The organism is uncultured Shewanella sp., from assembly GCF_947501225.1.
In the GTDB taxonomy this organism is placed as follows: Bacteria; Pseudomonadota; Gammaproteobacteria; order Enterobacterales; family Shewanellaceae; genus Shewanella.
On record NZ_CANMUW010000001.1, the window covers coordinates 576716 to 634386 of the forward strand.

Consider the following 57671-nt stretch of genomic DNA (forward strand, 5'->3'; position numbering starts at 1 on the left):
CTGGCTATTGTGTAGGTTGGCACTGACAGATACTGCGTGTGAAGGTTGGTATGTGGCCCGTACATTGAACTTACGGTGCTCCCTGTCGGCGAGGTAAGACTTTCTCATCAGAGGATTGTTAGCGCTCGCTGTTCCGGTTGAAGCCCGGTACTCACTGCCACTTCTGTCCTTTACTTCGGCTTTAACCCCGAGAGACCATATCCGGGAGGGGCTATAATTGAGTCTGGCGTATATTCCTGACTCATGTAGTGTTTGCCTGTCGAGATCGCTGTACCTGTTATGATCGTATTTATAACCCGTATCCAGATAGGTATTGCGGGTAAAGCGATACTTGGCAGCGAATGTGGCTTGCTGTCTGGTGCGGTCATACTCCGGGTTTCTTGCAGTCCCGGCATAGTAGCTGTCGGTGACAACCTGAGGCATATTAAGCTGCTCTGTCTTGTTATCCCTCTCCTTGTAGTCGTAGGCCGTACGAACGCTGAGTTCAGGTGTGATGCGACCGGAATATTTCAGACTCATCTCAATCATGTCGACCCGGCCATCCAATGTGGGTTGCGGCAGGGACGGAGATGGACCATTGATAGTCGCGGGCAGAAATGCTTCATCCTGACTGAAACGGCTAAAACCTGTGCGCATCAACACCCGGTGGCCATTGCTGCCGATTCGTGCATTGGCGGCGATACGGTAGGCCTTGTTATCTGTCGGTGCGGCGCTCTGCCCCCGGTAAGCCGCACCGAAAGTGGGGGTGAAGGCCGATTGCCAGTTGATGGCCTCATGATCATTGTTGTAGCGGCTGACCATTGCATCGACACCTGCCAGCCAGTTAGCACCGTTAAAATAGAGTTTTGCCCCCAGTTCATCGGTCGAGTCATCTATGGGGCGGGCGAGCATGGCACTGTTGGTGAGCAGGTTACCATTGAAGGTCTGTTTTCCGGTGCGCGCCTCATGCCGGTAATCGAGTTCGGCTTGATAGAAGTGGCCGGTGTACTCAGCGCCCAGGTTGAATCTATCTCTTTGCATCTTAAGAGCGGCCGGTTCAGCACTATTTGATAGCTCTGCCATCTGGTCTGTTGTAGCGCCTGGTCGCCAGTTTTCGGGCAGGTTCAACAAATCGGCTTCAGGACTATAGGGCGTGGACGCAGCGTTAGTGTCGTAATGGGCGAGAGCCCTATAGCCTAAGACTACCTCATATTGTCCGGGAGTACCGGTAGAGAGGCTTGCGCTGCCATTGTCATACCCCAGCTTATCGGCTGCTATATAAGTTTGATATCCGGACTCATTTTTTAACATCAGTTCAGCTTCAAGGTGAGCGATGGCACCATCCTCATCTGTGCCGCTTGTATTGCCAAAATGGCTGTCAGCTCCATCGTTATAGGCGACACCAGCACCGACAGACCCTACTGTGTCAGCGGATACATTGCAGCGCTTGCATTGCCACTTATCCAGCTTTACTCCGGAGCGATTAGCCTGAGCTAATCCGTAGCCGTCGGCATAGACAGGTGACAACATGCTGCCTACAGCTATGGCGATTAGACTCAATGTGAGGGATTGCTGTCCGGGACTTGAAATTAGGTTACTCATCTTTATCTACTCCCATTATCGCTGCAGTAATTTGCCGGAGGGATGGTTAGAACCATGAACCTGACTGTGACAATTCATACAGCTTTGTCCGGCATTGAAGGCATTTTTACTTCCGGTAAAGACGGCGTTTGAAGCGTGTCCATCGGAAGCATGGCACTGCTGACATAAGTGTGGAGGCTTGCTGATGAGCATGCCTTCATTAACACTGCCATGGGGGTTATGGCAATTTGCACAATTATCACTTACCGGCGAATGTTCCCACAGCTTAGGTCCACGCTTTTCGGCATGACAGGAGTAGCAGTTCTCATTAACACTCATCTGTTTCAGATTTGAGTCACTTAAGCTTCCATGTGGGTTATGGCAGTCACTGCAAACCATCTGTTGTGATTTAAGCGGATGAGATGAACGTTTATGAATATCGGATTTTTGTTGAGTATGGCAGGCGCTACATACTTCGACTTCTCGATTGCGGTCGCTGATCGGGTCGTTACCCGTATGAACTAAGTGGCAACTGCTACAGCTAACGTCGGCGTTGTCATGGTGGTTGCCGCTCCAGGCCATACGTTGCTCATCATTATGGCAGCTCATGCAGACACTATTTTGTTTATGAGCCGGAACGGGGGAGTTAGCCCCGAATGTGATCATCGGCTCCTTGCCACCTCGATTGTGTTTGCCCTGTGGGCCATGACAAGCTTCACATTGAAGGTCTGCCATGGGGGAGCCCTTTATAGCCGCATCTCCATGCATGCCGTCGAATAGCGCCATCACTGCGGCACTCTTTCTGTGACACATTAGGCAGGAGTCCGCACCTTTAGGAGAATATTTGCCTTCGGCAAACTTATTATCGAGAACGGCTTCGACTTCGGCCGGATCTTTTTCATCCCATGGTGCAGCCAATAAATTGAAACTTACAGTTATTAAGACAAATAAAAAAAAGGGAGCCACCTTTTGTTTGAACCGAGCTGATTCCATGTTCATCATCACACATCCTGAGCGCTAAAATGCCATTAGCTGTTATATTAGTAATTTACATGTTTACTGATATTCAATGGTAGAACACTTTTGCTACAGTTGAGTAACATTTTTCTCTGTTGGTCAGGTTAAAGAGCACTGATTTAGAAGGTAAAAATAAAAGTGTGATCAATGTCACGCTCAGAAGGTCGGGGCTGAACTAAAATTAATGGCGAATGATAATCACTATCATTCAGTTGCCGAGAGTATGAATTAATTCCTTTTAAAAGTGTATTAGTTGAGACTTTTGTCACATAATACACAATACAATTGAAAACTATTCTCGTTTTCACTACGAAACATTGATCCAGGTAAAGTTATTCTGCTTTTGCCTCCGTTAGAATTGTTTCAAGTTTAAGAATTATTGAAACCTGTCAAAAGGTAATTAAGCATAATGAAATTAAGCGATTTAAATCCCGGCGAACACGCCACTATTTCTGAGGTCGGCCAATTGAGCTTGCCCTCCGTTGTTAAACGTAAGCTGCTATCAATGGGGATAACGCCAAATACCTCCTTTTTGATGATTCGAAAGGCACCAATGGGGTCGGGTCTTGAACTCGATATCAGAGGGAGCAAGCTTTGTATGCGTCGTGATCTGGCTGACGTTATTGATGTAGAAAGAGTAGAGGTGGAAAAAGCCAATGCCTAAGCAATTTCATTGTGTGACCGTCGGTAACCCTAATGCGGGTAAATCGACACTGTTTAATGCATTAACAGGCGCGAACCAGCAGGTGGGTAACTGGTCTGGTGTGACGGTTGAGAAGAAAACGGGTCAGTTTACACTAAATGGCGCCGATGTTTACCTTACAGATCTCCCAGGTATCTATGACCTGCTTCCTGCCGGCAGTAGCTGTGATTGTTCTTTGGATGAGCAGATTGCTCAACAGTATCTGGCAGAACAACAGGTCGATGGTATCATCAACCTTGTCGATGCGACGAATATTGAAAGACACCTCTATCTGTCAGTACAGCTTCGTGAACTTGGCATTCCAATGGTCGTGGTGCTCAATAAAATTGATGCGGCCAAGAAGCATGGCATTGAAATCGATGCCGAGAAGATGGCACTTACATTAGGCTGCCCGGTTGTCAGCGTTTGTTCTCGTGATGAAGGTGATATCGAAAAGGTTAAGGCTCAAGTTGTCGATCTTCTTGAAGGTAAGGTTTCTGAAGCACCTCTTGTTCTTGATTATGATTCTCGCATTGAGGCTGGCGTAAGTTCTCTGTTAGCTAATGATTCTGGTCTGAGCCGCGGACGTGCTTTGGCTATGCTAGGCAACGGATTAGGCTGCGGGAAGTGTAAAAATGGTCAGATGCTCGCTGAAGTCAATCAGTGCTCTGAGTCTCTGTCCAGTCAAGGCCAGGATATCGAGATCATGGTTGCGACGACCCGATTCGATTTTGTTCAGAATGTTTACACTTCTTCGGTAAAGACTAATGGTGCTGAAACCATCAGTGATAAGTTAGACAAGGTTATTTTGCACCCTGTTGCCGGTGTGCCTGTCTTCCTGTTTGTGATGTATCTGATGTTTATGTTCAGTATCAATGTCGGTAGCTCATTTATCGATTTCTTCGATATTACAGCCGGTGCTATTTTTGTCGATCACCTGGGCGCATTTATGTCTGGCATGGGCTCTCCGGCCTGGCTGGTGACACTGGTTGCCGGTGGTATCGGGCAGGGTATTCAAACTGTGGCGACCTTTATTCCGGTTATTGCAGCACTGTTTTTGGCTCTGTCTGTACTTGAAGGCTCTGGATACATGGCACGTGCGGCGTTCGTTGTTGATGGCCTGATGCGTAGAATCGGCCTTCCCGGTAAAGCCTTCGTTCCTATGATTGTTGGTTTTGGCTGCTCGGTTCCCGCTATCATGGCGACCCGAACCTTAGGCAGTGAGCGCGAGCGTATCGTGACCGGTATGATGGCCCCCTTCATGTCATGTGGCGCACGTCTTCCCGTTTACGCACTCTTTGCTGCCGCGTTCTTCCCTGAGTCGGGTCAGAACCTGGTATTCCTGCTTTATATCATAGGCATCTTTGCTGCTGTGGGTACCGGTTTGTTACTTCGCTCGACACTACTTCCGGGAAGTAGCAGCGCCGTGGTAATGGAGCTGCCAAGCTATGAAAAGCCGAAGTTTAAGACTGTGATGAACCGTACCGGTAAGCGTACCAAGAGCTTTATCATGGGCGCGGGTAAGACCATTGTTATCGTTGTAACTTTACTGAACTTCGTTAACTCTATCGGGATCGACGGCTCTTTTGGTCACGAAGACAGCTCTGAGTCTGTATTGAGTGTTGCGAGCCAGAAGGTCACACCGCTATTTGCTCCTATGGGCGTTGAGCAGGATAACTGGCCGGCTACCGTGGGTATCATTACCGGTATCTTCGCTAAAGAAGCCGTGGTTGGAACGCTAAACAGCTTGTATAGCACGCCAGCAGGTGAAGAAGAGGAGCTTGCTCCTTTCATTGAGTCGCTAAATGAGGCATTGGCAACGATTCCGGATAACTTGTTAGGTATTCAGGTTGATGATCCACTTGGGCTTGATGTGGGTGATGTCTCATCGGTTGCAGTAGCATCTGAAGAGCTGGAAGTTGATTCCTCTACCTTCAGTGCGCTTCAAGCCGGATTTACCGGTATTGCTGCAGCATTCGCTTACCTGCTATTTGTACTGCTCTACACACCTTGTGTTGCCGCTATGGGCGCCTTGGTCGGTGAGTTTGGTGGGCGCTGGGCTGCATTTGCCGGAGCCTGGACGTTTGCCTTAGCGTATGGCGTGGCGACCATCTTCTATCAGGTTGCGACCTTCAGCGCACACCCGCTACAGTCAGGTCTCTGGGTTGGTTTCTTCGTCGCGGCACTGGTTGGCTTCTACCTATGGCTGAAACAGAAAGCCAAGCGTAGCCAGACGATCATTCCCGGCATAAAGATAGTTACCGAATAAGCGTTAATTAATTCATGGTTTAAAAAGCAGCGATTTTTCGCTGCTTTTTTGTTTTATCTCGCTTTGTTTGTTATTTTTATACATCAGCCGTTGTATCTCGCCCTGAGATATAGGATCATCTTTTCAATTACATCAATATCATCGTTCTTTAAGAGGAATCACATGAGTCATGTGGACAGCGAAGTACGTCCAAGTAACTTCATTCGTAACATCATAGATGAAGATCTTGAAAGCGGTAAGCACACAAGTGTACATACCCGTTTTCCGCCAGAGCCTAACGGTTATCTTCATATTGGTCACGCTAAATCTATCTGCCTGAATTTTGGTATTGCTCAAGATTATAAAGGCCTATGTAATTTACGTTTCGATGATACCAATCCTGAAAAGGAAGATATCGATTATGTACATTCGATCCAGGATGATGTGAAGTGGCTTGGCTTCCAGTGGGATGGTGAGATCCGTTATTCATCTAACTATTTCGATCAGCTACATCAATATGCCCTTGAGTTGATAAATAAAGGCTTGGCGTATGTCTGTTTCCTTAACAGTGATGAGACCCGCGAGTACCGCGGCACGCTGAAAGAGCCGGGCAAGAACAGTCCATATCGTGATACTTCAGTTCAGGAAAATCTTGAGCTGTTTGAAAAGATGCGTAAGGGCGAGTTCAAAGAGGGGGAGTGTGCACTGAGGGCCAAGATTGATATGGCTTCTTCGTTTATGTGTATGCGCGATCCTGTTATCTATCGCATTCGCTTTGCCCATCATCACCAAAGTGGTGATAAATGGTGCATCTATCCGATGTACGACTTTACGCACTGTATCTCAGATGCGATCGAAAATATCAGTCACTCATTATGTACATTAGAGTTTCAGGATAACCGTCGCCTCTATGATTGGGTACTCGATCAGTTAGATGATTTTCAGGCGCCTAACAGGACCCGTCAGTATGAATTTTCAAGGTTAAACCTGGAATACACATTGATGTCCAAGCGTAAGCTTAATGACCTTGTGGTGCGTGACATAGTCCATGGTTGGGATGACCCGCGTATGCCAACTATTGCCGGCCTTCGACGCCGTGGTTATACCCCGGCTTCGATCCGTGAGTTCTGCAAACGAATCGGTGTCACTAAGCAGGAGAACATGGTCGAAGTGGGCGTGTTAGATGCCTGTATTCGGGAGGAGCTTAATGAACATGCACCTCGTGCCATGGCGGTACTCAACCCTGTTAAAGTGATTATTGAAAACTATCCGCAAGGGCAGGTTGAAACTATTAAGGCGCCGGTTCACCCAAGCTTTGAAGAGATGGGCAAACGTGAGTTAGCATTCGGTCGTGAACTTTACATCGATGCAGATGATTTCCGTGAAGAGGCAAATAAAAAGTACAAGCGTCTGGTGCAAGGAAAAGAAGTTCGACTGCGTAATGCGTATGTTATCAAGGCAGAGCGTTGTGATAAGGATGCTGAGGGTAACATTACCACCATCTATTGTACTTACGACGATGAGACCCTGGGTAAGAATCCAAGCGATGGGCGCAAAGTTAAAGGCGTTATTCATTGGGTCGAAGCCAGTACGGCTAAGCCTGCTGAGTTCCGTCTTTATGACCGCCTGTTTGTCGATGCAAACCCTGCTGCAGCCGAGACTGTCGATGAGGTTTTGAACCCTCACTCTCTAGTCGTTACTCATGGCGTTGTCGAGGCGGGTCTGGTGAATGCTGAAGCTGAGAAGGCCTATCAGTTCGAGCGTGAAGGCTACTTCTGCGCGGATAACAAAGACTCAACGCCAGAGAGTTTAGTCTTTAATCTGACAGTTGCATTGAGAGACTCTTCTCAGTAATTCGTTAATAGCGAGTCATCTGATTAAAAAGGCTTTAGGGGTTACCTAAAGCCTTTTTTGTATTTTCTTGCTACGAGCTACGAGCTACGAGCTACGAGCGAAAGTATTTAATAATAATCTGTTCGCAACTCGAAGCTTTCTTAGCTTTGTCTTTACCTCGCTACTGTTCCTTGCACCTTCTTTACTGATACATAGGGCCGAGTCCGAAGCTCCATAGAATGACACTGGTTGCCATAAGGGCGACAAGTAATACCAGACCGGCCGTTACCACGGAGCTGGCATAGATAAACCCTTTCTCTTCGGGGATGTTCATAATGATGGGCACGCCCGTATAGAGCAGATAGACAGAATAGGCCAGGCCTATTAAGCCGACTACCATCATAAACCAAAGTGCTGGGTACAAAGAGGCGAGTCCCACCATAAACAGTGGCGTCGCGGTATAGGATGCAAGCTCAAGTGCCTGGGTGAAACTAGGTTTAGCATCGAAAGTTTTTGCCATCCAGAATGCCAGATAGGCTAGAGCAAATACACCGGCAATTAAGCCAAAGTACATGCTGACTGACATGATTAGTGCACTTTGCTGGGTAAGAAACAGCGGTTCGCCTACCCCGAGGTTCCATCCAATTTGGGTTGCGGCGATAAATGTACAGATCACGGGAATGAGTGCGATGACCAAGACATGGCTAAGGCTGCTTTTCAGTGCCTCATGGCTCTGCTCAATAGTATGCCACTCCTGTTTAGGATGAGTGTATAGCCCCATTAAGTGATTTAATATCATTATAATTATCCTCGTTCAGCTTTAACTTGTGCTCGCCAAACTTCAGACGAACCTATATGCCATTTGGTCTGATTCCAAAAGACCTTTCGGCTCACGATCCCCACAGCATCAAAATAGTGAGTAAGACACCTGAGGTATATGTTTATTTATTGAACATAAACGGCTAAGAGTCAAGTAAGCATTGATTTAGATTTTATCTGTGGTAGGGAAGTTGTTCGGTAAAACTGATAAAATAGCGCCCGGAACTTGTGTGGTGTGCCCCAGGCTTGGAAGTGGCTTACTGTTTCTTCAGTGGTAATCCTTCTCTGTGGTGAAAATGCTCTCAAGTTCAAAGCTCTTTGTTTATTTTTGATTAGAGAAAACTATGCAGCAGTTATTAGCACCGATAGAGGCTTTTTTAAAATGTGCGACTCCCGACAGTTGGATTCGTGAGGCAGTAAAGCCCGAGAACCTTGCCACATTACTTATCGATCACTGCAATTGTGAACTCAAGGCTGCTCAAACGGGAATGTTCTTCGTGAGGAGATATGCTGTGGACAGGGAAAGTGGCCAGCAGATGCTCGACTGGGCTAAACCCTATGAGCAGTTTGTCTACTGTAAAGATAGAGATATCGAACACTTTCTCAATCGGGACAGCAAGAAGAATGATTTCACCACAGGGCTTGTCGCTAAAGCTGATTTTGGCCATGGTCCTGAGTTAATTGCCAAGATGGTGCGTTTGATAAAGGAGGAGTTTCACCATTTTGAACAGGTACTTGAGATCATGCATGAGAGGGGGATCCCCTATCGGAACATGAGGGCGGGTCGCTATGCCAAGGGGATGATGAAGATGGTTCGTACCCATGAGCCTGCTGCTTTGATAGACAAGCTGATCATAGGCGCTTTCATCGAGGCAAGATCCTGTGAGCGTTTCGCCAAGCTGGCTCCCCACCTGGATGAGGAGCTGAATAAATTCTATGTATCGCTGCTGCGCTCTGAGGCGAGACACTATCAGGATTATCTAAACCTGGCAGAGGTTATCGCTGGTGAAGATATCGGCGACCGTATCGAACTCATAGCCGAACACGAGGCCCATCTGATCTCATCAATCGATGAGGAGTTTAACTTTCATAGTGGCGCACCGACAGGAGTTTGAGCGAGAGAACCGAGAGCCTGCCGATGGAGCATAGCGAGCCAAGACGACGCAATCGGTTCACTGTTTAAATGGAAGGCTAGATAGCTCCATTGTATCTGCCGAAACGCTTAGTACACTGGTTTGTTCATACCAATCCCCAACGACGATACGTTTAAGCTTGGCGCCGCTGAGTGACTTAAACTCATGGATGTCGGGTCTGTGAGTGTGCCCATGGATCATCTGAAGCGTTTGGGTTTTATCCAGCAAAGCAGTGACGGCATCTTGTTCTACGTCCATGATAGATACACTCTTTTGCTTGTTGCTTCTGGCGCTTTTATTTCTGAGGTCATTGGCAATTTTTTGTCTGGTCTTGCGCGGAAGGTGTGCATAGATCCATTTTGCCAGCTTCAGGTTTCTGAACCGCCTGAATCTTTGATATGCCTTGTCCAGTGTACAGAGGCTGTCACCATGCAGAAGCACGGTCGGAGTGCCATACAGGTCGATGCAATGAGTCTCAGGCAGCAGTATCATCCCGGCCTTGCGTGCATAGTCTCTTCCCAGGAGGAAATCACGATTGCCATGAATGTAGTAGATAGGGAGCCGCTTGGATATTTCATTGAACTTTTGAGCTAACTCGATGGCGAAAGGTTCGGCCAGGTCGTCACCAATCCAAACTTCGAAGAGGTCACCCAGAATATAGAGGGCTTGAACATCACCAAGCTGATTATCGAGGAAGGCATTGAAGGCATTGGTAATATCTTGGCGATCGGCACTTAAGTGCAGATCGCCAATAAAAAGTGTTCGCATTAAACTGGTTTATTCAGCAATGGTTACTTTTTCGATGATAACGGCTTCAAGAGGAACATCTTGATGCATACCACGGTTACCTGTGCTGACTGCCTTGATCTTGTTTACAACATCCATGCCTTCGGTAACTTTACCAAATACACAGTAACCCCAGCCTTGAGCCGATTCAGATTTAAAGTCGAGGAAAGTGTTGTCATTGATGTTGATGAAGAACTGAGCTGTCGCCGAGTGTGGATCAGAAGTTCTTGCCATAGCGATAGTGCCGGTCACATTTGAAAGGCCGTTGTTCGCTTCGTTCTTGATAGTTTCATTGCAACGCTTTTGAACCATATCTTCAGTGAAACCGCCACCTTGAACCATGAAACCGTCGATCACGCGATGAAATACCGTACCGTCATAGAAGCCATCTTTCACGTAATTGATAAAGTTTTCTACAGTAATTGGCGCCTTTTCCGCGTCAAGTTCAAGAGTAATGTCACCGTGGTTGGTGTGAAGAGTGATCATGTTTTGATTCTCAGTAAGTTTAGCAATAATAAATTGTGGCTGGATTCTAACGCAATTGCCAGATCGCATAAAGAGCCTGAGATAATAAAAAGCGCTAACCATGAGTGGGTCAAGCAGATTAAGCCTTGCGGTATACCCGGTATTGCAGCTGTTTAAGTAAATGTGTGCTCAATCATTCACATCTGGCTAAAACGGTTGGAAGCGATACTTTGCGGTGATAAACTTAACGGCTAATTTAATTGTTTTTGTTGAAGAGAATATCGATGTTGAAGCTATACAACAGTCTGACCCGCCAAAAAGAGGAATTCAAACCATTACAGCCCGGAAAAGTTGGCATGTATGTGTGTGGGATAACCATCTATGACCTCTGTCATATCGGTCACGGTCGTACTTTTGTCTCTTTCGACATGATTGTCAGGTATCTGCGTTACTCCGGATATGATGTTAATTTTCAGCGTAACATCACCGATGTTGATGACAAGATCATTAAACGTGCTAATGAAAATAACGAAAGCTGTGAGTCATTGACTGAGCGCTTAATTGCCGAGATGCATCGTGACTTCGATGCCCTTAATATGAAGCGTCCCGATTTTGAACCCAGAGCGACGCTTCATATCCCGGAAATTATCGATATGGTTGCCACACTTATCGAGAAGGAACATGCCTATGTTTCTGACAACGGCGATGTGTTGTTCAGTGTCTCTTCGTTCCCTGAGTATGGACGTCTATCGGGGCAAAACCTGGAGCAGTTACAAGCCGGTGCCCGTGTGGAGGTCGAAGATACTAAACGTGATCCGATGGACTTCGTGTTGTGGAAAATGTCAAAACCCGGCGAGCCAACCTGGGATTCACCATGGGGACCGGGTCGTCCCGGCTGGCACATTGAATGTTCGGCGATGAACTCTAAACATTTGGGCCAACATTTCGATATCCATGGCGGTGGTTCTGACCTGCAGTTTCCTCATCATGAGAATGAAATCGCCCAGTCTTGCTGTGCCCATGACACACCATATGTGAACTACTGGATGCACACGGGGATGGTGATGGTAGATAAGGAGAAGATGTCAAAGTCGTTGAATAACTTCTTTACCATCAGAGACGTATTAGCACATTATGATGCGGCAACCGTGAGGTATTTCCTGTTATCGGGTCATTACCGTAGCCAGCTGAACTACTCTGAAGAGAACCTCAAGCAGGCTAAATCTGCACTGGAGCGTCTATACACAGCACTGAAAGGGCTCGACCTGTCGGTTGAAGCGGCACCGGCCGGTGAATATGTGGCTAAGTTTAAGCTGGCGATGGACGATGACTTCAACACGCCTGAAGCCTACTCGGTACTGTTTGAGATGGTTCGTGAGATTAACCGATTGAAAGAGAGCGATATCGAAAAAGCTTCCGCACTGGGTGTTAAACTCAAAGAGCTAGCCGATGTGTTGGGCATTTTAGAGCAAGATGTCGATACCTTCTTCAAAGGGGAGGGGAGCGATGATGAGGTGGCTCAGATTGAAGCCTTGATTGTAGAGCGTAACAGAGCCAGAGCCGAAAAAGATTGGCCAGCTGCCGATGTCGCCCGTGACGGGTTAAATGCGCTGGGGGTCATCTTAGAAGATGGGCCGGATGGCACGACCTGGCGTAAGAAGTAAAATAAAAACTTATCGATAAAAAAGCCTGCAGATGCAGGCTTTTTTATATGTTTTCGCAACTCGCAACTCGCAACTCGCAACTCGCAACTCGCAACTCGCAACTCGCAACTAGAATCTAGCTTCAGTCATGATACTGCTCGGCTGCATAGAGGGTGTTTTCCAGCAGACTGGCAATGGTCATTGGGCCTACACCACCGGGAACGGGGGTGATGAAGCTGGCATTCTCGGATGCGGTGTCAAATTGCACATCACCCACCAAACTGCCGTCTTCGAGTCGGTTGATACCAACATCTATCACAATCGCACCGGGTTTGATCCACTCACCGGGAATGAAACCTGGCTTACCCACGGCAACAACGACCAGATCGGCCTGTCTGACCTTCTCCTCCAGGTTGCGTGTGAAGCGGTGACATGTCGTTGTCGTACACCCCGCAAGGAGAAGCTCGAGGCTCATGGGGCGACCGACGATATTAGAAGCACCAACAATTACCGCATCTAAGCCATAGGTATCAACGCCGGTTGATTCAATTAACGTCATGATACCCATAGGCGTACATGAACGAAGTACCGGAATTCGCTGTGCGAGTCGGCCGACATTGTATGGATGGAAACCGTCTACATCTTTATCGGGTCTGATCCGCTCGATAACTTTAGACTCTTCGATATGGTTTGGCAGAGGGAGCTGAACTAAGATGCCATCTATGCTTGGGTCTTCATTGCATCTATCGATAAGCGCCAGCAATTCCTCTTCAGATGTTGTGGTATCTAAATCATAGGAGCGGGATAAAAAACCGACCTCTTCGCAGGCACGTCGTTTACTACCTACATAAACTTGTGAAGCGGGATCTGCACCGACTAAAATCACGGCTAAACCGGGTACCCTCTGTCCTGCCTCTTTTCGGGCGGTTACTTTATTTTTTAGCTGTGTTCGAATGGACTGAGCGATCGCTTTTCCATCGATTCTTTGAGCTGTCATGGGGATGAATATCCTATATGGGGCGTGATAAAAAAATCGGCGTCATTTTAACAGGAGACAGCCAAGGTGTCATTTATTAAGCGGTATAACAATCAGTTCTATAAAACGGATAATTTAATTTACCCTTTTTCTTCCAGCTGAAGTAATTGGAGCAAGACGGATAAAACAGCAGCAGGCCTGTGACTCTTAAGTCCCTCTCTATTTTGGGTTGTGAAAACAGCAGTTATTCTATCTATATTGGGATATAGCATAAAAGATAGGCCTTTTTATAAGCCGTAGTTTGTTAAATAGGCAAGCGGACTTTCTTTATAAAAAAACCGTTGACGCATTCCAAATGAGGGGATAAGATGCGCTCCGTTCTCAACGAGAAGGCTTCGAGCCAAAGTTGAGAGAGGTTGACAGCCTATCCCATAACAGAGTTGTCATGCAGGCCTCAAAAGTATTACCATCGGTGATTAGCGCAGCCCGGTAGCGCATCTGGTTTGGGACCAGAGGGTCAGAGGTTCGAATCCTCTATCACCGACCATATTAATATCTGGCTGCTCACCAAGGTGGCTAGATTGAGAAAGATAGATCTTTCAACGCTAATTCAGGATGTGAGTTTACTCATTTTCGAAGCGCCCGTAGCTCAGTTGGATAGAGCATCCGCCTTCTAAGCGGATGGCCGCAGGTTCGAATCCTGCCGGGCGTACCATATCAGTGGTGATTGTAGCTCAGTTGGTAGAGCCCCGGATTGTGATTCCGGTTGTCGTGGGTTCGAGCCCCATCAGTCACCCCATTTCTTTATGAAGAAAGTAAAAAAGCGACCTTAGGTCGCTTTTTTTACGCCTGAAATTCACGTTTTGAGGTCGACTCTGCTGTAAAGCGTGGCTATAATGTCGCGTCTTGATAAATATCAATTAGAACGACTAGGGCCGAAATTCAGTTGTGATGGGCACGCTAGTCAAATTTTAAGATCAAGAAACGAATTCCTTAATAGTTGATTTTTCGACTATTAGAAAAGACGTTAGACTTATTTTGAGGTAAAACAATGCAAGTTTCTGTTGAAACAACACAAGGCCTAGAGCGCCGTTTGACCATCTCTGTTCCTGCAGAGCAGATTGAAAAGGCTGTTAATGATAGTTTAAAAAACGAAGCTAAGCGTGCTCGTATCCCAGGATTCCGTCCAGGTAAGGTACCAGTAAGTGTCATCAACAAGCGTTATGGCAAGGCAATTCGTCAAGATATTACTGGTGAAGTCATGCAGCGCAATTTCGTTGAAGCGATCATCGCTGAGAAATTGAACCCAGCTGGTGCACCAACATTTGTTGCCGGTGAAACTGATGCTGAAAACTTCAACTTTGTTGCTACTTTCGAAATATACCCAGAAGTAGAGCTAAAAGGTCTGGAAGCTATCACTGTAGAGCAGCCTACTTCAGAAGTGACTGACGCTGACGTTGATACAATGATTGAAACTCTACGTAAGCAACACGCTACTTTCGAAGCGGTTGAGCGTGAAGCGGCTGTTGGCGATAAAGCAAAGATCAACTTCGTTGGTTCAATCGACGGTGAAGAGTTCGAAGGCGGCAAAGCTGAAGATTTCGAACTGGAACTAGGTTCTGGTCGCATGATCCCTGGTTTTGAGTCGGGTGTTGAAGGTCATAAAGCAGGTGAAGAGTTCGATATCGAAGTCACTTTCCCTGAAGATTACCATGCAGAAAACCTAAAAGGTAAAGTTGCAAACTTCGTTATCACATTGAAAGAAGTACTGGCAGCTAACCTTCCTGAAGTTAACGATGAGTTTGCTAAGCTATTCGGCGTGACCGAAGGTGGCCTTGAAGCGCTTAAAGCTGAGATCCGTAAGAACATGGGTCGTGAGTTAGAGCAGGCACTTAAAGCAAACGTTAAAGAGCAAGTACTTAACGGTCTGCTGGAGCAGAACGATATCGAGCTTCCTAAGCCACTTATCGAAGGTGAAGTTGAAGTTCTACGTAAGCAGGCTATGCAACGTTTCGGTGACCAGGCTGCTAACATGCCTGAGCTACCGGCTGACCTGTTCACCGAACAAGCTGAGCGTCGTGTTAAAGTAGGTCTGTTACTTGGTGAAGTTATCAAGACTAATGAACTGAAAGCAGAAGATGATCGTGTACAGGCACTTATCGCTTCTATGGCTTCAGCTTATGAAGATCCAAGTGAAGTTATTGCATACTACAATGGCAACGAAGAGATGATGCAGAACATGCGCAACGTTGCTCTTGAAGAGCAGGCGGTTGAAGCTTTGTTAAAAACTGCAAAATTAACTGAAAAACCAGTCAATTTTGAAGAATTTATGAACAAGGCTACTCAACAGGGCTAAGCTTAGCTTGACTTAAATGGTTGTTCACCATTTATAATGGCTCGTATGAGGTTCCTCATGCGAGCCGTTTTTATTTAGGGAATATTAATAATGCAAAATGCACCAGAATCAGTACTCAATGCACTTGTTCCTATGGTGGTTGAACAAACCGCGAAAGGTGAACGTTCATACGATATCTATTCTCGCCTGTTAAAAGAGCGTGTAATATTCCTGGTTGGGCAGGTTGAAGAGCACATGGCTAACCTTATCGTTGCGCAGTTACTGTTTTTGGAATCTGAGAGCCCTGATAAGGATATCTACCTCTATATCAACTCTCCTGGTGGGTCGGTTACCGCAGGCATGGCGATTTACGATACAATGCAGTTTATTAAACCAAACGTAAGTACGGTTTGTATCGGTCAGGCCGCCAGTATGGGCGCTTTCCTACTCGCCGGTGGTGCCGAAGGTAAGCGTCACTGTCTACCAAATTCAAGAGTGATGATTCACCAACCATTGGGTGGTTTCCAGGGCCAGGCTTCTGACATCGCGATTCATGCTCAGGAGATCTTAGGTATCAAGAATAAACTAAACCAGATGTTGGCCGAACATACGGGGCAGCCGCTGGAAATTATTGAGCGTGATACCGATAGAGATAACTTTATGAGCGCAGCCGAAGCGGCTGAGTATGGACTCGTTGACTCAGTGTTGAGCAAACGAGGCTGATTTTTGCCTTTGCCTGAGCTATGCTGAGTTTAGGGCAATAAGATGATTTAGACAGTCTTGCAGACTGTTCAAGAGGTAGTGTAATGGGCGACAACAAAAGTAACGGTGATAGTGGGAAACTACTGTACTGCTCTTTTTGTGGAAAGAGTCAACATGAGGTACGTAAACTCATCGCTGGCCCTTCAGTATATGTTTGTGATGAGTGCGTCGAGCTCTGCAACGATATAATCAGGGAAGAGATCAAAGAGATTTCACCGAAACAAGATCAAGATAAGTTACCAACTCCACAGGAGTTGAGAGCGCATTTGGATGATTATGTGATCGGACAGGATAAGGCTAAGAAAGTCCTTTCTGTAGCGGTATATAATCACTATAAGCGCTTAAAAAATGCAAGCCCTAAAGATGGTGTAGAGCTGGGTAAGAGTAATATCCTGCTAATCGGTCCTACGGGTAGTGGTAAGACACTGCTTGCAGAGACGCTGGCTCGATTCTTGAACGTACCTTTCACTATGGCTGATGCAACGACATTGACCGAAGCTGGATATGTCGGTGAGGATGTTGAGAATATCATTCAGAAGTTGCTCCAGAAATGTGACTATGATGTTGAGAAGGCTCAGCGCGGTATCGTCTATATCGATGAGATCGACAAGATCAGTCGTAAATCAGATAACCCTTCGATTACCCGTGATGTTTCCGGTGAAGGTGTACAGCAGGCGCTGCTTAAGCTGATTGAAGGTACGGTAGCGGCCGTGCCTCCACAGGGGGGACGTAAACATCCTCAGCAGGAGTTCTTGCAGGTAGATACCTCTAAGATCCTGTTTGTCTGTGGTGGTGCTTTCTCGGGACTCGAGAAGGTGATCGAGCAGCGTTCTCATACCGGAACCGGAATCGGCTTCGGTGCCGAGGTCAAAGGCGAGGATGACAAGGCGACTATCTCAGATACCTTGATGCAGGTTGAGCCTGAAGATCTGGTTAAATATGGTCTGATCCCTGAGTTTATCGGCCGCCTACCTGTGTTAGCGACACTTGCAGAACTCGATGATGCGGCTCTGATTCAGATCCTTTCTGAGCCAAAGAACGCGTTGACCAAACAGTTTGGTGCACTTTTCGAAATGGAAGGTGTAGAGCTTGAGTTCCGTGAAGATGCGCTCAAGAGCATCGCGCAGAAAGCGATGTCGCGTAAAACCGGTGCTCGTGGTCTTCGTTCGATCGTTGAAGGTATATTACTGGATATCATGTATGACCTGCCATCGACCGAAAATGTGGCCAAAGTTGTTATCGATGAATCTGTGGTAAAAGGAGAATCGACTCCTATACTCATCTATGAAAATAGTGAGTCTCAAGCGGCAGGTGCTGAGTAATAATTCAGCTGCTAAACCAGTCCGAAATTAAAGAGGAGCCTATATGGCTCCTTTTTTGTACTCTCGGCTTATATAATTAGTTGATCACCATTGAAAACCGCGAACTCATCCCAATATACTGATTAGTATTATCATCAAACGGAATCGAGCTATGACACAAGAGCGTGAAGCGCGAATCGAACTACCCGTACTGCCACTGAGAGATGTGGTGGTCTATCCCCATATGGTAATTCCGTTATTCGTCGGACGGGAAAAATCTATTCGTTGCCTTGAAACGGCAATGGAGCAAGATAAGCAGATTATTTTAGTAGCTCAGCGAGATGCTGAACTTGATGACCCAAGCAGTGATGACATTTTTGAGGTGGGGACCGTCGCCTCTATCTTACAGTTATTGAAGTTGCCAGACGGTACTGTAAAGGTGTTAGTCGAGGGGGGACAACGTGCCCGAATCGAAAAGTATACCAGTGAAACCTCATATTTCGTCGCTACGGCGCAGTATCTGGAATCAGAACCTATGCCTGAAAAGGAAGAGGAGGTGCTGGTTCGCAGCGCGATAGGGCAATTTGAAGGTTACATTAAGCTCAACAAGAAGATTCCGCCGGAGGTATTGACCTCTTTGTCGGGTATCGACGAAGCGCCACGCTTAGCCGACACTATGGCTGCTCATATGCCACTTAAGCTCGAAGATAAACAATCTGTGCTCGAGATGGTAGATGTAGCCGAACGACTCGAATACCTGATGGCGATGATGGAGTCAGAGATCGATCTTCTTCAGGTTGAGAAGCGCATCCGCTCTCGCGTCAAGAAGCAGATGGAAAAGAGCCAGCGTGAGTATTATCTCAACGAGCAGATGAAGGCGATTCAGAAAGAGTTGGGCGATATCGATGAGTCTCACGACGAATTTGAAAGCTTAGCGAAGAAGATTGATGAAGCTAAAATGCCGGAGGAAGCCAAAGATAAGGCGACTGCTGAACTGAATAAGCTGAAGATGATGTCACCTATGTCGGCCGAGGCAACAGTTGTTCGTAGCTATGTCGATTGGATGATCTCGGTGCCCTGGCGCCAGCGTTCGAAAATTAAGCGTGACCTGGCGAAGGCGCAAGATGTGCTTGATACCGATCATTTCGGACTGGAGAAGGTCAAGGAGCGCATCCTCGAGTATCTGGCGGTCCAGAGTCGTGTTAAGCAGCTCAAAGGACCTATCTTATGCTTAGTGGGCCCACCGGGTGTAGGTAAGACCTCCCTCGGTCAGTCCATCGCCAAGGCGACCGGACGCAAATATGTTCGTGTTGCCTTAGGTGGCGTACGCGATGAAGCGGAGATCCGAGGACACCGTCGTACCTATATCGGTTCTATGCCGGGCAAAGTCATTCAGAAGATGTCTAAAGTCGGTGTAAAGAACCCGCTATTTTTGCTCGATGAGATCGATAAGATGAGCAGCGATATGCGTGGTGACCCGGCTTCGGCACTGCTCGAAGTGCTCGATCCAGAACAAAACTCCTCTTTCAGTGACCATTATCTGGAGGTCGATTACGACCTGTCTGATGTAATGTTTGTCGCAACATCAAACTCGATGAACATTCCGGGTCCGCTGCTGGATCGTATGGAAGTCATTCGTCTATCGGGTTACACGGAAGATGAGAAGCTCAATATCGCTAAGCAGCATCTGCTGCCGAAGCAGATCGAGAGAAACGGGCTGAAAGCCAAAGAGGTGACGGTTGACGATAGCGCTATTATCGGCATTATCCGTTACTACACACGCGAAGCGGGTGTGCGTGCATTGGAGCGCGAACTGTCTAAGATCTGCCGTAAGGTGGTTAAGCAGATCCTCCTCGATAAGAGTGTGAAGCATGTCGATGTGAATCAGGACAACCTCAAGTCTTTCCTCGGGGTACAGCGATGTGATTACGGCAAAGCCGAGTCGAATAACCAGATTGGTCAGGTAACCGGACTTGCCTGGACTGAAGTGGGCGGTGATCTCCTGACCATAGAAGCAACTTCCGTTGCGGGTAAGGGAAAACTGACCTATACCGGCTCACTCGGTGATGTGATGCAGGAATCGATTCAGGCCGCAATGACTGTGGTCCGTGCCCGCGCCGAACAGCTGGGAATCAACCCTGACTTCTACGAAAAGCGTGATATTCACGTTCACGTGCCGGAAGGTGCTACGCCTAAAGATGGACCTTCTGCCGGCGCCGCAATGTGCACGGCGTTAGTATCGAGTCTGACGGGCAACCCTGTACGGGCCGATGTGGCGATGACGGGGGAAATTACTTTACGTGGTGAGGTACTTCCAATCGGTGGGCTGAAGGAGAAATTACTGGCTGCACACCGTGGTGGCACTAAAGTCGTATTGATTCCAAAGGAAAATGAACGAGATTTGGAAGAGATCCCGGCAAATGTTGTTGCCGATTTGAAGATTCATCCGGTACGTTGGGTAGACGAAGTGCTTAAATTGGCGTTGGAACGACCAGTTGAAGGCTTCGAAGTTGTCGAAAGTATGGGCTAACGCAAGAAAATGCAGGATTGCATTAAAAAAAATGCAAAAAGGGGCTTTTTAAAGTCTCTACCTGTGGTAGCCTAGGTCCGTGGATAGCTCAAGCCTCTCAAGCCCTTATGGCAACTGGTTTTGAGCTAAATCCAATTTTATTTATTTGCTTTTCCTATAGATCTTGAACTTTAGATTCAAGCTTGTTATAAAAGCCTCCGCAGACCGCTCCAGAGAAGGATTTGGTTGCGGCGCAAAAAATTACATTCAAGGGGATGACATGAACAAATCTGAACTAATCGAGAAAATCGCTTCTGGTGCTGACATTTCTAAAGCCGCTGCAGGCCGTGCATTGGATTCTTTCATTGGCGCTGTAACTGACGGCTTAAAAGAAGGCGATAAGATTTCTCTTGTTGGTTTTGGTACTTTCGAAGTGCGTCAACGCGCTGAGCGTACTGGTCGCAACCCACAAACGGGTAAAGAGATCAAAATTGCAGCAGCTAACATTCCTGCATTCAAAGCAGGTAAAGCTCTGAAAGACGCTGTAAACTAAATCAGTTTTACCGCCCTTTGTAAGGCTTTTAGCTTTCATAAAGAGCTTCGTAATGACAAGCACTGCTTTGGCGGTGCTTTTTACGAAAAATGAGACAAGCTAGGCACTTAGCAACACATATATGCTAACCAGCTAAAGTTTACGAAAAGGCGCATCTCCAAAAGTGATGCGCCTTTTTATTTATTAATCGCAACGAGCGAGATATCAGATGTTAGAAAAGATTCGCGAAGGCTCACAGGGCGTGATTGCAAAAAGCATTCTGGTTCTGGTAATACTTTCCTTTGCATTTACTGGCGTGAGTAGTTACCTGGGTTCATCTACCGAGGCAGCCGCTGCCGTCGTCAATGGTGAAGAGATCAGTGAATCAGCCTTAGAGCAAGCCTATCAGAATGAACGTGCTCGATTAGAGCAGCAGTTAGGCGAGATGTTTGCAGCATTGTCGGCTGATGAACAGTATCTATCGAGTGTAAAGCAAAGCGTTTTAGAACGCCTTGTTGCCGAAAAACTATTGGACCAGACTGCAGCTGAACTAGGTCTTCGTGTATCTGATGCGCAGATCAAAAATGCCATCATGACAGAGCCTGCATTCCAGACCGATGGTCAATTCGATAATGACAGATATCAAGCTATCTTACGTCAGCTGGGCTATCAGGCGACATCATTCAAAAACATGATGCGCACAGACATGACCCGCCGTCAGCTGGTCGCTTCTTTAGTTGGTTCTGAGTTTGTTCTTCCCGGTGAAGCAAGCTACCTTGCTGATATTCAAGGCCAGACCCGTGATATCCGTTATCATGTTGTCGATGCAACCCCTTTCATAGCCTCTGCCGATGTAACAGATGAGCAGGCAAAGTCATATTATGATGCTAACCTGGCCCAGTTTATGAGTCCGGAAACTGTTAGCCTCGAATATATCGAGCTTAATGCTAAAAATATGGCTGACAATGTCACTGTGTCAGATGCTGAAGCGCAAGCCTATTATGATGAGAACAAGCTACAGTACCTCAAGGCTGAGAAACGTTTAGCGGCACATATCTTAGTTAGCTTGGGCGATGATGACTCTGCTGCCAAGGCGAAAGCCGACGCTATCTACGCTAAGCTACAAGCGGGAGAAGATTTCGCCGAGTTAGCCAAGGCTGAATCTGAAGATACCTTCAGTGGTGAACAGGGTGGTCAACTGGATTGGTTTGAACAGGGCGTGATGGAACCGGCGTTTGACGATGTACTTTACTCTCTGTCTGAGGGTGCCTACTCTGACGTTGTTAAGACCAGCTTCGGTTATCACATCATCAAGTTACTGGGCGTTCAGCCAGGTGCTGAAGCGCCGTTTGAAGATGTGAAGGATAAGATTATTGCCCAGCTTAAAGAGAAGCAGGCCATAGATCAGTACTTCGGTCTGCATCAGACTCTTGCCGATGTGACCTATGAAGTCCCTGACACACTCAGTGAAGCGGCGCAGGAGTTAGGTGTCGAAGTTAAGTCTACCCCTGTATTTTCCAGAAACAGTGCACCGGCACCTTTCGATAATCCTGAGGTCCTGAAGGCAGCATTCTCGGCCAGCGTATTACTGGATGGTATGAACAGTGATGTGATTGAGATTGAATCTAACCATGCGATGGTTGTTCGTATTAAGTCTCATACGGCTGCAGGTACGGTTGAGTTCAGCAAGGTCAAGTCGGCTATCGTTGAGCGTCTGCAACAGGAGCAGGCAAATGAGGTCGCCAGAGCTAAGGCTCAGGAGCTGATGACATCATTCAACTCTGACTCTGCTGGCGCAGACTTTATCACTAAGGTTAAATTGGGTCGTTTCGATCAGGAGATCGATGGTGCTATCGTTGGCAAGGCTTTCCAGATGGCTCAGCCGAGTACGACTCCGGTTGTTGACACCGTAGCGCTGGCTTCCGGTTATGCCGTAGTTGTGCTGGATAAGGTTAATGCGGCCGAAGCTATCGATGACAACATGCTGAACTCTTTGAAACAGAGATTAAGCGCTCAATATAGCGAAGGTGACTACAGAGCCGTTATCGCAACACTGAAAGCCAATGGTGAAGTGCTTTACTCATCGGCGCAATAACGAACATTCGTTCATTCAGTGATAAAAGGCCAGCATCTGCTGGCTTTTTTTATGTCTGCGAATCATTCAATGGTGAAGCTGGAGAGGTTAATTTATGAATTTACCGTATGCGTTAAAGCAGAAAGGCTTCTGAGTTTGGCTCTCTTGTCGTTTTCTCGCGATAGTGACTTAGCAGATAGCATAATACTCTTCGGCCCTACTCGGGACGAAGTGGCGGTGCTAATTGTCCATAGAGCGTTAGTCTAACGAATATGGTATAGGTGCAGCTGACTCGTTGACTGCTTGAGAGCTAACTGGAGGGGTAAAGGTGGTGAAACCAGAGTAGGGGAGTATCAATGCAATATATCTTTGATATATTGCATTGTAGTGCGTTATGTCGTGATTAATCCACTGCTACCATAACATTGCTGGCTTTGATCACTGCATATGCACTGCCGCCAACCTTGAGGCCGAGTTGTTCGCAAGAAGCTTTAGTCACTACTGAAGTGATCTCAACACCTGGAGCGAGTTCGATAACCACTTCGTTGTTCACTGAGCCCTCTTCAATCGCTTTAACGGTACCATTGAGTGAATTACGTGCACTGATTTTCATTTTAGTTTCCTCTACTATTAAGTTGGCTCAAGTGTAGTTGAATATATGAGGGTGATGGAGTCTTAAATAAAAAAAATGCGCCACTTTTAGAAGTGACGCACATTTAGAAAATATTCTTTAATAACAGGTGATTAAAAAATAATTAAAGGGATTTAAAACTGCTCAACGTCGAAGTTAACTTCGGGATTGACATCGGCTTCGTAGTCGACGCCTTCGATACCAAAACCAAACAGCCTTAAGAACTCATCCTTATATTCACGATAGTCGGTTAACTCAGCTAAGTTTTCCGTGGTTACCGAAGGCCACAGATCACGACAATGTTGCTGGATCTCTTCACGGAGCTCCCAATCGTCGAGGCGCAGACGATTAGCCTCATCTACCTGAGGAGCCTGCCCATCTTCACGGTATAAGCGTTCAGCGAACATACGGTTGATCTGCTCCATACAGCCTTCATGTAAGCCCTCTTCACGCATCTTCTTAAAGACCATGGCGATATACAGAGGCATAACCGGAATTGCCGAGCTTGCCTGAGTCACTACGCTCTTAAGTACGGCGACATTGGCGCTGCCGCCACTTGCCGATAGTTTCTCATCAAGCGCTTTTGCTGCGCGGTCCAGGTCCATCTTGGCTTTGCCTAATGCGCCATTCCAGTAGATTGGCCAGGTGAGTTCGGTTCCGATATAGCTGTAGGCGACGGTCTTACACCCATCGGCGAGAACGCCGGCTTCAGAAAGCGCGTCTAACCAAAGCTCCCAATCTTCACCACCCATAACTGTGACAGTATCTTTTATCTCCTGCTCGGTAGCAGGTTCAACGCTGGTTTCGATGATCAGGTCTTTATTGGTATCGACAGCAGTTGCAGTATATGTTTCGCCGATAGGCTTAAGAGATGAACGGATCAGCTCACCCGAATCAGGCATCTTACGAACCGGTGAGGCAAGAGAGTAGACCACCATATCGATCTGGCCTAAATCTGCTTTGATCAGGTCGATCGTTTTTTGCTTAGCTTCATGGCTGAATGCATCACCATTGATACTCTTAGAGTAAAGACCTTCGGCTTTTGCAAACTTATCGAATGCCGCTGAGTTGTACCAGCCAGCCGTGCCCGGTTTCTTCTCAGTCCCGGGCTTTTCAAAAAATACACCCAGAGTCGCAGCGCCACTACCGAATGCGGCAGCGATCCGTGAAGATAGACCATATCCACTAGAAGAACCGATAACTAATACTTTTTTCGGGCCGTTAGTGAGTACACCTTTAGCTTTAGTGGTATTGATCTGTTCGAGTACATTAGCTTCACAACCAACAGGATGAGTGGTGGTACAGATAAAGCCACGTGTTTTAGGTTTGATTATCATTTTTCTGCTTCTCTTAAAAAAGTGTCGATAGGATAATTAATCAAAAGTGAAATGGCACTTATTTTTCGCAAATTTTGATAAATTATCCAGTGGTTGGAGCAGTTCAACGACTCAATGTTGAGCTCCCCGGAGGGGGCTATGCCGACTAAGATTAACGTTTCGGGTTTAGCAGCGCCTGCTCCTGAATTAACCTCTGGGTATATTCATGTCGGGGAGAGTTAAACAAGTTTTCTGTTGTGGCTTTCTCAACCATCTGCCCCTTGTGTAAAACCATAATTTTGTCACTGAAGTGGCGAATAATATTGAGGTTATGGGAGACAAAAATATAGGAGAGTCCCATCTCTTTTTGTAGCTTCAGCAGTAAGTTCAGGATCTGGGAGCGAACCGATAGATCCAGTGCCGTTAAGGCTTCATCGGCGATGATGATCTTGGGGTTTAGCATCAAGGCTCGCGCAACGGCTACCCGCTGTTTCATCCCTTCAGAGATCATATGCGGATAGAATTCGGCATGTTCCGGGAGTAATCCCACCTTGCGTAATCTGTCTACTACCTGTTCTTTTCTCTGTTTCTCATCGAGATCGGTATTGAACTTTAATGGTTCATCGAGGAGTTCACCGATAGTCAATCTGGGGTTGAGAGACGTATTTGGATCCTGAAAAATCATCCTTATCAGTTTACATCTCTGTTTCAGATTCCGGGTCTCCAGCGCGTCACCTTCGAAGTAGATCTCACCGCCGGTTCGGGTCTCGGCGCCTACGAGAATTCGGGCCAGTGTACTCTTGCCCGAGCCGGCCTCTCCGACAATCGCCAGAGTCTCACCCTTGTTGAGCTCAAATGAGACTGGCTCCAGAGCCTGATTATAGTTGCGTCTGAACCGCTTGTAGCCGGTAAAGAAGCGCTTACTGAGGTTTTTAACTTGTAGTAGTGGCGTCGTCATTACATGGCTCTTCATGGTATGGAAAATGGCAGGCAAAATAGCGATTCTTCTTGTGGCACAAATTAGGCTGGCCGACACACCTTCTCTGCGCCTGCGGGCAGCGGGGGCCCAGGCGGCAACCAATCGGCAGGTGTTGCAGTGCAGGTGCCGAGCCTGGTAAGGTTTTCATCATAGACTTATGCTCCACATCTCCGGAATAGTCCGGAATATTGTCGAGCAGGGCCTTGGTGTATGGATGATAGGGTTGGCTGATAATTTCGGCCGTCGGCCCCGACTCCATTATTTGACCGCAATACATGACAGATAGCTGGTCGCACCAAATGGATAGGGTCTCCAGCTCATGACTGATAAGCAGTATCGATACATTCTGCAGCTGATTGAGCTTTCTTAACAGCCTGAAAATTTGAGCCTGAGTATGAACCTCCATTGAGTTGGTGGGTTCATCGGCGATAAGCAGTCTGGGCTGGTTAGCCACCGCGATTGCAATCATCACCTTCTGGCATTCGCCCTCTGAAAGTTCCCATGCATAACTGGTCATCACCTTCTGGGTATCTTTGATGCCAACCTTGTGTAGCCATTTCTCTGCCGTACGCCTCTTATCTTTTGCCCGCTGCCAAAACAGTAGTTTCTTGTTTTCCGGCATGGCTTCGATAAGTTGGTCACCCACCACAATGACAGGGTCCAGACTGCTGGATGGATCTTGAAATATCATGGCAATTTCACTGCCCATAAGATTTCGTCTCTCCTTGGAACTCATATCCATCAGGTTATGGCCATCCCACATCATACGATCGGCTGTTATACACCAATTGTGCCCGGGGATCCCCAAAATGGCTCTCGCTAGCAAACTTCGCCCGGAGCCTGACTCCCCTACTAAGCCGTGTATTTCGGCGGGGTTAATCGTCAGGCTGACCCTTTCCAGAGCCTTGACACGCCCATGGGGGGTGTCGAGTTCGATAGTTAGGTTACGAATATCAAGTAGTGGCATAGCAGTAATATTTACGCTTAGTTATTGATAGGCGAAAGCGCCGATCTCAAGCCGTCGCCGACTAAGTTAATTGCAAGAACACTGCACAAAATGGCAATGCCTGGAATCGTTACCGTCCATGGGGCTGTTAATAGGTTATCCATCCCCTGTGACACCATTGCCCCCCATTCGGGGCTGGGAGCCTGTGCACCTAAGTTTAAAAAGCCCAGTGCAGCGATATCCAGAATCGCGGCCGATATGCCCAGTGTGGTCTGAATGATCACTGTGTCCCAGACATTAGGCATAATAACATACCAGAAGATCTGAAACGGATTAGCACCATCGAGCTTCGCCGCCGTGACATACTCCTTTTGTAACTCCTCATGAACCGCTTGATGAATGGCGCGTACAAACTGAGGTGTCAGGGCGATTCCGACCGCCCAGAATACATTATCCAGGCCCGGTCCCATCACAGCGACAACGAGAATCGCCATCAACAGTGACGGAATAGAGAGGAGGGCATCCAAAAGGTGGCTTAAGATACTGGATTTCAGGCCTTTCATCATTCCAGATACTGCGCCGATAATGAAGCCCAGCGTCAATGCTGTCATCACTATTCCCAACGCCATACCGAAGGTCAGGTGCGCGCCATGTAACAGACGGCTGAAGATATCTCTTCCCAGATCATCGGTTCCGAGGAAATGTTCGACGGTGCCGGCCGGATCCCAGGATGGCGCGAGCAGCAGAGCATGGGGATCTTGCTGTTCCGGCGCATATGGGGCAATGAAAGGGCCAAATATTGAGAGTAACAATATGCCGATAACGGCCCATAACCCTGCAAATGCAAAAGGGTTATCGGAAAAAGAGTGCCAGATCTTCATCATCGGAGATGGAATATCATCTTCCTGGTAGATCTTAATTTGTGGCATAGAGTTCTTTCCTGCTGAGGGGGTTAATGGCTGTATGCATTACTTCGATCATGATGCTGATGAAGATGATGATCAGTGCTACGGCCAATACACCACCTTGAATAACGGTATAGTCACGTTGATAGATGCCTGATACCAGCCAGGCTCCGACACCGGGCCAGGCGAAAATCACCTCTACCACCATGGTGTAACTGGCGAACGAACCCAGCATTAAACCTAGGTTTTTCAACACCGGAATCAACGCATTGGGAAGTGCGTGACGCAGTACAACACGCGAAGTATGCAGGCCGCGAGCCTCAGCGGCCTTGATATAGGTTTGATCCATAATGGTGATTATTGCCGCTCGGGTAATTCTGACTACAACGGTGAACGGCAGTACGGCGAGGGTTATTGCCGGGAGAATGATGTGCAGCAGCGCATCGATAAATGCCGAGCCACTATAGGGGGAATCCGATAGCAAGGTATCAATCAATATGATGCCGGTTACCGGTTCTATCTCATAGAGCAGGTTAAGTTGCCCAGAGATGGGAAGCCAGCCGAGCTGCACGCCGAACCAGAGGGAGAAGGTCAATCCCAGCCAAAATACCGGAATAGAGTAACCCGTTAAGGTTATTGCCATTATCGTGTGCTGGGTTATCTTGTGTTTGCTCAAAGAGGCGAGCACTCCAAGCGGGATCCCTAATGTCAGTGCCAGCAATGCGGACACCGCTGCCAACTCAAAAGAGGGGGGAAGAACCGCCGCCAACTCTTCGGCGACCGGGCGCTGGGATGTCGCCGAAATGCCTAAGTTTCCGCTTAATCTCTGTTTCAGGTATGCAAAGAACTGCAGCATCTGTCCATCATCGAGTCGGTAGTCTCTATCTATCTGCTCAATCTGCTCGGCAGTTGGAGAATGCAGACCGGTTAGTGCAAACCTCTTTTCAACCGGAAATTGGCTGGTAACGATAAAGAGGACGACAAACAGCACGAAGGAGGTTGCCAGAAAGAGGTTGAGTCTGCGAATAAGGTAACTTGCCATTACTGCTTCACCTCCGTGGGTTGATCTGCGTTGTGACTGTCGTGACCAGTGAATGAGATGCCGGTAAAAGGTGTCAGTTTACTCTGCTTCACATCCTTATGTTTCAAGGAGAGCCGGGTTGCATGGGCAAATGGCAACATAGGTAACTGCCTGGCAAACATGGCTTCGGCCTGCTGATATAAGACTTTACGCTCCCCTCTGGATGTGGTTGCTCTGGCTTTGGCGAGAATGTCATCAAACTTGGGGTTACACCAACGAGAGCGGTTACTGTTTGAGGCGACAGATGCACAACTGAGGATAGGAGTGAAAAAATTATCGGGGTCGCTGTTATCGGCATTCCAGCCGATTAAGACTGAGTCATACTCCCTGCGGCTCAACTTTTGATTGAACACGCTCCAGTCATAACTGACGATATTGACTTTTACCCCAATATTAGCGAGATCTGCCTGAATGAGTTCGGCAGTTTTGTGAGCGTTAGGATTATAGATCCTGGCAACAGGCATAGCCCAGATATCTACGGTCAAGTCGCTGATGCCTGCTTGCTCGAGTAGTTGTTTCGCTTTTTGAGGATCGTATTCGATAATACTGCCATGTTCAGAGTATGCCCAGGACATGGGGGGCAGCATGCCGGTGGCTGCGACAGCGGTTTGCTGATAAACGGCTCTGAGAATATTATCCCTGTCCACGGCGTGGGCTAAGGCTTTTCTGACTCTGACATCATCGAAGGGGGCCTTTTGGGTGTTAAATGCCCAAAACGCGACATTGAAGCCAGGTTGGGAGTCTATCTCCAGGGCTTCATGGTCAAGTACCACCGGGAGTTCACCAGCCTTGGGCAGGGCGGAAACTGAGCAGTCGCCGGTGATCAGTTTCGCCAGACGCAAGGTGCTCTTGGGAGTGATATCAAATACCAGCAGCTCGGCATCGGGTAAGGTTCGCCAATACTCTTCATTCCTGTGGTAGCGAATATATTCATTTTTAACATATTGAACGAAGCGGAAAGGACCCGTGCCTATGGGGAGTCTATCTAAGGTCGCTTTGCTCGATTGTGCTATCAGGTGTTGTCCGTACTCCTGGGATAAGACCACCGCAAAACCTGCCGCTAAATTAGAGAGAAAAGAGGCGTCTTTATTATTGAGGTGAAAGGCAACCTCATAGTCTGAGATTTTTTCAATATTATTGATCTGCTTATCGAAACCAATACTCTGAAAGAATGGATATCCGGTCTTGGACACGCCGTGGTAGGGGTGGTTGGGATCGATGATTCTGTTAAACGAGAAGAGCACATCATCCGAGTTAAAGTTTCTTGACGGTGTAAACAGGGGGGAGTGATGAAACTTCACTCCTTTTCTTAGTTGAAAAGTGTAGGTCAGTTCATCGTTGCTTATCTGCCAATCGGTGGCTAAAGCCGGAACTATCTCTCCCGAATCAGCATCGTAGTCGACCAATCCATTATAGATCTGTTGCGAGGTGGCATCGACAGTCGTACCAGAGGTTACGAGTTGAGGGTTAAAAGACTCAGGATTACCCTCGGAGCAATAAACCAATCCCGGTGGGACATACTGCGGTCCACAGCCGGTAAGCAGGCAGAATATGCATGCAACTGTGGAGTAGGCAGACAGACGCTTAATCAGCACTCTCATCAAAAAATCATTTGTTCAGAACTTTGTCGGTCATTTTAGCAGTGCAAATAAGCGATCGGCAATGAACATATGTTATTAATGAGTGTTAAGTTTTGTCGAGAAGGTTGTATTTTTTTAAGATCCCACGCAGCTGATGATAGCTTAAACCTAAGAGTTCGGCGGTTTTCTTTTGATTAAATTGGCCGGCTTCTAACGCCTGTTTCAGCAGATTAACTTCGAGTCCTTCACAGTGCTCTTTGAAATCAATAGGGAATGTAATGGTTTTAGCCGGGGGCTGTGGGGCTGCTTGTTCAGCCTGTTGTGATGGCGTCGATTCCTGCTGGGGCGCGGCCTGTTGGCGTTCCAGGGTCTTGACTCTCTGTGTCGGTCGATAAGGAGAGGCAAAGGGGTCAAGAATAATATTGGCGATAGGGGCCTGAACTTCTGCATTACGATAGACACTGCGTTCGACCACGTTCTTTATTTCACGGATATTCCCCGGCCATGAATACTCCATCAGTTGCTGTGTTGCAGCAGGACTGAAGCCTTCAAATAACTCCAGTTTAAGCTGTCTTGCCATGCCTATCGCAAAATATTCGGCCAGTGGCATGATATCTTCCGTTCTGTGGCGCAGTGGTGGCAAGGTGATAACATCGAAGGCCAGTCTATCGAGCAGATCGGCTCTAAATTCACCAGCATCTGCCAATGAGGGGAGATCTTCGTTGGCTGCACAGATAAGTCTTACATCTGTCTGCACCGTTTTACTGCCACCTACGCGTTCAAATTCACCATACTCTATGACACGTAGCAGCTTCTCCTGAATAAGCCCCGAGGTATTTGCCAGCTCGTCGAGGAAGAGGGTACCGCCGTTAGCGCGTTCGAATCGTCCCTCGTGTTTCTTACTCGCACCGGTAAATGCACCGGCATCGTGGCCAAATAGCTCACTTTCGAGTAAATTCTCACTGAGTGATGAGCAATTTAGCTTGATAAAGTTTTGATCCCATCGCTTGGACAGGTAGTGTAATCGCTCGGCGATCAACTCTTTGCCTGTGCCTCTCTCACCGATGATCAATACCGGTTTCGATAGAGGCGCAACTTGAGAAACGTGCTCAAGCACTTCAAGGAGTGCATTGGACTGTCCGATGAGGTTATCTTGCTGAAATTGATTTGGCACAGTAAGTTTTAGTCTTTCACGCTAATAAGTGGTGAAATTAATAATAAGTGTCTCTGTTAATAAAAGAAAGAAAAAGTTAATATATTGGTTAAGTACCTGTATTTTATGAAATATGAAAAGTTGGCACAGAAAGTGGATTAATATCTTCGAAACCAACGTTAATTAAAGGACAGCATTATGGGAATCTTCTCTCGCTTCGCAGATATCATTAATTCAAACATCAGTGCACTACTGGATAAAGCCGAAGATCCGGAAAAAATGGTACGCTTGATAATTCAGGAGATGGAAGACACGCTAGTCGAGGTTCGCTCTACATCGGCGAAGGTGTTAGCCGAAAAGAAAGAGTTACTTCGTCGCATCTCTAAAGTACAGGCTCAGGTGCAGGACTGGCAGGATAAAGCGGAACTGGCTCTGTCTAAGGACCGTGAAGATCTGGCTAAAGCCGCCCTGACCGAGAAACAGAAGGCCAGCGAACTTGTTGCTACGTTAGAGCAAGAGTTGGTTATGGTGGAGGAGCAGATCGCTCGTCTTAAAGAGGAGGTTAACCTTCTTCAGGAGAAGTTAGCAGACGCAAAGGTACGTCAGAAGACTATTATTATGCGTAAGCAAACTGCCTCTTCCCGTTTAGACGTTAAGCGTCAACTCGATTCCAGTAAGATCGATAATGCGATGAATAAGTTCGAGCAGTATGAGCGTCGTGTTGAGGGGTTGGAGTCGCAGGTAGAAGCCTATGACCTGGGTAATAAAAAGAGTTTGAGTGATGAGTTTGCAGCTCTTGAAGCTGAAGATTCAGTTGCCGCAGAACTTGAAGCACTTAAGGCAAAGGTAAAAGGAAATAAGAGCAAAACCAAGTCTAAGTAATTACAATTCAGAGGTGAGTTATGAACACGGATATTTTAATGGCCCCAATTATTATTTTTATGATAATCGTGGCTCCCATATGGCTGATTCTTCACTATCGCAGTAAGCGTCAAGTGAGCCAGGGACTTACTGAAGAGGAGTATTCTCAGCTCAATGAACTTATCTCAAGAGCCGACAAGATGGCTCAACGAATAGATACATTGGAATCGATTTTAGACTCAGAGTCGCCACAATGGAGGAGCCGGGATGAGTGAAATTAATGGGCGTACCTTATACCGAATTCCTCAATCAGGTAAAATTGCTGGAGTATGTGCAGGGATAGCCGATTACTTTAACTTTGAAACCTGGCTTGTGAGAGTTTTAGCGGCATCAATTTTTTTACTGGGTGGTTCGGGGATTGTTTTAGTTATCTATATTTTGTTATGGATGATATTAGATATAAAGCCCGGTACCGAAAAAAATAAATCAGCGCACAAAGATATAGAGGTGAAGAAGAAAGTCTGGCAAGCCGGAGAGCCTGCAAAAATGGCACTTCGGGATGTGAATGCACAATTTCGAAGTTTAGAAATAAGGCTTCAAAAGTTGGAACGCCATGTCACGTCAGATAGCTTCGACCTCAAACAAGAGATCAACAATCTTTAATCCTTCCAATGGGCGGTCTGACCGCCCGAATAACCTTTTTTAAGTGCAGGCTATGGGTAGTATCAACCGCTCTTTCACTAAGTTTGGTAAAAAAGTCAGCCAAAAAACACAAGCGTTTGCGCACCGAACTTCCGATAAACATATCAGATTAGCCGTCACGGGATTATCCGGCGCCGGAAAAACCGCCTTTATTACCGGGCTGGTGAATCAACTTCTGAGTGCAGGCTTAATCGCTAAGAGTAATAATCTACCGCTTTGGCAAGTGACCAGAGAGGATCGCCTGTATGGCGTAAAGCGGGACCTTCAGCCCGACTTAACCGTTGCCAGTTTCGATTACGAGCAGGCGATGGCGGCACTGAGGCACACTCCCCCTGAGTGGCCGGCCTCAACCAGAAGCATCAGTGAATTAAGGCTCGCTATTCGCTACCAACCGCAAAAGGGGTTGTTAGCAAAATTGACCGACAGTGCGACCCTCTATCTCGACATTATCGATTACCCCGGCGAATGGTTACTCGATCTTCCCATGTTGAAACAGAGCTATAGCCAATGGTCGGTGAGTCAGACTCATCGGGAGAGTGTGTTTAAAAAGTCCGATTGCTATGAGCCGTTCGTCACAGCCCTTTCCCGGCTGGATCTTTCCAGGGAGGCGGATGCGACACAACTGAAGCAGATCGCCGACCTTTACCAGCAGCTATTACTCGATTGTGTGCATGGTCATGGATTTTATTATGCGCAACCAGGCCGCTTGTTACTGCCTGGAGAGCTGGTCGATACCCCGGTTTTAGCCCTGTTTCCTCTGCTGGGTCTCTCGGCTGAAAAAATAGTGCAATTGGAGGCCGGGGCGTCAAATACAGCGTATCAGGTACTGAAGACCCGGTATCAGGAGTATCAGGCTAAGGTGATCACTCCCTTTTACAGGGAATATTTTGCTAAGTTTGATCGGCAGCTACTCCTGGTCGACTGCTTCACTCCACTCAATCGTGGTAAAGCGCAGTTTGAGGATATGACCCAAGCGCTTAACGGGATCATGGAGAGTTTTAAGTTTGGTCAATCAAATATCCTTAAGCGATTGTTTTCACCAAGGATCGACAAGCTTCTGTTCGCCGCCAGTAAGGTGGATCATATCACGCGAGATCAACAGGGGAATGTGCTGTCGCTATTAAGTCAGCTGGTTAAACAGAGCCAGAAGCAGGCAAAGTTTGAAGGCTGCGAGGTTGAAGTGATGGCGATAAGTGCGATTAAAGCCACCAAACATGCCATGGTAAAATCCGGTAATGCCGAAATAGAGGTCGTTCATGGAGTCGAGCTGGGCGGGCGTAATACCATGACCGTTTTTCCGGGTGAAGTACCCAAGTCGCTACCTCAATCCTCATTTTGGGATACCCAGGGATTTGAGTTCACCCACTTCGCACCGCCGGAAGGGGAGCCTTCAACCGAAGGTGCCGATTTTGAACATATACGCTTAGATCACCTGCTTCAGTATCTGCTCGGCGATAAGCTGAATTAGTCGATGAGCCTGAGCCGATGCTAAATCGAGTCGAATCAGGTCATCGATTTTATATGATGGTAAAAAATGATGCATGAAACTAAAAAAGGCTTGAAGCAAAAACAGGTATTCGAGCCCTCTATCGAGTCGGAGACTCCCAATCTTAAGGGAGCCCAACATTTCGATGAGCAGGAGCTGACATTTACCGCCGAACCGCTTAGCCCGGAGCAGGAAGCCGATATCGAGCATGAGATAGAGTCTGCGCTCGGGTCAAGGTTCGACGGGATTGATACGGGCACAAAGCCTCAGGGTAAGCGGCGCTGGTCGTTACTGGCTAAGCTCTCTGCGTTAGGAGTGTTCGGACTCGTCATCACCGAAACGCTACTGGGGTTGAGAAGTGCGTGGGGTGAGAGTCCCTGGTTATTTGGTCTCTACAGCGGTGTGACGGCGGTGATTTCTTTATGGGCCGGTACACTCGCCGTGAGTGAATGGCGCAAGCTGGTAAGACTCAAGTCGGTAGAGGAAGCACAGCAAACCGGCGATCGCCTCTCCCAGAGCATGCAAGTTGGAGAAGCGGACAAGTTTATTAATAAGTTGCTGGACCAACTGCCCAAAGAGGTCGACCTAAGCCGGTATCTGTCATCTGTCAGGGAGGAACATAATGACGCCGAGAAGCTGATTTTGTTTGATGAACTGGTATTGAGCGAGAGAGACCTTATCGCTAAGAAGCTCGTCAGACGATTTTCACAGGAGTCAGCGCTGTTGCTGGCTGCGAGCCCGTTGGCCTTCCTGGATATGGCGATCATTCTCTGGCGCAACCAGCGTATGATATACAAGATAGCCGAGTGTTACGGTATTGAGCTCGGCTATTGGAGCCGCATTAAGCTGATAAGGGGAATCATCACCAATATCGTTTATGCCGGCACCAGTGAGATCATTACCGATCTCGGAACGCAGCTGCTGTCGGTGGAGATGTCGGGTAAACTCTCTGCCCGGCTGGGACAGGGACTGGGAGGTGGATTATTGACAGCCAGACTGGGTTATCAGGCGATGGCGCTGTGCAGACCCATCTCGTTTCAGGAGAACGCTCGCCCAAAACTCTCCGGCATCCATAAAGAGCTGCTGTTAGATCTGAAAGATCTCTCCTCAACAATTCTCACCAAAAGTGTGTCTCGTAACAAAGATTTTACATCTTAGGCTGGTAAAAGTTTCAGCTTTTGTTTGCTAGCGCATTTGATAGGGGTCAAGGTAATAGAGTCACCGGCGTTCAGTCGATGCCGGTGCCACTCTATTCAAACACTGCACGAATACTGGTTAGTTGACTGTTGCGGTTTTTGGGTTTCAGACCTTGGAGAGATTATATGCACGACAAATGGAAGCTGCCGACAAAAGCGATTCATGCCGGTCACATCAAAGACAGCTCCGGGGCGTTAGTTACCCCCTTATGTCAGAGTGCCACCTTTGTATTTGACAACGCCGAGCAGGGGGGCGCAAGGTTTGCAGGCGATGAGGCTGGGTATATCTATACCCGTTTGGGTAATCCGACAACGGCCGAGCTGGAACGTAAGATGGCTGTCTTAGAGGGCTCACAAGCCGCCACTGCGACCGCCTCGGGTATGGCGGCGGTATCTTCGGCTCTATTGGCAAATCTTAGTCAGGGGGAGCATCTGATCGCATCCAGGGCTGTCTATGGCTGTACCTTTTCACTTTTGAGCTCTCAGTTGACCCGGTTTGGGATAGAGGTGACGCTGGTGGATTTTAATGATCTCGATGCCATCAAAGCAGCGATCACCCCGGCAACTAGAGTCATCTTCTGTGAAACCCCTGTTAATCCACACTTAGACGTGTTTGATTTAGAGGCTATCGCCTCAATAGCTAAACGCCATGATTTAATCACAATTGTCGATAATACTTTTATGACCCCACTGCTTCAGCAGCCTCTCTCTCACGGTATCGACCTGGTTGTTCATAGTGCGACTAAGTACCTCAACGGACATGGGGATGTTATCGCCGGCATCGTATGCGGCTCTGATGAGCAGATAGAGAAGATAAAATATGAAACGCTCAAGGACTTTGGCGGAGTGCTCTCACCCCACGATGCCTGGTTAATCTTAAGAGGCCTTAAGACATTAGATGTTCGGCTAGAGCGGCACTGTAATAATGCGGAAGTGATTGCCCAATACCTGCTCAAACATGACAAGGTGACTAAAGTTTACTATCCGGGTCTGGAGGGGCACAGTGGCCACAGATTTATCGGACCACAGATGCGAAGAGCCGGCGGTGTCATCGCTTTCGAGCTCGATGCGAGCCTGGAAAAGAGTATCGAGTTTATCAACGAGCTGGAGCTCTTCGTTATTGCTGTGAGCCTTGGTGATGCGGAGTCGCTGATTCAGCATCCGGCATCTATGACCCACTCACCTTATAGTGATGAACAGAGAGAGGCCGCCGGGATCCATGCCAGCTTGTTGCGGATCTCTGTCGGTCTTGAGTCTGTTGAAGATCTGATTATGGATCTGGAGCAGGCATTAGCGAAAGTGTGACCCCTGGAATGAAATAGCAGCCGCGCATTGTCTGAGCGGCTTTTTTATATCCGGGGAAAGCGGGGGTGATCAGATGTTCCAGAACGTATGGGCTATGACGTAGAGCACGCACATGCTGACGAAGTTGATGATGACGCCGGCTCGCATCATCTCAGACTGCTTAATAAAACCGGAGCCATAGACAATTGCATTAGGCGGCGTCGCGACAGGCAGCATGAAGGCACACGAAGCGGCGATGCCTATCAGAACCGATAACATGACGGGCGACAGACCCAAGGCTTCGGCTATTGCGGCAAATACCGGCACGAGCAGTGCGGCACTCGCAGTATTGCTGGCAAACTCGGTTAGCATCACTACAAAGAAGATCACGGCGAAGGTGAAAAGCGCCATATGGGTATTACCGAAGATATCGGTGACCCAGTGAGCCAGAAACACGCTGGTTCCTGTGGCTTTTAGTATTGCACTTAAGGTTAACCCGCCACCAAACAGGATGAGTACTCCCCAGTCGGTAGTCCGTTCAATCTTCTTCCATTCGACTAACCCCAACCCGGCCAGGGTTACAACTGCACTTAAGGCTACTACGGTATCGAATTTTGAGATCCCGCCCAATGCCTGTGAGATCGGTTTACTGAATATCCAGCAGCATACGGTTGTGATGAAGACTAGCAGGGTGAGTTTTCCCTGAAAGTTCAGCTTAGTATCTGAAGTCGACAGCTTGCAAACAATCGAAAGGTCTGGCTTAAAAAACAGGTACAGGGCGATAAGCATAGTGGGCAGCATCAGGGCGACGGTTATCAAGCCAAACTCTAACCACTCACTGAAGCTCAAACCGACTTGTGCTGCAGCGATGGCATTAGGCGGGCTACCGACTAAGGTTCCGATCCCGCCTATGTTGGCTGAATAGGCGATGCCCAGCAACATGAACAGGTAAGTATTCTTATGTTGCTTGAAGTCTAGCTGTTGCAAAATTCCCAGAGCCAGTGGCAGCATCATTGCGGCCGTTGCTGTGTTGCTAATCCACATAGAGAGCAGGGCGGTAATGCCGAACAGGAACATGCAGGCCAGGCTGAGTCTGCCCTTGGAGGCCGTCAGCACCTTATGGGCAATCAGTCTATCAATTCCCTGATGGTTCAAGGCCGCCGCCAGAACAAAACCACCAAAAAAGAGGTAGATGATAGGGTTGGCAAAATTACTCATGGCGGTCTTTGTTTCAAATACGCCCAGGATAACAGCCATTACAGGGATAAGTATGGCCGTGATACTCAGATGAATGGCTTCTGTCAGCCAAAGTATCGCCGCAAAGACCAGAATTGATAGCCCGGTATTCACCCCTTCTTCGAAAGGGAGGAAGTTATAAAGCATTATAAATAAAGCAATATCGGCAAAGAGAATGAAAAGGTTTCTCTGTGCCTTGCTCTCTGAGGGGGTCAGTTCATTCGGACCGGTTCCAACTTGTTCCATAGACATTCGAGTGTCCTTTTTCATTATTATTAGGATGCGACACACTAGCTCACTCGATCCATTACACAAAATTAAATTTTATGTGTCTTTCCTACACTTACCCCTAAGGTGTTAGGTGATCGCTGTCCTGTTACGTGAGTTTGTGTGAGCTGAGCCTTGAAGTGGTGATCCGAAAATGATCTGATTGAATTTCAAAAGCGGCTTTTGTCGATGAGAGGCTAACCAATTTGAAAATTACAAATAAAACAGAAACTGTGATGCGCGTCGAATTTCCTTGGATTGCCTTCGGGCTTAAATCAATTGTTGGCAAGAAATGAGCAGTTGATCTACATTTGTAAAGTGGCCAGGGACCAACGGATTGATGGCCACACCTTAACGGATTAATCACAAAAGGATAACATTATGAACAAAACAGCTATTACTGCGTTATGTGCTGCAGCGCTCCTCTCTTTAGGCGTGAGTGCGGCAGAGACCGGAACTAAAGTCCCCGAGCAAACCCAGGCTCAATCACAGAGCCAACATCAAAGCATCAACATCAATACCGCCTCGGTTGAGGAGCTGACCCTGCTAACTGGTGTCGGTGAGTCCAAGGCAAAGGCTATCGTGGACTATCGAACAAGCCATGGTCGTTTTAATTCGGTCGCCGATCTTGCCAAGGTTAAAGGCATTGGCTCTAAACTGGTTGAGAAGAACAGGTCGGTGATCTCTTTGTAGCTTCATGAGCTGGTAAAGCCAGCTTGTCGGTAATATTTGCTTATAGAACAAGCAGTCGATCCAGTTCTGCAGATATGTTTAACGTTAAGGCTTGATTGCCGGGCGGGCATAGTAGATAATGCTCGCCGTTCTCTGAGGTGAATATCTCGAGAAAGCTATGGTGACCCTAGGGTCCCCCCGCAATGATAACCTGTGAACTCGGCCAGGCCCGGAAGGGAGCAACCGCAGCAGGCGACTCATGTGCCGGGGTGCGGCTCTAGGGGAGCCTCCAAACTCTCCCCCTTCATATCACTCTACCGCAAAGTCACTGCAGAACTCTGTCGACTCTAAAATCGCAATATTATCAGACAATAAGCGTCAGATTCGTATGATAATCTCTCTATTCGGATTTCTGCTGCTCTTTTTTCAAATTTGCCTTAAGAAATGCGCGAGATTTTTCCAAAGCTGTTTGGATCTCAGATTTCATTTGCGCGAGTTCATTGTAATCTTCAAAAAAGTAGGTATCGACCAGGTGTCGAATGTACCTTACCGGAAGTTGATTTAGCGTGACGCAGCAAAGATCGGCCAGGTAGTCTTCGGGTAGCTCATCTAACAGGCCTTCATCGGATAATAGTTCTATTAAGAGAACTTCGTAATAATTTCGAATTTCCAGTTGCATAGAGATGCTCCGTGATCATTATCGCTATCATTGTGACTTGAGAAGAGGTAACTATTTATTAGTTTGCTACCATAATGGATTCGCGGCAATAAAAATTTACTTCCTGTTGTTTGGTAATTCTAGTGCCAGTTCGCCATACCTGCATGCAGATATACTGGAAATATAGCAGGTTATATTCCGGTGTGGGCAGAGAATATAGATAGTGGAGTGCAGTAAGCTCTTTTGTTAAAGCTGAGCTGAATTGGGGGTGGGCTGTTGTATGAGGTGTGGCAAGTGCTTGAAGCGCCAGTAACCCGGAGTCACTGGCGCAAATAGCAGGGCTATCAGAGTTGTTTTATAGCCCAGCTCATGAACTCTTTACGGGTTTCATCGTCAGCATGCAACCACCAATATTGTAGCATCTGCTCAGCGTGTGCAGCGTCATTGTCTTTATTGCCGGAGGCCGGGATCGGTTTGATGCCGGCATCGACAGGAGCAGGCTTGCTTACCGGAGGCTTGGGCGTAGTCGAAGTGGCAACGGCACCTCCGGTCGCTGCGGTAGCGACATTAGAGATATCCTGGCCATGGCCGCCACCGAACAGGCTGGTTACAAAGGAGTCTTCGGTAAAATCAGTTTGACTGACTTTATAGCTGACAAGACCGTTGTCGCTTCTGGTTATCACGACCTGTGGAGACTTTGCGAATGCCTTAGGTTGCTTAACGAAATCGCCATCGGCAGGTTTTAACCGGTATTGGTGATCGCCATCTACCTCAAGCGTGATGATAAATGGTGATGACTTTACGAAACTTTCACCGTCACTGAAATCATCTTCAACCATGTCATGGTAACGAATGGCTATTTTATGCGTGCCTTCATCCAGCGTCAGGTCGGCTTTGTGATTAAAAAGGCTGGTCTCAATTTTCATTCCATCGACGGCAAGATATTCAAATGCCATGGGGATCTGCAGGTTAGCAGCCAGAGCCGATGATGAACCAAGCAGAGCGATGATTGCGGTGATTGGCTTGAGTGATTTCATTGTTGCTCCTTAACGATAATAATTCGGATATACCCAAATACTTTAATATGATTCTAATATCTTCGGTTAGAGTGAGTATAGGGGCGCTCAAACGCCTGAATACGGTCTTCGATGTAACTTATAGCCTGTCGGCATTTTCCTAAACGGCGATGAACTAAAAGGATCTCATTTTGCTTCTTAATTTTGTCAGCACTATGACAGTTTTCGAGTTCAGATTGCAAACTTTGAATTTTCTGTTCAAACTTCTTGACCCAGTTGTGGTGCTTGTTTAACTCTTCATAGAGCTGGTGGCTGTTCTGCATGACCCCGGCTGCTATCCAGTTGAAGCCGCTTTGGTCATGACTTTTTTTACGACGGCTACGTGCTTGTGCGATACGTGAGGCTTTCTGCTGCTGAGCCGACTTTACGCCGAGTGTCGTAGTGCTCAATGCTCTCCTGACTGCAGTAAACCTGTCTTGTATTCGTTCACAACTCAGGGCGATTGTGTTCAATGACACCTTATTTTTCAGTAGCTTCTCTAACTGCTTAATACTCTTAGCTATCTGTTCGATGCAGGGTTTGAGCTCCGCACCACTTTGAATAAAAAGCTCATCATTAAAACGCTCGGTGTCCTGTAATAGTCGCCTCTCTCCCTTAGGGAGCATGGCATCATGCTGAAGCACCTCCTGCTCCAGCTGTTTATGTTGGACTCTCAATCGATTAAGTAGTTCACTTGTCATCAAAACCATGCACTCCAGGCGAGCTTAGCCGCAATCATCAGTACGATTGTTATAAACAGGGGCCTGATAAACTGCACACCAAACTTAATTGCCGACCTGGCACCAATGAAGGAACCTAACATCATACAAAGCCCCATGGAAAGCCCAATAATGACATTGACTTTACCCAGCGCAAAAAAGATCAGCAACGAAGTGAGATTACTGGTAAAGGTCATCGCTCTTGCCAGCCCGCAACTGTGCAGAAGAGGAAGGCGGTGATAGGTGGTGCTGCTGATGGTCCAGAATGCCCCTGTGCCCGGTCCGGCAAAGCCATCATAAAAGCCCAGGATGACTCCCTGAACCCATTGTTTGAGTCTTGCCGGTGGCCGCTTAAGAGGGATGTAACTGCTGCACCCCATGGAGTTAGGTTTCACCAAAGTGTATACGGCGATGATAATGATGATTAAGGGTAACAGTTTTTCCAGCAGAGTCTTATCGATCAGGTAGACAATGAAAGAGCCGCTGACAGCGCCGAGAAAGGTTGCAATAAAGGTATGGTACCAAAGTTCAGGGTTGAAGAGATTTTGCCGATAATAGGTCAACGCAGCCATCGAAGAGCCGAAGCAAGCCGCCAGTTTATTGGTTCCCAGGGCTAAGTGTGGCGGAATACCGACGGTGAGCAGTGCCGGGATTGATAATAATCCCCCTCCACCGGCGACAGCATCGATAAAACCTGCAATAAAGCCGATACCGGCAAGAATCATCCATGTTGAGGGTTCAAACAGTAAATCCAAAAGTATGCCTATTCAATTACGCGTCTGAATGGAGGCAGCGCGTCCAGTAATGATTTGCCGTAGCGTTTGCTCACAAGCCGTCGGTCCAGAATCGTGATGCGGCCATAATCCTGCTCTTTTCGAAGTAATCTACCACAACTTTGAACAAGTTTGCGTGATGCATCGGGTATCGTAAGCTGCAGAAAGGGATTACCTCCTTTTATTTTAATATATTCGGCGTGCGCCTGCTCAACCGGTGAGGTCGGCACGGCGAAGGGAAGCTTTGTGATAATCAAGTTTGTCAGGTACTCACCCGGCAGGTCGAGCCCCTCAGAGAAACTGCCGGTCCCGAAAATAATGCTGGGCAGGTTTTCATCACAACGCTTTTTATGCTTGGTCAATATCTCCTGCCGGGAAGCTGTTCCCTGTAGCTGTAAGCCGGTTTTTATTTTGCTTTCAACAAGGTCTGCGACCTTTTCCATCTGCCAGTATGAGGCAAAGAGTACCAGAGTTGCCTGCTCCCCTTCGATTAAGGCAAGAATCTGCTGTGCAAGCTCATCCGTATAACTATCATCGGTAGGTTCAGTTTTCATTTGAGGCAGAAAGAGTGTTGCGTTCTGTTCAAAATCGAAGGGTGAGTCTAATGCCAGGTAACGGCTGCCATCATCGATAGAGAGGCCAACCTGGCGGGTAAAGTGGTTAAAGTTGTTTAGGGCCCGTAACGTCGCGCTGCAAAGTACGACTCCGGCGGCTTTGTCCCAGAGTAATTTTTCAAGCATATAGCCAACTTCAATGGGAGAGGCATTAAACAGGTAATCGGTTTGCTTACCGGTGATGAGTTCAATCCAGCGGGCCATAGGTGCCCCATTAGGACTATCCTCTTTAGCCATCATTTTCCAAAGTTTCTGCAGGTTTTCCAGCCTTTGAAGCATAAAACCGGTTTCGCTTAACAGTTGCTCAGACTGATGTTTAGGTATGTCGCCATCTTTAATGGCTTCACCAAGCAATACCTGCATCTTATTGAACTGTTTCAATGCTGTTGTTGAGGCCGTAGCCAGATTTTCGGCCTGTAGCATCATGGCTTGGGGTAACTTACCGTGTTCGAAGCGGAAGCGGTTTTCCGGGTTATCGAAACGTTTTGCCTGGGAATCACAAAACTGGGCTATCTGATTCAGTAAGCCGGTTAGATCGGCAATATGGTCATGCATCGCCTGCGCAGGCGCAATGATATGGTTACTCTTTATCTGGTTCTGCAGCTTGCTGCTGGTCTTGCCAACCTTTTCCAGCCAATCGATGGCTCCTCTTAAGGTCGACTGAGCGCTGGAGAAGTCCCTGGCAACTTTAGGCAGGTGATGTGCTTCGTCGATAATATAGTAAAGCTCTTCCGGATCGGGAAGAATGACGCCTCCCCCTAGCTCCAGATCGGCAAAGAGCAGGCTGTGGTTGGCGATCAAAACATCCCAGTTGTCTATATCTTCTCTGGCTTTATGGAAGGGACAGTTGCGATGGCTGGCTAATTGACGGTGGCAGCTATGTTTATCGCAGGCAATCTGTTGCCATAGGTGATCGGGAAGTTGTGTGGTTAGAGTGTCGCGCTCACCGTTCCATCTCCCCTCGTGATAGTCTTTCAATAGGGCTTCGAGTTGCTTGACCTGACTGTTGTCGGGCTTGGTCTGCCACATCGCCATCTGCGTGCCGTTGTCACTACCGACGAGCAACTCAAGTTTAGAGAGACAGACATATCTCTGACGTCCCTTAACGAGTCCAAAGGAGAAGTCCAGCTCAGACTGGGCAAGAAAGAAGGGAAGATCTTTGTGCAGCAGTTGCTCCTGTAGTGCGACGGTTGCGGTGGCAATACAGACCTTCTTCTTACTGGCTAAGGCGAGTGGAATCGAACCTAAAATATAGGCTAACGATTTGCCGATTCCCGTACCGGCTTCGACGACTATGATGCGCCTGTGTTTATCATACTCACCGGCGAGGGTCTTAGATATCTCTGCTACGATATAGTTTTGTTCCCTTCGGGAGCGGAAATTAGGTAACGCCGAGGCGATACCTTTATATATGGTGCGAATTTGAGTTTTTACGTCAGCAGATAACATGCGCATACTAAGAGAGAAATAGAGCTGTACATAATAACAGTGATTGCATAGCCTTAACTACAAATATTTAGATTATTACGTAATAGACGAGCCGATCTGTCACCCCTGTTGTGCCTGACGCTTAACCGTGAATCATCTGAAACAGTAATAACTGTTTTAACTTAATGGCTTACAACGTAATGTCTTGCACTTCACTCGGGAAATGGTTTTTTTCAGATCAAAAATAAAGAGTTGATTTACTGTTATGAATAAAGAGGTGTTGCCCGCTGGCGTATTGAAGGGACGGGTATTATCACGGGAGATAAGTCAGGACTCAGGTTCGCTATGTTTGCACTATTATCTCAAGACTGACAATGGACCTGTTCTGGTGAGGGTTCCCCAAGCTGAATTTATCTGCTTCTGTTCCACGGTTAATCTGCAGCAACTACTTTCGATACCCGCTATCGGTGTTGTGAGAACCAAGTCGCTGAGTTTACAGAATTTCGACTCTGAGAATGTAACTGCCATCTATTGTCAATCCCGGCAAGGCTTCAGGCACCTTACCAAGGGGGCCATAGATCTGGGGATCTCACTTTTTGAGGCTGAAATAAGGCCTGAGAGTCGTTATCTCATCGAGCGTTTTATCGCCCTGGATGCCGAATTTATGGGAGAGTTCTCTTCTTCAAGCTCTCGGTTAAACCTTCCGGTATTTACCGCAACCCGTGCAAGAAGGTGCTCTGTTGAGATTAAGCTGACCTCCATATCACTGGATTTCGAGTGCAGTTTCGATGGTGAGCTCTATTCGGTAGGCCTCTATGGCCGCAATGAGGCAGGTGAAAACTATGAGAAAGTGATAATGGTAGGTAGAGAAGATGACGTCGCTTTCTATGTTCGTCAGGGGGAACAGAGCGGCGCGGCCGGTTATATAGAGTGGGTAAGGGATGAAAAAGCACTGATCCATGCCTTGATAGAGTGGTTTGCCCGCTACGACCCCGATCTCATCATTGGGTGGGCTGTCGTGACTTTCGATCTCGCACTCCTGTATCGACGAGCTAAGCAACATGGTATTGCGCTCACAATTGGTCGGGGAGGAGGCGTGCTTGGCTGGAAGGTTGAAGGTAAGTTCAGGCCTGAAACTCTTTACCTTCCCGGCAGGGTAGTGCTGGATGGTATAGATTGGCTCAAGGCTGCCTTTTATCGTTTCGATAGTTTCTCATTAGAGTCTGTAAGCCGTGCACTATTGGGCCGAGGTAAGGCGATCGACAGTGTAGAGAACAGAGCGGGGGAGATCACAGAACTCTTTCATAACGATAAGCTGGCTTTGGCCCAATATAACCTCAATGATTGTCGTTTGGTTTGGGACATTTTTGAAAAGACTCAGTTGTTCGCCTTTGCCACGGAGCGCTCCAGGCTCACAGGTCTGGAGTTGGGCAGGGTGGGCGGCTCTGTTGCGGCGTTTAATAACCTCTATCTTCCCCACCTGCACAGGGCTGGATATGTCGCGCCAGCTATGGCCGTAGGTCAGGGGCTGGAGAGTCCGGGTGGCTATGTTATGGATTCAATTCCGGGCCTGTACAGGGATATTCTGGTGCTGGATTTCAAGAGCCTGTACCCCTCGATTATCCGGACTTTCCTGATTGACCCCAAAGGATTAATCGAAGGGCTGTCGCTTCCCGATTCTGAAACGGTTGATGGCTTTATCGGTGCTAAGTTCAGTCGGCAGGCTCCTATCTTGCCACAGCTGATAAAAACTTTGGCTGAGCACAGGGAGGAGGCCAAAGCCGAAAATAATGCGCCACTTTCACAGGCGATAAAAATCATTATGAACTCTCTGTATGGTGTACTCGGTTCGAAAGGCTGCGTGTTTCATGATGCTCGTTTGGCGAGCTCTATCACCCTCAGAGGGCATCAGATAATGAAGCAGACAAAAGTATGGATAGAGGAGTTGGGTTATCAGGTGATCTATGGTGATACCGACTCGACATTCGTCTGGTTAGGAGATAAACCGGCAGAAACAGATCCTGTGAAACTCGGCAATCAGTTGGTCGAAATGGTGAATAATAAGTGGGTAGAGAAGCTGAAAAAGGAGATGCAGCTCGATTGTTACCTTGAATTGGAGTTTGAGTCTCATTTTGAACAATTTTTTATGCCGACCCTAAGAGGCCGAAGCGAAGGCTCCAAGAAAAGGTATGTAGGGGCGTACAGGAAGGATGATGGAGAGCTTGAGATCGTTTTCAAGGGGATGGAGCAGGTTAGGAGTGATTGGAGTCCATTAGCGCGACGGATACAGCAGGAGCTCTATTTCAGGGTCTTTTCTAAATTGGATGTTGTAGGGTTTTTACGTAACGTTATCGATGAGTTGATGACGGGGAAGCTGGATGATGAGTTGGTTTTCAGCAAAAGGTTACGCAGGGACATTAAAGATTACACCGCAAAGTCGTCGCCACATGTCAAGGCTGCCCAAAAAATGTGTGAGCTTTCCAAGGATACCCGCTATTCAAAGAGAGGCACCAGAGTCGATTATTTGATGACAATTAACGGTGCCGAGCCGGTTAAGTTTCGAAGGTCCGCGATAGATTACGAATATTACCTGAATCGGCAATTGCTACCCATATCTGATCCGATACTTACAGTTTTGAAATTAAATTTCGGTAATATTGCATCCAATCAGTTGTCGTTAATTTAATAAGGTACTTCTTAATTTCATGTTTCACGGTTGTTAATTTATGGTGTTAACCCTGCTGCTAAAGCGTTTTAAAGGTGTTTTTGCTGTCAAAAGGCTGGTTTTTTGTGACATTCCTCTTTGAGTGATTACTAATATTTTGTTAGTCTCAATTGCAATCAGGAAGAAATAAAACAACGGAATGGCACAAAATAGAATCAAGCAGACTGAAAAACATTAAGGTTAGACATCACATGAAAAAGACTCTAGTAGCATCCGCATTAGCAGCCGTAATATTTGTACCTTCGGTTTCGGCAATCGAGATCTATAAAGACGATAAGAATGCCGTAGAGATCGGTGGTTTTATTGATGCGCGCGTTATCAATACTCAAGGTGCTACAGAAGTGGTAAACGGTGCATCTCGCATCAACTTTGGTTTCACCCGCCAAATGAGTGATGGATGGAAGGCATTCACTAAGCTGGAGTGGAGTGTAAACCCATTCGGTAACAGTGAAATCAACTACAACAATGACAGCAGTGTTTTTTCTTCTGACAGTGATGAGTTTATTCATAACCGTTTAGGTTATGTTGGTCTGGGTCATGATACATACGGTTCACTTACTATAGGTAAGCAGTGGGGCGCTTGGTATGATGTCGTTTACAGCACTAACTACGGTTTCGTATGGGATGGTAATGCTGCTGGTGTTTACACATATAATAAAGCCGATGGTGCGATCAATGGTGTAGGTCGTGGTGACAATACCGTTCAGTACCGTAATGCCTTCGGTGATTTCAGTTTCGCAATTCAGGCTCAGTTGAAGCAAGATAGCTTCGAAATTGATGAATTGGTACCAAGCACCGGTCCTTTCCAGGCTACTGAACAAAACTTTATGGTCTCTGGTGGCCTGACAGGAACAGATGCCAAGAGTGTTACAACAGTTGAGTACAACAATACTTATGGCGCTGCTGTTACTTATGATGCGACCGATCTGCTTACATTGACAGCCGGTTTCAACCTGGGCGAGTTTGAAGCAACGACGTCACAAGGTCAAAAGTTCACCGAAACTGACTATATCTATGGTGTCGGAATAACATGGGGTGGCTTCGATAATGACGGTTTCTACGCCGCGGCCAACTTCAACAAGAACGAGTATCATGATACCGATAATATCGGTCGCATGATCCCTGAAGCTTATGGTGTAGAAACCTTGGTTTCTTATAAGCTGGAGAACGGAATCCGTCCATTCGTTTCATATAACATTCTTGAAGCCGGCGATGCATATGAAGCTATGTATGGCGGAGACGTGTTCAAACGTCAGTTTGTTGTAGCGGGTATCCACTATGTTTGGGACGCAAACACAGTGCTGTATATCGAAGGTCGTAAAGACTTCAGTGACTTCAGCGGTAGTGAAGAAGCTGCTATGTCTATCTCAGAAGATGACGGTGTTGCTATCGGAATCAGATATACGTTATAAGATCAGTTTCTTAAATAGTATAAAAAACGCCCTATACGGGCGTTTTTTATTGCCTGTAAAATAAACTGACTTCCTTACATAGTTAATGTCTGAAGTCCAGTGATTGCTCAAGGGGGGAGCATAACTTGTGTGAACTTACGATAACCTGGAGGTTTGTAGCATTTATTGATGAGCAGAACACTGTTATTTATCTTTAAATCAATGGGTTCTTAAGGAAGTGTCTCATCGGTGAATACATCTGCAGGTGTAACTTAATGTTTACAGTTATGGGGCGTCGATACAATAAATACATAACTACTTAATTATCATTCTGTTATATATGTTTGCATATCCATGTAGCAAATTGGTTCAACTTGCACTCTATCTAATTTTATCTATCAAGCCGTACAAAACTGCAACCTTTTGTTTTTATTGCTGTTGTTATATCTCTTTCACCTTCTTCTGCGATCTTCCCTGTAGCAACTATCGCAATCTCCCCAAAATTTGATATTTAAATCTCTCTATAAAATTCAGATTTTTACGACTCGCTGTATACAAAATAGTCGAACAGATATCACTCCTGTAAAAAAAACTTTGAGAATGTTGATTAAATGTTTCATGTATGGTTCTATTTGTTTGCGAATGTACTCAGGTGTAACGATTTATGTTCATTTGGATACATCTCATAATATAAAAAAAAATAGAGTCCAGGGAGAAACAACATGTATAAGAACAGCTTACTAGCTAATTCAGTGCGTTTTGCACTAATTGGTGGCGCTGCAGCAACAGCTTTTGCAGCACCTACAGTATTTGCTGCTGATGAAGAATCAGCTGATAAAGTAGAACGAATTGAAGTAACTGGTTCACGTATTAAGCGTAGTGACCTTGAAGGTGCTTCTCCTGTAACAACCATTACTGCCGACGATATGAAGGTTGAAGGTAACTTTACCGTAGCCGATGCGCTTCGTAACAGTAACCTTAACTCTTTCGGTTCTTTCTCTGAGCGTTCTGGTAGTTCAGCTCAGTCTCAAGCAACCATTAACCTGCGTGGTGCCGGTTCTTCACGTACTCTGGTATTGATCGATGGTAAGCGTTTCCCTGGTTCACCAACTCTTGGTGGTGCATCGGCAAACCTTAACGCTATCCCAATGGCAGCTGTTGAGCGTATCGAAATCCTGACCGATGGTGCGTCTTCTACTTACGGTTCTGACGCGATTGCTGGTGTTGTTAACATCATCATGAAGAAGAACTTCCAGGGTCTTGAGTTTAACGTTGGCGGCGGTAGCCGTGAGCAAGATGGCGGCCTGACAAGTAAAGAGTTCTCGGTTGTTGCCGGTTATGAAATGGATAAGGGTAACATCACATTTGCCTTCGATCACCAGGATCGTGAAGGTATCTCTGATGCCGCTCGTGATTACACTGCCGCTAAAATCAATGGCGACTACGACACTGCACAGGCATATGTAGACACTGATGGTTGGTCAATCTATGGTGCTACCGTAGCTGCTCCTGATTTCTCTGAAGCTCAAGCCTCTGCTCAGTGTGACGCATTAGTTGCAGAGTATGGTTCTGACGTATTCCGTAAAGTTAAGGCTGACGTCGATTGGGGCCCAGGTTCAACTTACTGTATGTATGCATACGGTAACGTATCTTATAACAAGGCATCGGTTGACCGTAACACTGTCTACGTTGATGCTAACTATGAAGTTGCTGAAGATGTTGAGTGGTTTGGCCGCATCATGTTCACCCAGAACAACTCATTCGGTCGTTATGCACCGCCAGCAGCGGCATGGAACAACATGTCAGCCGATAACCCACATAACCCATATGGCGAAGAGACTAAAGGTTACTTCCGTTGGGTTGATATCGGTACCCGTGACGGTAACGTTGAAGATTACAACCAGGATTACCTGACAGGTCTTCGCGGTACTATCAGTGCCTGGAATGATGCAGCTTGGGAATTCTACTACCACTACAACAAGGCCGATAACAAGTCTGTTGGTGAGTACTACTTAAGCTACTCAGGTCTTGCTTATAACGAAGCGAATGGAATCGATCTAGGTTCTGAAGCCGGCGTTAACAACATGAAGGCGACGACTCTGACTCAGGGCCGCGCAGAGTTCCACCAGTATAACGCTGGTATTAACTTCGACGCATTCGAACTACCAGGCGGTGAAGTCGCTCACTACTTCGGTATGGAGTACTTCGAGCAGGATTTCGCAGAGATCTATGATGCACAATCTGAAGCTGGTCTGATTGGTGGTAGTGCTGGTAACTCAGCGGCCGGTGGTCGTGAAGTTTGGGCTGCATTCTATGAAGCGGCATTGCCAATTGTCGATGACGTAGAGCTTAACATCGCGGCTCGTTACGATGACTACAGCGATTTCGGTGATAACCTTTCACCTAAGGCTTCTGTCCGTTGGCAGGCACTCGATAATATCGTTGTACGTGCATCATACTCAGAGGCGTTCCGTGCACCGGCACTGGATCAGCTTTATGCAGCGACAACTTTCAGTGCTGACTCAGGTATCGATAACCCATACTGTCAGTCTAATGGCATCGCAGACTGTCCGACTAAGCAGTATGATACCTACATCAGTGCAAACGCTGACCTAGGTCCTGAAACTTCTGAGTACATCAACTTAGGTGTTGCATGGGATGTGTTTGATAACTTCGGCGTTAAAGTCGATTACTTCGACCTGAATATCGATAACGTAATCAGCCGTCGTACAATTACTAACGTGATGGAAGGTATCGCTTCAGGTAAGCTTGAAACAACTGATACTTTCTATGTTGACCGTGCTCCTGGTGTCGATGGCAAGCTAGGTAAGGCGCTAGAAGTTGGTACCGGTTACGGTAATGGCGATAAGCTGCAGATCAAGGGTATCGACGTTGGCTTGAATGCGAACTTCGAAACTGAAATCGGTGATTTCGGTGTCAACTGGAGCAACAGTTTCGTTCTTGACTATACAGAAGAAGTTGAAGGTGGTGCAGCGGCTCAAGATACAGCCGGTTGGGCTGGTCAGCCAGACTATAAGTCAGTATTTACTACGACTTATACAATGAACGACCACCGTCTGTCTTGGAACATGAACTACACATCTAGCACTTATGAAACTTCTGAAAAGAACGATGCTGGTATTCTTGTTCCTGATGGAGAGCTGGATTCATGGTTAATCCATAACATCAGCTACACCTATGATATGGGTAACTTCGGAATGGTTATGCTGGCGGTTAACAACTTAACTGACGAAGATCCAGTACTATCTTCAGACGGTAAGTTCGAAGATCCAGATCTGTATAACAACTATGGTCGTGAGTTCCGTGCGAACTACACAATCAGATTCTAAGAGCTAAGTTCTTAAAAAAATAATGAAAAAGACCCGAAAGGGTCTTTTTTTTTACTGCATTTCTGTATTATCTTCAAATAATTACAATAGCGAGAGTGAGTAGTATGAACAGCCATTGGAGCGATTATTGGGAACAAGGGCATCTGACCTCTTTTGGTGAGAGCTTTACCGGTAACTATACCGGGGTGTTAAATAAATTATGGACACCTCACTTCGCCGAGTTAAAAGATGATTTTAAGGTACTGGATCTCGCGACCGGTAACGGTGCCTTACCTTTGATGGTAAGCGACGCTATAAAAAACGGGAAAAAGAGAGGTGAGGTGATAGGTGTCGATCTGGCAAATATCAAGACCGATATCGACTCACACAATTTGGCTGAAAACCTCAGTGTTCAATTGATCTCCAATATCGACTGTATCGATCTTCCTTTCGACAATGAGCATTTTTCTCTGGTGATCTCTCAATATGGTATCGAGTATGCCGACCTTAACAAAGCACTTCCCGAGGCATTAAGAGTGCTTGAGACTAACGGGCGACTCGCACTGGTGATGCACCATGAGAACTCGCTGATTCTCAACAGAAACCGTCGAATACTGTCGATTGTGAAGTCTGATGAGGCACAAGAGATATTCAAACTGCTTAACGGTATCGTTGAGAAGATGGGAGAGGTAAAGAGTAAGCAGGATCTGGATAGAGCTAAGCAGGATCAGAGTTGCGAGGCGCTAAGAAAACAGCTTAATGCCTCGATCGGTGTGCTGGTTAACAGAGATGAGTCGGCACTTAAAGACTCTGAATTATTGAATTATGTCGCGACCCTGTTTCAGACAGGATTATTCTGGAGTCTGGAGAAGAAAAAAAACTATATTAGATTCGCAACAGAGCAGATAAAAACCTTGGATATAAGATTATCTGAACTGATCGATGCAGCACAATCTGAAGCGTCACTCGCAGAGTTGATAAAACTGATCCCACAGCACAGCGCTTCACTGGAGCGGCTTTCAACGGTCGTCGATGAAAACAGTGACACCTTGGGTTGGAATCTATTGATTAATAAAAAATAGTTACTAAATGATAAACAACATCATTCACTTGGTTGGTTAAATTTTGTCTTTGGCGCAGATCTACTTTTACAGCAATGCGTGATCTGCGGCCAATTTCCCAGATCACCGCTTGTGAGTTTGATGTAAAACGTTTAATTAGCGCGATTTCGACAATAAATCTTCTTAATTAGCCCTGTAAATGTATACTGGTATAACCAGCTTTTGTTAATTAAGTGTTAAATTGTTGAGTGGGGTGTTAACATCTTAAAAGCCTTTAAAAACATATGATAAGGTGGTATTTGACGTTTTTTTTATTACTCCATTGTTAATGTAAATTTTACTTACTTGTCTAAAAAACTCCCTTTTGCTTCTTTTCCATCCTTTAAGCTCGGTTTCTGATAGTTTTAGACCGCTTCAATTGTTGACACAGGTCAACATTTTGTGAAATGATGCCAGCGGTGCTACGCCTTCGTCGGCGTAGAAAAATAAGATAATAATTAACAATCACAAGAGAAAGACATACTTATAGACTGGAGATTCCTGCAAAAATAAGCAGAACTCCATGTTGTTAATAAGTTAAACCTTTTTAATTTTACTTCAAATTGGTTGGGAACTATGTCCAAGGTAAGCAATAAAACAAAAATCGCTACAGCGCTCGTAGGCGCATTAGCCTTAGCAGGCTCTAACTTAGTGATTGCCGATCCACTTTCTGACGTTCAGAAGGCTGACAGCAAAATTCACGCTGAAGCAGCAGCATCCCAAAAGAAAGTCGATAAGTACTTTGACCAAGCTCAGGACATGGTGTTCGAGTATGGTTCAGTTGCAGATGAGCGTGAATCACTAAAATCTTATAATGATTACGTAGCAGGTCTGGTTGCAGACCAGGAAGCTACAATGAAATCAATTCAAGATGACATCAATGGCGTTGACGCTCTACGTCAAGGTGTTGTTCCTCTGATGTTCAAGATGGTTGATGCACTGGAGCAGTTTGTTGCTCTGGATCTTCCTTTCAACACTGAAACACGTGTTGAGCGTGTTGAGAACCTGAAGAAACTACTGAACAGCGCAGAGGTTACTCTGGCTGAGAAGTACCGCCTTATTCTTGATGCTTACAGCATCGAGCGTGAATACGGCAGCTTCGTTGCAGTTAAAACCGGTAAGCTGGAACTAGACGGTAAAGAGGTCCTTGTAGACTTCTTCAACCTGGGTCGAGTTGCACTTTATGCTCAAAGCTTGGACGGCAAGTCTGGCTGGATGTATAACGATGAAACTAAAGTGTGGGATAAGCTGGAAGATAGCTACCTACGTGAACTGACTAAAGGTATTCGTATTGCACGTAAACAGGGTGCACCGGATCTATTCTCGTTACCAATTCCTGCTGCGGAGGCTGCACAATAATGAAGAAGTTACTTACTACAGCGATCGTTGCTGCAACCCTGTCATTATCTTCAGGTATTGCTAGCGCAGCTGATGCACCTAAGTCTATCGACCAGCTTCTTAAGCAGGTTCAAACAGATCGTGCCAACGCTTCTAAAATCAACAAGAAGCGTGAGCAAGAGTTTAAGAATGAGCGTGGCGATAAGGCTGCACTTCTTAAGCGTGAAAAAAATGCTCTGGCTGCTGAAAGACAACGTGGTAAAGATCTAAACCAGGCGTTTTTGGATAACGAGCGTAAAATCGGTCAGTTAGAAGAAGATCTGAAAACAGCTCAGGGTGACCTGGGTGAGATGTTTGGTGTTGTTAAAGGTGATGCGGGTGACTTCGCCGGTAAGCTGGCGGGTTCTAACATCTCTGCACAGTACCCGGGCCGTGATGTATTCATCGCCGACCTAGGTGCACGTAAGCAGCTACCAAAAATCGACGAGCTGGAGCGTTTCTGGGAAGAGCAGCTGTTTGAGATGGCTGAGTCTGGCAAAGTCGTTAAATTTGAAGGCGCAGTGACTGACATCGATGGCAGTGTTCGTAACACAACCATTACTCGTGTTGGTACATTCAACCTGTTGGCAGATGGCCAGTACGTTGTTTATAACGCTGACCTTGGCTTAGTTCAGGAGCTTTCACAGCAGCCTGACAGCTATCAGACAAAGCCTGTTGCTCCATTCGAAGCTACAACTTCTGGTGCGGCTAAGCTTTATATCGACCCGGTTAAAGGTGTTCTACTTAACATCTTTACACAGAAAGCGACTATCGAAGAGCGTATCGAAGCTGGTGGAACCATCGGTTACATCATTATCGGTCTACTCGTTCTTGGTGCGTTAATCTCTATCGAGCGTCTAATCACACTTTATGTTGTTGGTGCTAAGGTTAATGGACAGCGTAAAGATCTTGAAAACCCAGGTAACAACCCACTGGGTCGTGTACTACAGGCTTACCAGGATAACAAAGACGTTGACGTTGAGACCCTTGAGCTGAAGCTTGATGAAGCGATTCTGAAAGAGACACCGGCTCTTGAAACGCGTATCTCAATTATCAAGGTTCTGGCTGCTATTGCACCTATGATGGGTCTGCTTGGTACCGTAACCGGTATGATTGCAACCTTCCAGAGCATTCAGTTGTTCGGTACAGGTGATCCTAAGCTAATGGCTGGTGGTATCTCTATGGCACTTATGACTACCGTACAGGGTCTGGTTGCCGCACTACCGCTAATGCTTATGCACGCAGTTGTAATCGCACGTAGCAAGTCTGTTGTTCAAGTTCTAGAAGAGCAAAGTGCAGGAATTGTTGCTTCACACGCTGAGAAGAGGAAAGCCTAATGATGCTATACCTGATGGACATCTGGGATTCCGTCAGGGGCTTCATGGCCTCCGGAGGCGACGTCCTCTGGCTTGTAGCGGCAGTGTTGTTTGTCATGTGGGTATTGATGCTTGAGCGTTACTGGTATCTGAATTGGGTATCACCAAAAGAGCACAAAGCAATCATTAGCGCATGGGAAGCGAGAGAGGATTCAACCTCTTGGTACGCACACCGCATCCGTGAAGCTTGGGTATCCCAAGCGAAGCAAGATTTAACGGCACGTATGCTGCTTATCAAAACCTTAGTTGCAATCTGTCCTATGATAGGTCTACTGGGTACCGTAACCGGAATGATATCAGTATTCGATGTGATGGCAGTTCATGGCACGAGTAACGCTCGTATGATGGCAGCTGGTATTTCAATGGCAACCATGCCAACGATGGCAGGTATGGTAGCGGCGTTATCGGGAGTATTCTTCAGTACTCGTCTTGACGCAAAAATGAAAATCAGCTTAGAAAAGCTAAAAGACAGCCTGCCGCACCACTAGAGAGAGATTGAATATGGCACGTAGAAAGCATTCTAGCGTAGAAGAGGAAGCAGAGATTGATATGACACCGATGCTCGACATCGTGTTTATCATGCTTATTTTCTTCATTGTAACAACATCGTTTGTTAAACCATCGGGTCTTGACTATAACAAGCCTGAAGCGTCTCAAGCGACTAAGAAGCCTTCAGCGAACATCTTTATTGGTGTGAGCAAGACAGGCATTATCATGATGGAAAATCGTCAGGTTGATATCGAGCGTGTAACTGCAAACGTTGAGCGTATGCTTGCAGAAGCACCTGAAGCTGCAGTACTTATTCAGGCCGACCAGGAAGCTAAACATGGCTTAGTGGTTAAGGTATTGGATAACGTTAAAGCGGCGGGTATCGATAAGATTTCTGTATCGGCGGGGAACGAATAATATGCTGAGAGGAATAGTATCATTAATTATTGGTGGTGCTGTGACTTTTGCTTTGTTTGTTTTCATGGCGTTTTTGGTAGGTGGCGGTCCAACCCGCCACGATGCCTCGACAGAAACACCTGTCATTGAAATTACCATGAACAAAGATGATGCATCAGCACAGAAAAAACCAAGGGTAAAGCCGAAGCCGCCTACGCCGCCGGAGCAACCCCCTAAGCCGGATACTACTCCGCCAGACAGTTCATCTGATGTAGATATGAACATGTCGTTTAACATGGGTGGAGTTGAAGCGGGTAGCGCAAATACCGGTTTCAAACTGGGCAACATGATGACACGTGATGGTGATGCAACACCTATCGTACGAATCGAGCCTCAGTATCCGATAGCGGCTGCACGTGACGGTAAAGAGGGTTGGGTACAACTTAGCTTTACAATTAATGAACTTGGTGGCGTAGAAGATATCAAGATCATTAAGGCTGAACCTAAGCGTTTGTTCAACAAAGAAGCTAAACGCGCACTTAAAAAGTGGAAGTACAAGCCGAAGATCGTTGACGGTAAAGCATTAAAGCAACCTGGTATGTCAGTACAACTTGACTTCACCCTGGATAAAGGAGGCAGATAACGATGCGTAAAGTTAGTTTTAAATCGACTAGTATAGCAGCGGCCTTACTGCTCTCTTTAGGTGGAAGTTTAGCTCTGGTTCCAGCAGTAAATGCTGCCGAGAAGTGTGAAATCGATAAGCGACAGTCGAAGGCTGTCGGCCAAGCTTCTGCCAAGAAAGTACAAAAGTCTTTCAAAGCATATCAAGAGGGTGATATCGACGGCGCTATCGCTGTACTGCTTGAAGCCAGTCCGAGACATGACTTCGATAAAGCGTATATTGCCCGTATGTTGGGTAACTTCTACGCCGAGAAGTCACAGATGGGAACGGCGGTTAAGTATCTAAAGACAGCTGTCGATTACGATATCTTAGGTGGTACGGATCACGCGGCAACATTGCGTTTGTATGCCGATCTCCTGTTACAAGAGAAGAAGTTCAAAGAAGCTATCCCTTATTACTACAGATGGATGGAGTTTACCTGTAAAGAGGAAGCTCAGATCTATCGTCGTATTGGTATCGCTTACTCTGAACAGAAAAACTGGGATAAGGTACTTGAGGTTGCAGATAAGGGCTTAGCCATCAGTGACAAACCCGATAAAGGTTTGTACCAGATGAAGCTAACGGCTTACTTCAATCAGAAGAAGTATCC

Annotated in this window: 48 protein-coding genes, 3 tRNA genes and 1 other RNA gene (2 of these 52 running past the window's edge); 32 read left to right on the forward strand and 20 right to left on the reverse strand. The window is 46.8% G+C overall.

All coding sequences use genetic code 11. The annotated features are described in order from the left end of the window. Positions 1-1581, reverse strand: the 5' portion of a protein-coding gene (locus Q1B47_RS02360; RefSeq protein WP_299788017.1) for an MtrB/PioB family decaheme-associated outer membrane protein. Its footprint begins 543 nt before the window's first position; only the first 1581 of its 2124 coding nucleotides appear in the window; it begins with the start codon at positions 1579-1581; its stop codon lies beyond the left edge, outside the window. A 15-nt stretch (positions 1582-1596) separates the two neighbouring features. Beyond that, complete coding sequence (locus tag Q1B47_RS02365) at positions 1597-2559, reverse strand: DmsE family decaheme c-type cytochrome (RefSeq protein ID WP_299788787.1); 963 nt, start codon at positions 2557-2559, stop codon at positions 1597-1599. A 427-nt stretch (positions 2560-2986) separates the two neighbouring features. Between Q1B47_RS02365 and Q1B47_RS02370 the strand changes: the two genes are divergently transcribed. The 3 genes from Q1B47_RS02370 to glnS all read left to right on the forward strand — a co-directional run bounded on the left by Q1B47_RS02370 (position 2987) and on the right by glnS (position 7361). After that, positions 2987-3241, forward strand: a complete 255-nt coding sequence (locus tag Q1B47_RS02370) for a FeoA family protein (RefSeq protein WP_012141878.1) — start codon at positions 2987-2989, stop codon at positions 3239-3241. After that, positions 3234-5528: a Fe(2+) transporter permease subunit FeoB gene (gene feoB / locus Q1B47_RS02375; RefSeq protein ID WP_299788026.1), complete on the forward strand. Its 2295-nt coding sequence runs from the start codon at positions 3234-3236 to the stop codon at positions 5526-5528. Before Q1B47_RS02370 ends, feoB begins: the two co-directional genes overlap by 8 nt. A gap of 162 nt (positions 5529-5690) precedes the next feature. Further along, positions 5691-7361, forward strand: a complete 1671-nt coding sequence (gene glnS / locus Q1B47_RS02380; RefSeq protein WP_299788029.1) for a glutamine--tRNA ligase — start codon at positions 5691-5693, stop codon at positions 7359-7361. 181 nt (positions 7362-7542) lie between these two features. On the opposite strand, the gene Q1B47_RS02385 is transcribed toward glnS, so the two are convergent. Further along, complete coding sequence (locus tag Q1B47_RS02385; protein WP_299788032.1) at positions 7543-8139, reverse strand: Yip1 family protein; 597 nt, start codon at positions 8137-8139, stop codon at positions 7543-7545. 364 nt (positions 8140-8503) lie between these two features. Here Q1B47_RS02385 and miaE point away from each other — a divergent pair, with 364 nt between their 5' ends. Beyond that, positions 8504-9274 carry a tRNA isopentenyl-2-thiomethyl-A-37 hydroxylase MiaE gene (gene miaE / locus Q1B47_RS02390; RefSeq protein WP_299788035.1) on the forward strand — a complete coding sequence of 257 codons (771 nt, stop codon included), beginning with the start codon at positions 8504-8506 and terminating at the stop codon, positions 9272-9274. Between the two features lie 57 nt (positions 9275-9331). Here miaE and Q1B47_RS02395 read toward each other — a convergent pair whose 3' ends face one another. After that, a complete protein-coding gene (locus tag Q1B47_RS02395; protein WP_299788038.1) occupies positions 9332-10060 on the reverse strand; it encodes a UDP-2,3-diacylglucosamine diphosphatase in 729 nt (242 codons plus the stop codon). A gap of 9 nt (positions 10061-10069) precedes the next feature. Beyond that, positions 10070-10564, reverse strand: a complete 495-nt coding sequence (locus Q1B47_RS02400; RefSeq protein WP_299788041.1) for a peptidylprolyl isomerase — start codon at positions 10562-10564, stop codon at positions 10070-10072. 263 nt (positions 10565-10827) lie between these two features. Between Q1B47_RS02400 and cysS the strand changes: the two genes are divergently transcribed. Next, positions 10828-12207, forward strand: coding sequence for a cysteine--tRNA ligase (gene cysS, locus Q1B47_RS02405; RefSeq protein WP_299788044.1), 1380 nt, complete (start codon positions 10828-10830; stop codon positions 12205-12207). Between the two features lie 121 nt (positions 12208-12328). Here the strand turns inward: cysS and folD are convergent, their stop codons facing one another. After that, on the reverse strand, positions 12329-13183 hold the full coding sequence (gene folD, locus Q1B47_RS02410; RefSeq protein ID WP_299788047.1) for a bifunctional methylenetetrahydrofolate dehydrogenase/methenyltetrahydrofolate cyclohydrolase FolD: 855 nt from the start codon (positions 13181-13183) through the stop codon (positions 12329-12331). Positions 13184-13632: 449 nt separating this feature from the next. On the opposite strand from folD, the gene Q1B47_RS02415 reads away from it, so the two are divergent. The 9 genes from Q1B47_RS02415 (at position 13633) to Q1B47_RS02455 (ending at position 22696) form a co-directional block, all read left to right on the forward strand. Next, positions 13633-13709: transfer RNA gene (locus tag Q1B47_RS02415), tRNA-Pro, on the forward strand. A gap of 91 nt (positions 13710-13800) precedes the next feature. Continuing rightward, positions 13801-13877: transfer RNA gene (locus tag Q1B47_RS02420), tRNA-Arg, on the forward strand. Between the two features lie 8 nt (positions 13878-13885). Beyond that, positions 13886-13961 (forward strand) — tRNA-His (locus Q1B47_RS02425). 252 nt (positions 13962-14213) lie between these two features. Continuing rightward, positions 14214-15518: a trigger factor gene (tig, locus tag Q1B47_RS02430; protein ID WP_299788050.1), complete on the forward strand. Its 1305-nt coding sequence runs from the start codon at positions 14214-14216 to the stop codon at positions 15516-15518. Positions 15519-15608: 90 nt separating this feature from the next. After that, positions 15609-16220 carry an ATP-dependent Clp endopeptidase proteolytic subunit ClpP gene (gene clpP / locus Q1B47_RS02435; RefSeq protein ID WP_299788053.1) on the forward strand — a complete coding sequence of 204 codons (612 nt, stop codon included), beginning with the start codon at positions 15609-15611 and terminating at the stop codon, positions 16218-16220. Positions 16221-16303: 83 nt separating this feature from the next. Next, entirely contained in the window at positions 16304-17581 is a 1278-nt protein-coding gene (clpX, locus tag Q1B47_RS02440; protein ID WP_299788056.1) for an ATP-dependent protease ATP-binding subunit ClpX, read from the forward strand. Positions 17582-17732: 151 nt separating this feature from the next. Next, positions 17733-20090 (forward strand): endopeptidase La, encoded by a 2358-nt coding sequence (gene lon / locus Q1B47_RS02445; protein ID WP_299788059.1) that lies wholly within the window; start codon positions 17733-17735, stop codon positions 20088-20090. A gap of 259 nt (positions 20091-20349) precedes the next feature. After that, on the forward strand, positions 20350-20622 hold the full coding sequence (locus Q1B47_RS02450) for an HU family DNA-binding protein (RefSeq protein ID WP_012141891.1): 273 nt from the start codon (positions 20350-20352) through the stop codon (positions 20620-20622). A gap of 208 nt (positions 20623-20830) precedes the next feature. Further along, positions 20831-22696: a SurA N-terminal domain-containing protein gene (locus Q1B47_RS02455; protein WP_299788069.1), complete on the forward strand. Its 1866-nt coding sequence runs from the start codon at positions 20831-20833 to the stop codon at positions 22694-22696. A gap of 382 nt (positions 22697-23078) precedes the next feature. Here the strand turns inward: Q1B47_RS02455 and Q1B47_RS02460 are convergent, their stop codons facing one another. The 8 genes from Q1B47_RS02460 to pspF form a co-directional block, all read right to left on the reverse strand. After that, positions 23079-23288, reverse strand: coding sequence for a molybdopterin-binding protein (locus Q1B47_RS02460; RefSeq protein WP_299788073.1), 210 nt, complete (start codon positions 23286-23288; stop codon positions 23079-23081). 152 nt (positions 23289-23440) lie between these two features. Continuing rightward, positions 23441-24643, reverse strand: a complete 1203-nt coding sequence (fabV, locus tag Q1B47_RS02465; RefSeq protein WP_299788076.1) for an enoyl-ACP reductase FabV — start codon at positions 24641-24643, stop codon at positions 23441-23443. Positions 24644-24794: 151 nt separating this feature from the next. After that, a complete protein-coding gene (locus Q1B47_RS02470) occupies positions 24795-25580 on the reverse strand; it encodes an ATP-binding cassette domain-containing protein (RefSeq protein ID WP_299788079.1) in 786 nt (261 codons plus the stop codon). Next, on the reverse strand, positions 25555-26568 hold the full coding sequence (locus Q1B47_RS02475) for an oligopeptide/dipeptide ABC transporter ATP-binding protein (RefSeq protein ID WP_299788082.1): 1014 nt from the start codon (positions 26566-26568) through the stop codon (positions 25555-25557). Before Q1B47_RS02475 ends, Q1B47_RS02470 begins: the two co-directional genes overlap by 26 nt. A gap of 17 nt (positions 26569-26585) precedes the next feature. Then, positions 26586-27476 carry an ABC transporter permease subunit gene (locus tag Q1B47_RS02480; protein ID WP_299788085.1) on the reverse strand — a complete coding sequence of 297 codons (891 nt, stop codon included), beginning with the start codon at positions 27474-27476 and terminating at the stop codon, positions 26586-26588. Beyond that, positions 27463-28494, reverse strand: coding sequence for an ABC transporter permease (locus Q1B47_RS02485; RefSeq protein WP_299788088.1), 1032 nt, complete (start codon positions 28492-28494; stop codon positions 27463-27465). Before Q1B47_RS02485 ends, Q1B47_RS02480 begins: the two co-directional genes overlap by 14 nt. Then, the gene (locus tag Q1B47_RS02490; RefSeq protein WP_299788091.1) at positions 28494-30134 is read right to left on the reverse strand and encodes an ABC transporter substrate-binding protein; all 1641 of its coding nucleotides are present in this window, start codon (positions 30132-30134) and stop codon (positions 28494-28496) included. Before Q1B47_RS02490 ends, Q1B47_RS02485 begins: the two co-directional genes overlap by 1 nt. 85 nt (positions 30135-30219) lie before the next feature. After that, positions 30220-31287 (reverse strand): phage shock protein operon transcriptional activator, encoded by a 1068-nt coding sequence (gene pspF / locus Q1B47_RS02495; protein WP_299788094.1) that lies wholly within the window; start codon positions 31285-31287, stop codon positions 30220-30222. A 177-nt stretch (positions 31288-31464) separates the two neighbouring features. On the opposite strand from pspF, the gene pspA reads away from it, so the two are divergent. The 6 genes from pspA (at position 31465) to Q1B47_RS02525 (ending at position 36816) form a co-directional block, all read left to right on the forward strand. Continuing rightward, positions 31465-32148 carry a phage shock protein PspA gene (gene pspA / locus Q1B47_RS02500; RefSeq protein WP_299788097.1) on the forward strand — a complete coding sequence of 228 codons (684 nt, stop codon included), beginning with the start codon at positions 31465-31467 and terminating at the stop codon, positions 32146-32148. 20 nt (positions 32149-32168) lie between these two features. Then, positions 32169-32402 (forward strand): envelope stress response membrane protein PspB, encoded by a 234-nt coding sequence (gene pspB, locus Q1B47_RS02505; RefSeq protein WP_299788100.1) that lies wholly within the window; start codon positions 32169-32171, stop codon positions 32400-32402. Further along, positions 32395-32790 carry an envelope stress response membrane protein PspC gene (pspC, locus tag Q1B47_RS02510; RefSeq protein ID WP_299788103.1) on the forward strand — a complete coding sequence of 132 codons (396 nt, stop codon included), beginning with the start codon at positions 32395-32397 and terminating at the stop codon, positions 32788-32790. Before pspB ends, pspC begins: the two co-directional genes overlap by 8 nt. Before the next feature lie 52 nt (positions 32791-32842). Beyond that, on the forward strand, positions 32843-34297 hold the full coding sequence (locus tag Q1B47_RS02515; RefSeq protein WP_299788106.1) for a YcjX family protein: 1455 nt from the start codon (positions 32843-32845) through the stop codon (positions 34295-34297). Between the two features lie 66 nt (positions 34298-34363). Then, a complete protein-coding gene (locus Q1B47_RS02520; RefSeq protein ID WP_299788109.1) occupies positions 34364-35473 on the forward strand; it encodes a TIGR01620 family protein in 1110 nt (369 codons plus the stop codon). 164 nt (positions 35474-35637) lie between these two features. Next, positions 35638-36816, forward strand: a complete 1179-nt coding sequence (locus Q1B47_RS02525; protein ID WP_299788112.1) for an aminotransferase class I/II-fold pyridoxal phosphate-dependent enzyme — start codon at positions 35638-35640, stop codon at positions 36814-36816. Between the two features lie 69 nt (positions 36817-36885). Here the strand turns inward: Q1B47_RS02525 and Q1B47_RS02530 are convergent, their stop codons facing one another. Then, entirely contained in the window at positions 36886-38283 is a 1398-nt protein-coding gene (locus Q1B47_RS02530) for a DASS family sodium-coupled anion symporter (protein ID WP_299788115.1), read from the reverse strand. A gap of 396 nt (positions 38284-38679) precedes the next feature. Here Q1B47_RS02530 and Q1B47_RS02535 point away from each other — a divergent pair, with 396 nt between their 5' ends. Further along, entirely contained in the window at positions 38680-38991 is a 312-nt protein-coding gene (locus Q1B47_RS02535; RefSeq protein WP_299788118.1) for a ComEA family DNA-binding protein, read from the forward strand. Between the two features lie 166 nt (positions 38992-39157). Next, positions 39158-39254: signal recognition particle sRNA small type (gene ffs, locus Q1B47_RS02540), an RNA gene on the forward strand. A 116-nt stretch (positions 39255-39370) separates the two neighbouring features. Here the strand turns inward: ffs and Q1B47_RS02545 are convergent. The 5 genes from Q1B47_RS02545 to dinG all read right to left on the reverse strand — a co-directional run bounded on the left by Q1B47_RS02545 (position 39371) and on the right by dinG (position 44238). Beyond that, a complete protein-coding gene (locus Q1B47_RS02545; RefSeq protein WP_299788121.1) occupies positions 39371-39649 on the reverse strand; it encodes a late competence development ComFB family protein in 279 nt (92 codons plus the stop codon). Between the two features lie 323 nt (positions 39650-39972). Next, a complete protein-coding gene (locus Q1B47_RS02550) occupies positions 39973-40665 on the reverse strand; it encodes a DUF2057 domain-containing protein (RefSeq protein ID WP_299788124.1) in 693 nt (230 codons plus the stop codon). A gap of 53 nt (positions 40666-40718) precedes the next feature. Further along, positions 40719-41387 (reverse strand): primosomal replication protein, encoded by a 669-nt coding sequence (locus Q1B47_RS02555; RefSeq protein ID WP_299788127.1) that lies wholly within the window; start codon positions 41385-41387, stop codon positions 40719-40721. Then, positions 41384-42157, reverse strand: coding sequence for a TSUP family transporter (locus Q1B47_RS02560; RefSeq protein WP_299788130.1), 774 nt, complete (start codon positions 42155-42157; stop codon positions 41384-41386). Before Q1B47_RS02560 ends, Q1B47_RS02555 begins: the two co-directional genes overlap by 4 nt. 8 nt (positions 42158-42165) lie before the next feature. Continuing rightward, positions 42166-44238, reverse strand: a complete 2073-nt coding sequence (gene dinG, locus Q1B47_RS02565) for an ATP-dependent DNA helicase DinG (protein ID WP_299788133.1) — start codon at positions 44236-44238, stop codon at positions 42166-42168. 244 nt (positions 44239-44482) lie between these two features. Between dinG and Q1B47_RS02570 the strand changes: the two genes are divergently transcribed. The 10 genes from Q1B47_RS02570 to Q1B47_RS02615 all read left to right on the forward strand — a co-directional run. Then, the gene (locus Q1B47_RS02570; protein ID WP_299788136.1) at positions 44483-46903 is read left to right on the forward strand and encodes a DNA polymerase II; all 2421 of its coding nucleotides are present in this window, start codon (positions 44483-44485) and stop codon (positions 46901-46903) included. A gap of 230 nt (positions 46904-47133) precedes the next feature. Continuing rightward, positions 47134-48354 (forward strand): porin, encoded by a 1221-nt coding sequence (locus Q1B47_RS02575; RefSeq protein WP_299788139.1) that lies wholly within the window; start codon positions 47134-47136, stop codon positions 48352-48354. A 701-nt stretch (positions 48355-49055) separates the two neighbouring features. Then, on the forward strand, positions 49056-51683 hold the full coding sequence (locus tag Q1B47_RS02580) for a TonB-dependent receptor (RefSeq protein WP_299788142.1): 2628 nt from the start codon (positions 49056-49058) through the stop codon (positions 51681-51683). A 104-nt stretch (positions 51684-51787) separates the two neighbouring features. Further along, a complete protein-coding gene (locus Q1B47_RS02585) occupies positions 51788-52744 on the forward strand; it encodes a class I SAM-dependent methyltransferase (protein WP_299788145.1) in 957 nt (318 codons plus the stop codon). Between the two features lie 594 nt (positions 52745-53338). Continuing rightward, on the forward strand, positions 53339-54121 hold the full coding sequence (locus tag Q1B47_RS02590) for a DUF3450 domain-containing protein (RefSeq protein WP_299788148.1): 783 nt from the start codon (positions 53339-53341) through the stop codon (positions 54119-54121). Beyond that, on the forward strand, positions 54121-55476 hold the full coding sequence (locus Q1B47_RS02595; RefSeq protein ID WP_299788151.1) for a MotA/TolQ/ExbB proton channel family protein: 1356 nt from the start codon (positions 54121-54123) through the stop codon (positions 55474-55476). Before Q1B47_RS02590 ends, Q1B47_RS02595 begins: the two co-directional genes overlap by 1 nt. Next, positions 55476-56003 (forward strand): MotA/TolQ/ExbB proton channel family protein, encoded by a 528-nt coding sequence (locus Q1B47_RS02600; protein WP_299788154.1) that lies wholly within the window; start codon positions 55476-55478, stop codon positions 56001-56003. The genes Q1B47_RS02595 and Q1B47_RS02600 overlap by 1 nt, the downstream gene beginning before the upstream one ends. A gap of 13 nt (positions 56004-56016) precedes the next feature. Beyond that, a complete protein-coding gene (locus Q1B47_RS02605) occupies positions 56017-56421 on the forward strand; it encodes a biopolymer transporter ExbD (protein ID WP_028768254.1) in 405 nt (134 codons plus the stop codon). 1 nt (position 56422) lies between these two features. Beyond that, positions 56423-57043, forward strand: coding sequence for an energy transducer TonB (locus tag Q1B47_RS02610; protein WP_299788159.1), 621 nt, complete (start codon positions 56423-56425; stop codon positions 57041-57043). Positions 57044-57045: 2 nt separating this feature from the next. After that, a protein-coding gene (locus Q1B47_RS02615) for a tetratricopeptide repeat protein (RefSeq protein WP_299788162.1) crosses the window boundary here: on the forward strand, positions 57046-57671 show its 5' portion. The gene runs 634 nt beyond the window's last position; the window shows 626 of its 1260 coding nt (coding positions 1-626); the start codon lies at positions 57046-57048; its stop codon lies off the right edge, out of view.

What these genes read in the sequence shown, in the direction of transcription:
- Q1B47_RS02365 (WP_299788787.1), bottom strand. Translation starts at nt 2,559, where the DNA reads ATGAACATGGAATCAGCTCGGTTCAAACAAAAGGTGGCTCCCTTTTTT.
- Q1B47_RS02370 (WP_012141878.1), top strand. Translation starts at nt 2,987, where the DNA reads ATGAAATTAAGCGATTTAAATCCCGGCGAACACGCCACTATTTCTGAG.
- feoB (WP_299788026.1), top strand. Translation starts at nt 3,234, where the DNA reads ATGCCTAAGCAATTTCATTGTGTGACCGTCGGTAACCCTAATGCGGGT.
- glnS (WP_299788029.1), top strand. Translation starts at nt 5,691, where the DNA reads ATGAGTCATGTGGACAGCGAAGTACGTCCAAGTAACTTCATTCGTAAC.
- Q1B47_RS02385 (WP_299788032.1), bottom strand. Translation starts at nt 8,139, where the DNA reads ATGATATTAAATCACTTAATGGGGCTATACACTCATCCTAAACAGGAG.
- miaE (WP_299788035.1), top strand. Translation starts at nt 8,504, where the DNA reads ATGCAGCAGTTATTAGCACCGATAGAGGCTTTTTTAAAATGTGCGACT.
- Q1B47_RS02395 (WP_299788038.1), bottom strand. Translation starts at nt 10,060, where the DNA reads ATGCGAACACTTTTTATTGGCGATCTGCACTTAAGTGCCGATCGCCAA.
- Q1B47_RS02400 (WP_299788041.1), bottom strand. Translation starts at nt 10,564, where the DNA reads ATGATCACTCTTCACACCAACCACGGTGACATTACTCTTGAACTTGAC.
- cysS (WP_299788044.1), top strand. Translation starts at nt 10,828, where the DNA reads ATGTTGAAGCTATACAACAGTCTGACCCGCCAAAAAGAGGAATTCAAA.
- folD (WP_299788047.1), bottom strand. Translation starts at nt 13,183, where the DNA reads ATGACAGCTCAAAGAATCGATGGAAAAGCGATCGCTCAGTCCATTCGA.
- tig (WP_299788050.1), top strand. Translation starts at nt 14,214, where the DNA reads ATGCAAGTTTCTGTTGAAACAACACAAGGCCTAGAGCGCCGTTTGACC.
- clpP (WP_299788053.1), top strand. Translation starts at nt 15,609, where the DNA reads ATGCAAAATGCACCAGAATCAGTACTCAATGCACTTGTTCCTATGGTG.
- clpX (WP_299788056.1), top strand. Translation starts at nt 16,304, where the DNA reads ATGGGCGACAACAAAAGTAACGGTGATAGTGGGAAACTACTGTACTGC.
- lon (WP_299788059.1), top strand. Translation starts at nt 17,733, where the DNA reads ATGACACAAGAGCGTGAAGCGCGAATCGAACTACCCGTACTGCCACTG.
- Q1B47_RS02450 (WP_012141891.1), top strand. Translation starts at nt 20,350, where the DNA reads ATGAACAAATCTGAACTAATCGAGAAAATCGCTTCTGGTGCTGACATT.
- Q1B47_RS02455 (WP_299788069.1), top strand. Translation starts at nt 20,831, where the DNA reads ATGTTAGAAAAGATTCGCGAAGGCTCACAGGGCGTGATTGCAAAAAGC.
- Q1B47_RS02460 (WP_299788073.1), bottom strand. Translation starts at nt 23,288, where the DNA reads ATGAAAATCAGTGCACGTAATTCACTCAATGGTACCGTTAAAGCGATT.
- fabV (WP_299788076.1), bottom strand. Translation starts at nt 24,643, where the DNA reads ATGATAATCAAACCTAAAACACGTGGCTTTATCTGTACCACCACTCAT.
- Q1B47_RS02470 (WP_299788079.1), bottom strand. Translation starts at nt 25,580, where the DNA reads ATGACGACGCCACTACTACAAGTTAAAAACCTCAGTAAGCGCTTCTTT.
- Q1B47_RS02475 (WP_299788082.1), bottom strand. Translation starts at nt 26,568, where the DNA reads ATGCCACTACTTGATATTCGTAACCTAACTATCGAACTCGACACCCCC.
- Q1B47_RS02480 (WP_299788085.1), bottom strand. Translation starts at nt 27,476, where the DNA reads ATGCCACAAATTAAGATCTACCAGGAAGATGATATTCCATCTCCGATG.
- Q1B47_RS02485 (WP_299788088.1), bottom strand. Translation starts at nt 28,494, where the DNA reads ATGGCAAGTTACCTTATTCGCAGACTCAACCTCTTTCTGGCAACCTCC.
- Q1B47_RS02490 (WP_299788091.1), bottom strand. Translation starts at nt 30,134, where the DNA reads ATGAGAGTGCTGATTAAGCGTCTGTCTGCCTACTCCACAGTTGCATGC.
- pspA (WP_299788097.1), top strand. Translation starts at nt 31,465, where the DNA reads ATGGGAATCTTCTCTCGCTTCGCAGATATCATTAATTCAAACATCAGT.
- pspB (WP_299788100.1), top strand. Translation starts at nt 32,169, where the DNA reads ATGAACACGGATATTTTAATGGCCCCAATTATTATTTTTATGATAATC.
- pspC (WP_299788103.1), top strand. Translation starts at nt 32,395, where the DNA reads ATGAGTGAAATTAATGGGCGTACCTTATACCGAATTCCTCAATCAGGT.
- Q1B47_RS02515 (WP_299788106.1), top strand. Translation starts at nt 32,843, where the DNA reads ATGGGTAGTATCAACCGCTCTTTCACTAAGTTTGGTAAAAAAGTCAGC.
- Q1B47_RS02520 (WP_299788109.1), top strand. Translation starts at nt 34,364, where the DNA reads ATGATGCATGAAACTAAAAAAGGCTTGAAGCAAAAACAGGTATTCGAG.
- Q1B47_RS02525 (WP_299788112.1), top strand. Translation starts at nt 35,638, where the DNA reads ATGCACGACAAATGGAAGCTGCCGACAAAAGCGATTCATGCCGGTCAC.
- Q1B47_RS02530 (WP_299788115.1), bottom strand. Translation starts at nt 38,283, where the DNA reads ATGTCTATGGAACAAGTTGGAACCGGTCCGAATGAACTGACCCCCTCA.
- Q1B47_RS02535 (WP_299788118.1), top strand. Translation starts at nt 38,680, where the DNA reads ATGAACAAAACAGCTATTACTGCGTTATGTGCTGCAGCGCTCCTCTCT.
- Q1B47_RS02545 (WP_299788121.1), bottom strand. Translation starts at nt 39,649, where the DNA reads ATGCAACTGGAAATTCGAAATTATTACGAAGTTCTCTTAATAGAACTA.
- Q1B47_RS02550 (WP_299788124.1), bottom strand. Translation starts at nt 40,665, where the DNA reads ATGAAATCACTCAAGCCAATCACCGCAATCATCGCTCTGCTTGGTTCA.
- dinG (WP_299788133.1), bottom strand. Translation starts at nt 44,238, where the DNA reads ATGTTATCTGCTGACGTAAAAACTCAAATTCGCACCATATATAAAGGT.
- Q1B47_RS02570 (WP_299788136.1), top strand. Translation starts at nt 44,483, where the DNA reads ATGAATAAAGAGGTGTTGCCCGCTGGCGTATTGAAGGGACGGGTATTA.
- Q1B47_RS02575 (WP_299788139.1), top strand. Translation starts at nt 47,134, where the DNA reads ATGAAAAAGACTCTAGTAGCATCCGCATTAGCAGCCGTAATATTTGTA.
- Q1B47_RS02580 (WP_299788142.1), top strand. Translation starts at nt 49,056, where the DNA reads ATGTATAAGAACAGCTTACTAGCTAATTCAGTGCGTTTTGCACTAATT.
- Q1B47_RS02585 (WP_299788145.1), top strand. Translation starts at nt 51,788, where the DNA reads ATGAACAGCCATTGGAGCGATTATTGGGAACAAGGGCATCTGACCTCT.
- Q1B47_RS02590 (WP_299788148.1), top strand. Translation starts at nt 53,339, where the DNA reads ATGTCCAAGGTAAGCAATAAAACAAAAATCGCTACAGCGCTCGTAGGC.
- Q1B47_RS02595 (WP_299788151.1), top strand. Translation starts at nt 54,121, where the DNA reads ATGAAGAAGTTACTTACTACAGCGATCGTTGCTGCAACCCTGTCATTA.
- Q1B47_RS02600 (WP_299788154.1), top strand. Translation starts at nt 55,476, where the DNA reads ATGATGCTATACCTGATGGACATCTGGGATTCCGTCAGGGGCTTCATG.
- Q1B47_RS02605 (WP_028768254.1), top strand. Translation starts at nt 56,017, where the DNA reads ATGGCACGTAGAAAGCATTCTAGCGTAGAAGAGGAAGCAGAGATTGAT.
- Q1B47_RS02610 (WP_299788159.1), top strand. Translation starts at nt 56,423, where the DNA reads ATGCTGAGAGGAATAGTATCATTAATTATTGGTGGTGCTGTGACTTTT.